The sequence below is a fragment of the Cupriavidus sp. FW305-3-2-15-C-LB2 genome (assembly GCF_058787575.1).
This window is the reverse complement of record NZ_JBYSZW010000054.1, coordinates 1-55,039: the sequence shown is the minus strand read 5'-3', so window position 1 is coordinate 55,039 and position 55,039 is coordinate 1. Positions and strand designations below refer to the sequence as shown.

61 protein-coding genes and 4 tRNA genes (1 of these 65 cut by a window edge) are annotated in these 55,039 nt (G+C 64.2%); 5 read left to right on the top strand and 60 right to left on the bottom strand.

Annotated elements, in window-relative coordinates; translation table 11 throughout:
• The 7 genes from msrP to AC3WRR_RS29415 form a co-directional block, all read right to left on the bottom strand.
• A protein-coding gene (gene msrP / locus AC3WRR_RS29445; RefSeq protein ID WP_010812361.1) for a protein-methionine-sulfoxide reductase catalytic subunit MsrP crosses the window boundary here: on the bottom strand, positions 1-487 show its beginning. The gene continues 515 nt to the left of window position 1, outside the view; 487 of the gene's 1,002 nt are visible here — the first part of the coding sequence; it begins with the start codon at positions 485-487; its stop codon lies off the left edge, out of view.
• 179 nt (positions 488-666) lie between these two features.
• On the bottom strand, positions 667-1,506 hold the full coding sequence (locus tag AC3WRR_RS29440) for an anti-sigma factor family protein (protein ID WP_011616153.1): 840 nt from the start codon (positions 1,504-1,506) through the stop codon (positions 667-669).
• Positions 1,503-2,045 (bottom strand): RNA polymerase sigma factor, encoded by a 543-nt coding sequence (locus AC3WRR_RS29435; RefSeq protein WP_010812363.1) that lies wholly within the window; start codon positions 2,043-2,045, stop codon positions 1,503-1,505. The genes AC3WRR_RS29440 and AC3WRR_RS29435 overlap by 4 nt, the downstream gene beginning before the upstream one ends.
• A 27-nt stretch (positions 2,046-2,072) precedes the next feature.
• Complete coding sequence (locus AC3WRR_RS29430) at positions 2,073-2,513, bottom strand: COG4315 family predicted lipoprotein (RefSeq protein WP_011616154.1); 441 nt, start codon at positions 2,511-2,513, stop codon at positions 2,073-2,075.
• A gap of 159 nt (positions 2,514-2,672) precedes the next feature.
• Complete coding sequence (ccsB, locus tag AC3WRR_RS29425; protein WP_136227831.1) at positions 2,673-3,839, bottom strand: c-type cytochrome biogenesis protein CcsB; 1,167 nt, start codon at positions 3,837-3,839, stop codon at positions 2,673-2,675.
• 49 nt (positions 3,840-3,888) lie between these two features.
• The gene (locus AC3WRR_RS29420) at positions 3,889-6,075 is read right to left on the bottom strand and encodes a cytochrome c biogenesis protein ResB (protein ID WP_439668332.1); all 2,187 of its coding nucleotides are present in this window, start codon (positions 6,073-6,075) and stop codon (positions 3,889-3,891) included.
• 186 nt (positions 6,076-6,261) lie between these two features.
• Complete coding sequence (locus AC3WRR_RS29415) at positions 6,262-6,921, bottom strand: c-type cytochrome (protein WP_439668333.1); 660 nt, start codon at positions 6,919-6,921, stop codon at positions 6,262-6,264.
• A gap of 475 nt (positions 6,922-7,396) precedes the next feature.
• Here AC3WRR_RS29415 and yihA point away from each other — a divergent pair, with 475 nt between their 5' ends.
• From yihA to AC3WRR_RS29400, 3 genes are all read left to right on the top strand, one after another.
• Positions 7,397-8,098, top strand: a complete 702-nt coding sequence (gene yihA, locus AC3WRR_RS29410) for a ribosome biogenesis GTP-binding protein YihA/YsxC (protein ID WP_010812368.1) — start codon at positions 7,397-7,399, stop codon at positions 8,096-8,098.
• 264 nt (positions 8,099-8,362) lie between these two features.
• Positions 8,363-9,355, top strand: coding sequence for a porphobilinogen synthase (gene hemB / locus AC3WRR_RS29405; RefSeq protein WP_010812369.1), 993 nt, complete (start codon positions 8,363-8,365; stop codon positions 9,353-9,355).
• A 22-nt stretch (positions 9,356-9,377) separates the two neighbouring features.
• Positions 9,378-10,592: a magnesium transporter CorA family protein gene (locus AC3WRR_RS29400; RefSeq protein WP_492298797.1), complete on the top strand. Its 1,215-nt coding sequence runs from the start codon at positions 9,378-9,380 to the stop codon at positions 10,590-10,592.
• 24 nt (positions 10,593-10,616) lie between these two features.
• Here the strand turns inward: AC3WRR_RS29400 and dsbD are convergent, their stop codons facing one another.
• From dsbD to AC3WRR_RS29230, 34 genes are all read right to left on the bottom strand, one after another.
• Positions 10,617-12,515 (bottom strand): protein-disulfide reductase DsbD, encoded by a 1,899-nt coding sequence (gene dsbD / locus AC3WRR_RS29395; RefSeq protein ID WP_492298795.1) that lies wholly within the window; start codon positions 12,513-12,515, stop codon positions 10,617-10,619.
• A 71-nt stretch (positions 12,516-12,586) separates the two neighbouring features.
• Complete coding sequence (cutA, locus tag AC3WRR_RS29390) at positions 12,587-12,970, bottom strand: divalent-cation tolerance protein CutA (protein ID WP_010812372.1); 384 nt, start codon at positions 12,968-12,970, stop codon at positions 12,587-12,589.
• A 120-nt stretch (positions 12,971-13,090) separates the two neighbouring features.
• Positions 13,091-13,486: a 50S ribosomal protein L17 gene (gene rplQ, locus AC3WRR_RS29385; protein ID WP_010812373.1), complete on the bottom strand. Its 396-nt coding sequence runs from the start codon at positions 13,484-13,486 to the stop codon at positions 13,091-13,093.
• Between the two features lie 136 nt (positions 13,487-13,622).
• A complete protein-coding gene (locus tag AC3WRR_RS29380; protein WP_010812374.1) occupies positions 13,623-14,603 on the bottom strand; it encodes a DNA-directed RNA polymerase subunit alpha in 981 nt (326 codons plus the stop codon).
• A 167-nt stretch (positions 14,604-14,770) separates the two neighbouring features.
• A complete protein-coding gene (gene rpsD / locus AC3WRR_RS29375; RefSeq protein WP_010812375.1) occupies positions 14,771-15,394 on the bottom strand; it encodes a 30S ribosomal protein S4 in 624 nt (207 codons plus the stop codon).
• Positions 15,395-15,697: 303 nt separating this feature from the next.
• Positions 15,698-16,096, bottom strand: a complete 399-nt coding sequence (gene rpsK, locus AC3WRR_RS29370; protein ID WP_010812376.1) for a 30S ribosomal protein S11 — start codon at positions 16,094-16,096, stop codon at positions 15,698-15,700.
• 24 nt (positions 16,097-16,120) lie between these two features.
• Complete coding sequence (gene rpsM, locus AC3WRR_RS29365) at positions 16,121-16,486, bottom strand: 30S ribosomal protein S13 (RefSeq protein WP_010812377.1); 366 nt, start codon at positions 16,484-16,486, stop codon at positions 16,121-16,123.
• A 19-nt stretch (positions 16,487-16,505) separates the two neighbouring features.
• The gene (gene rpmJ / locus AC3WRR_RS29360; protein WP_008642959.1) at positions 16,506-16,622 is read right to left on the bottom strand and encodes a 50S ribosomal protein L36; all 117 of its coding nucleotides are present in this window, start codon (positions 16,620-16,622) and stop codon (positions 16,506-16,508) included.
• A gap of 30 nt (positions 16,623-16,652) precedes the next feature.
• Positions 16,653-16,871 (bottom strand): translation initiation factor IF-1, encoded by a 219-nt coding sequence (gene infA, locus AC3WRR_RS29355; RefSeq protein WP_010812378.1) that lies wholly within the window; start codon positions 16,869-16,871, stop codon positions 16,653-16,655.
• Between the two features lie 23 nt (positions 16,872-16,894).
• Positions 16,895-18,238: a preprotein translocase subunit SecY gene (gene secY / locus AC3WRR_RS29350; RefSeq protein ID WP_010812379.1), complete on the bottom strand. Its 1,344-nt coding sequence runs from the start codon at positions 18,236-18,238 to the stop codon at positions 16,895-16,897.
• 43 nt (positions 18,239-18,281) lie between these two features.
• Positions 18,282-18,716 (bottom strand): 50S ribosomal protein L15, encoded by a 435-nt coding sequence (rplO, locus tag AC3WRR_RS29345; RefSeq protein WP_010812380.1) that lies wholly within the window; start codon positions 18,714-18,716, stop codon positions 18,282-18,284.
• A 22-nt stretch (positions 18,717-18,738) separates the two neighbouring features.
• Positions 18,739-18,921 (bottom strand): 50S ribosomal protein L30, encoded by a 183-nt coding sequence (rpmD, locus tag AC3WRR_RS29340; protein ID WP_010812381.1) that lies wholly within the window; start codon positions 18,919-18,921, stop codon positions 18,739-18,741.
• A gap of 10 nt (positions 18,922-18,931) precedes the next feature.
• Entirely contained in the window at positions 18,932-19,450 is a 519-nt protein-coding gene (gene rpsE, locus AC3WRR_RS29335; RefSeq protein WP_006160449.1) for a 30S ribosomal protein S5, read from the bottom strand.
• Between the two features lie 21 nt (positions 19,451-19,471).
• Positions 19,472-19,828, bottom strand: a complete 357-nt coding sequence (gene rplR / locus AC3WRR_RS29330) for a 50S ribosomal protein L18 (protein ID WP_010812382.1) — start codon at positions 19,826-19,828, stop codon at positions 19,472-19,474.
• An 11-nt stretch (positions 19,829-19,839) separates the two neighbouring features.
• Entirely contained in the window at positions 19,840-20,373 is a 534-nt protein-coding gene (gene rplF, locus AC3WRR_RS29325) for a 50S ribosomal protein L6 (protein ID WP_010812383.1), read from the bottom strand.
• Positions 20,374-20,383: 10 nt separating this feature from the next.
• Positions 20,384-20,779 carry a 30S ribosomal protein S8 gene (gene rpsH / locus AC3WRR_RS29320; protein ID WP_010812384.1) on the bottom strand — a complete coding sequence of 132 codons (396 nt, stop codon included), beginning with the start codon at positions 20,777-20,779 and terminating at the stop codon, positions 20,384-20,386.
• A 27-nt stretch (positions 20,780-20,806) separates the two neighbouring features.
• Positions 20,807-21,112 carry a 30S ribosomal protein S14 gene (gene rpsN / locus AC3WRR_RS29315; protein ID WP_010812385.1) on the bottom strand — a complete coding sequence of 102 codons (306 nt, stop codon included), beginning with the start codon at positions 21,110-21,112 and terminating at the stop codon, positions 20,807-20,809.
• A 9-nt stretch (positions 21,113-21,121) separates the two neighbouring features.
• Positions 21,122-21,664: a 50S ribosomal protein L5 gene (gene rplE / locus AC3WRR_RS29310; RefSeq protein WP_010812386.1), complete on the bottom strand. Its 543-nt coding sequence runs from the start codon at positions 21,662-21,664 to the stop codon at positions 21,122-21,124.
• 25 nt (positions 21,665-21,689) lie between these two features.
• On the bottom strand, positions 21,690-21,998 hold the full coding sequence (gene rplX, locus AC3WRR_RS29305) for a 50S ribosomal protein L24 (protein ID WP_010812387.1): 309 nt from the start codon (positions 21,996-21,998) through the stop codon (positions 21,690-21,692).
• A 9-nt stretch (positions 21,999-22,007) separates the two neighbouring features.
• Complete coding sequence (gene rplN / locus AC3WRR_RS29300) at positions 22,008-22,376, bottom strand: 50S ribosomal protein L14 (protein WP_010812388.1); 369 nt, start codon at positions 22,374-22,376, stop codon at positions 22,008-22,010.
• 279 nt (positions 22,377-22,655) lie between these two features.
• Positions 22,656-22,934 carry a 30S ribosomal protein S17 gene (gene rpsQ, locus AC3WRR_RS29295; RefSeq protein ID WP_010812389.1) on the bottom strand — a complete coding sequence of 93 codons (279 nt, stop codon included), beginning with the start codon at positions 22,932-22,934 and terminating at the stop codon, positions 22,656-22,658.
• Positions 22,931-23,125, bottom strand: a complete 195-nt coding sequence (gene rpmC, locus AC3WRR_RS29290) for a 50S ribosomal protein L29 (RefSeq protein WP_010812390.1) — start codon at positions 23,123-23,125, stop codon at positions 22,931-22,933. The genes rpsQ and rpmC overlap by 4 nt, the downstream gene beginning before the upstream one ends.
• A gap of 11 nt (positions 23,126-23,136) precedes the next feature.
• A complete protein-coding gene (gene rplP / locus AC3WRR_RS29285) occupies positions 23,137-23,553 on the bottom strand; it encodes a 50S ribosomal protein L16 (RefSeq protein ID WP_010812391.1) in 417 nt (138 codons plus the stop codon).
• Positions 23,554-23,555: 2 nt separating this feature from the next.
• Positions 23,556-24,353: a 30S ribosomal protein S3 gene (gene rpsC, locus AC3WRR_RS29280; protein ID WP_010812392.1), complete on the bottom strand. Its 798-nt coding sequence runs from the start codon at positions 24,351-24,353 to the stop codon at positions 23,556-23,558.
• Between the two features lie 9 nt (positions 24,354-24,362).
• Positions 24,363-24,692 (bottom strand): 50S ribosomal protein L22, encoded by a 330-nt coding sequence (gene rplV / locus AC3WRR_RS29275; protein ID WP_010812393.1) that lies wholly within the window; start codon positions 24,690-24,692, stop codon positions 24,363-24,365.
• Positions 24,693-24,701: 9 nt separating this feature from the next.
• Entirely contained in the window at positions 24,702-24,977 is a 276-nt protein-coding gene (rpsS, locus tag AC3WRR_RS29270) for a 30S ribosomal protein S19 (protein WP_010812394.1), read from the bottom strand.
• 22 nt (positions 24,978-24,999) lie between these two features.
• Complete coding sequence (gene rplB / locus AC3WRR_RS29265; protein WP_010812395.1) at positions 25,000-25,830, bottom strand: 50S ribosomal protein L2; 831 nt, start codon at positions 25,828-25,830, stop codon at positions 25,000-25,002.
• Between the two features lie 2 nt (positions 25,831-25,832).
• Entirely contained in the window at positions 25,833-26,147 is a 315-nt protein-coding gene (gene rplW, locus AC3WRR_RS29260) for a 50S ribosomal protein L23 (protein ID WP_006576245.1), read from the bottom strand.
• A complete protein-coding gene (gene rplD / locus AC3WRR_RS29255; protein WP_010812396.1) occupies positions 26,144-26,764 on the bottom strand; it encodes a 50S ribosomal protein L4 in 621 nt (206 codons plus the stop codon). Before rplD ends, rplW begins: the two co-directional genes overlap by 4 nt.
• Positions 26,765-26,776: 12 nt before the next feature.
• Positions 26,777-27,427, bottom strand: a complete 651-nt coding sequence (gene rplC, locus AC3WRR_RS29250; protein ID WP_010812397.1) for a 50S ribosomal protein L3 — start codon at positions 27,425-27,427, stop codon at positions 26,777-26,779.
• A gap of 299 nt (positions 27,428-27,726) precedes the next feature.
• Positions 27,727-28,227 carry a flavin reductase family protein gene (locus tag AC3WRR_RS29245; protein WP_011616161.1) on the bottom strand — a complete coding sequence of 167 codons (501 nt, stop codon included), beginning with the start codon at positions 28,225-28,227 and terminating at the stop codon, positions 27,727-27,729.
• Position 28,228: 1 nt separating this feature from the next.
• Entirely contained in the window at positions 28,229-29,470 is a 1,242-nt protein-coding gene (locus tag AC3WRR_RS29240; RefSeq protein ID WP_010812399.1) for a styrene monooxygenase/indole monooxygenase family protein, read from the bottom strand.
• A gap of 33 nt (positions 29,471-29,503) precedes the next feature.
• Positions 29,504-30,292, bottom strand: a complete 789-nt coding sequence (locus AC3WRR_RS29235) for an SDR family oxidoreductase (protein WP_439668336.1) — start codon at positions 30,290-30,292, stop codon at positions 29,504-29,506.
• 85 nt (positions 30,293-30,377) lie between these two features.
• Positions 30,378-31,607, bottom strand: coding sequence for a dienelactone hydrolase family protein (locus AC3WRR_RS29230; protein WP_439668337.1), 1,230 nt, complete (start codon positions 31,605-31,607; stop codon positions 30,378-30,380).
• A 289-nt stretch (positions 31,608-31,896) separates the two neighbouring features.
• Here AC3WRR_RS29230 and AC3WRR_RS29225 point away from each other — a divergent pair, with 289 nt between their 5' ends.
• Entirely contained in the window at positions 31,897-32,898 is a 1,002-nt protein-coding gene (locus AC3WRR_RS29225) for an AraC family transcriptional regulator (protein WP_010812402.1), read from the top strand.
• A gap of 193 nt (positions 32,899-33,091) precedes the next feature.
• Here the strand turns inward: AC3WRR_RS29225 and rpsJ are convergent, their stop codons facing one another.
• The 8 genes from rpsJ to rpoB all read right to left on the bottom strand — a co-directional run bounded on the left by rpsJ (position 33,092) and on the right by rpoB (position 48,907).
• Positions 33,092-33,400 carry a 30S ribosomal protein S10 gene (gene rpsJ / locus AC3WRR_RS29220; protein WP_006160488.1) on the bottom strand — a complete coding sequence of 103 codons (309 nt, stop codon included), beginning with the start codon at positions 33,398-33,400 and terminating at the stop codon, positions 33,092-33,094.
• Between the two features lie 78 nt (positions 33,401-33,478).
• Positions 33,479-34,669, bottom strand: a complete 1,191-nt coding sequence (gene tuf, locus AC3WRR_RS29215) for an elongation factor Tu (protein ID WP_010810470.1) — start codon at positions 34,667-34,669, stop codon at positions 33,479-33,481.
• 78 nt (positions 34,670-34,747) lie between these two features.
• Positions 34,748-36,856, bottom strand: coding sequence for an elongation factor G (gene fusA / locus AC3WRR_RS29210; protein ID WP_010810458.1), 2,109 nt, complete (start codon positions 36,854-36,856; stop codon positions 34,748-34,750).
• A gap of 117 nt (positions 36,857-36,973) precedes the next feature.
• The gene (gene rpsG / locus AC3WRR_RS29205; RefSeq protein ID WP_010810459.1) at positions 36,974-37,444 is read right to left on the bottom strand and encodes a 30S ribosomal protein S7; all 471 of its coding nucleotides are present in this window, start codon (positions 37,442-37,444) and stop codon (positions 36,974-36,976) included.
• A gap of 225 nt (positions 37,445-37,669) precedes the next feature.
• Entirely contained in the window at positions 37,670-38,047 is a 378-nt protein-coding gene (rpsL, locus tag AC3WRR_RS29200) for a 30S ribosomal protein S12 (RefSeq protein ID WP_010810460.1), read from the bottom strand.
• Between the two features lie 347 nt (positions 38,048-38,394).
• A complete protein-coding gene (recQ, locus tag AC3WRR_RS29195) occupies positions 38,395-40,242 on the bottom strand; it encodes a DNA helicase RecQ (RefSeq protein WP_010810461.1) in 1,848 nt (615 codons plus the stop codon).
• A gap of 185 nt (positions 40,243-40,427) precedes the next feature.
• Positions 40,428-44,675 (bottom strand): DNA-directed RNA polymerase subunit beta', encoded by a 4,248-nt coding sequence (gene rpoC / locus AC3WRR_RS29190; RefSeq protein WP_010810462.1) that lies wholly within the window; start codon positions 44,673-44,675, stop codon positions 40,428-40,430.
• Positions 44,676-44,800: 125 nt separating this feature from the next.
• The gene (gene rpoB, locus AC3WRR_RS29185) at positions 44,801-48,907 is read right to left on the bottom strand and encodes a DNA-directed RNA polymerase subunit beta (RefSeq protein ID WP_010810463.1); all 4,107 of its coding nucleotides are present in this window, start codon (positions 48,905-48,907) and stop codon (positions 44,801-44,803) included.
• Between rpoB and AC3WRR_RS29180 the strand changes: the two genes are divergently transcribed.
• Positions 48,788-49,168: a hypothetical protein gene (locus AC3WRR_RS29180; RefSeq protein WP_492298803.1), complete on the top strand. Its 381-nt coding sequence runs from the start codon at positions 48,788-48,790 to the stop codon at positions 49,166-49,168. The genes rpoB and AC3WRR_RS29180 overlap by 120 nt on opposite strands.
• 158 nt (positions 49,169-49,326) lie before the next feature.
• Here the strand turns inward: AC3WRR_RS29180 and rplL are convergent, their stop codons facing one another.
• The 11 genes from rplL to AC3WRR_RS29125 form a co-directional block, all read right to left on the bottom strand.
• Complete coding sequence (gene rplL / locus AC3WRR_RS29175; protein ID WP_010810464.1) at positions 49,327-49,701, bottom strand: 50S ribosomal protein L7/L12; 375 nt, start codon at positions 49,699-49,701, stop codon at positions 49,327-49,329.
• A 69-nt stretch (positions 49,702-49,770) separates the two neighbouring features.
• Positions 49,771-50,292 (bottom strand): 50S ribosomal protein L10, encoded by a 522-nt coding sequence (gene rplJ, locus AC3WRR_RS29170; RefSeq protein ID WP_010810465.1) that lies wholly within the window; start codon positions 50,290-50,292, stop codon positions 49,771-49,773.
• Between the two features lie 423 nt (positions 50,293-50,715).
• Positions 50,716-51,411, bottom strand: coding sequence for a 50S ribosomal protein L1 (gene rplA / locus AC3WRR_RS29165; protein WP_010810466.1), 696 nt, complete (start codon positions 51,409-51,411; stop codon positions 50,716-50,718).
• Positions 51,412-51,843 (bottom strand): 50S ribosomal protein L11, encoded by a 432-nt coding sequence (gene rplK, locus AC3WRR_RS29160; protein ID WP_010810467.1) that lies wholly within the window; start codon positions 51,841-51,843, stop codon positions 51,412-51,414.
• A gap of 159 nt (positions 51,844-52,002) precedes the next feature.
• Complete coding sequence (nusG, locus tag AC3WRR_RS29155; protein WP_010810468.1) at positions 52,003-52,584, bottom strand: transcription termination/antitermination protein NusG; 582 nt, start codon at positions 52,582-52,584, stop codon at positions 52,003-52,005.
• Between the two features lie 10 nt (positions 52,585-52,594).
• Positions 52,595-52,975 (bottom strand): preprotein translocase subunit SecE, encoded by a 381-nt coding sequence (gene secE / locus AC3WRR_RS29150; RefSeq protein WP_010810469.1) that lies wholly within the window; start codon positions 52,973-52,975, stop codon positions 52,595-52,597.
• A 59-nt stretch (positions 52,976-53,034) separates the two neighbouring features.
• Positions 53,035-53,110, bottom strand: a tRNA-Trp gene (locus AC3WRR_RS29145).
• Between the two features lie 84 nt (positions 53,111-53,194).
• Entirely contained in the window at positions 53,195-54,385 is a 1,191-nt protein-coding gene (gene tuf, locus AC3WRR_RS29140; protein WP_010810470.1) for an elongation factor Tu, read from the bottom strand.
• A 45-nt stretch (positions 54,386-54,430) separates the two neighbouring features.
• Positions 54,431-54,505 (bottom strand) — tRNA-Thr (locus AC3WRR_RS29135).
• A 37-nt stretch (positions 54,506-54,542) separates the two neighbouring features.
• Positions 54,543-54,616: transfer RNA gene (locus tag AC3WRR_RS29130), tRNA-Gly, on the bottom strand.
• A 51-nt stretch (positions 54,617-54,667) separates the two neighbouring features.
• A tRNA-Tyr gene (locus AC3WRR_RS29125) sits at positions 54,668-54,753 on the bottom strand.
• Between the last annotated feature and the right edge of the window lie 286 nt (positions 54,754-55,039).

The window sequence follows — 55,039 nt, the reverse complement described above, 5'->3', positions numbered from 1 at the left end:
TCAGCTCGGCCAGCGGGTAGCCGACCCACGGGATCACCATCGACCAACCCTCCACGCAGCGCAGGCGGTAGACGCGCTCTTCCATTGCCGCCAGCTTCATCAGCTCGTCCAGGTCATAGACCTTGGGCTTCTTCACCAGCCCCTCCACCGACACCTGCCATGGGCGCGGGCGCAGCGTGCCGGCGTTGCGCGCCGGGTCGGACTTGTCGGTGCCGAATTCGTAGAAGTTGTTGTAGGTGGTGACGTCCTCGAAGGGCGTGCGCTTGTCGGTGATGACATAGGCGTTGTTGGGCGTGGCGGCCAGCTTCTGGCCGTGCTGCCCCTGCGCCAGGGCCTGGCGCGCAAACCACGGCGCCAGCGTGCTGCCGGCTGCGCCGGCCGCGGCCAGCGCCAGCATGCGGCGGCGCGCTTCGAAGACGTGACGGGGCGTGACCTCGCCGGCGGCGATATCGCCGCCGCGCAGCCATTTGGGGGAAGGAATCAGCATGGTTTTCCTCGTTGCCTGGCCGTGCCGGCGCCGGTCGCGCCCACACGCTTGCAGGATTGGACTCTGGCCTTGGTCGGAGAGTGCTGGCCAGTCCTGACAGTTTTTTGTGCCTGCGTCGGAATGCCGCGGGTCATGAGGCGCCAGGCGCACGCAATGTGCCGCCTGCACCTCGCGCGCGGCTATCCGCCCTGGTATTGCTGGTACACCATCTGAGCCACCGTGAGCAGCCGCGCCCGCTCCAGCGGGCCCGCCAGCGCAAAGCCCAGGTCGCGGTCGATCCAGTAGAAGGCCATCATCGGGTCGCGGCCGGCGGCTGGCCGCCTGGAGCCTGCGCCTGGCATGCGCTCGACGCGGAAGCCCGTATCGGGCGTGCCCTGTGCCATGCGCCGCAACTGCAGCGACAGGCGCGTACCGTCGTCCGCTTCATACATCAGGATGGCCGACGGGCCGCCTTCGGCCACGCCCAGGCGGCCGCCAATCAGGTGGAAGCCCTGCGCGCGCAGGTCCGGCACCTGCAGCGCCGTGCCCAGGCGCTTGGACAGCCATGCGATCAGATGGGCCTCTTCCGTCGCCGCGACTTCAACCGGGTGGCGCATTTCCGGAGCGTAGACCGCGTGCGTCGCCAGCGCCTCGCGCGCAAAGCGCTCGCCGGGCGCCAGCACCAGCGTGCTGCCGCCAAGGCGGTCATGCGCCCGCCAGCCGAGAGCGCCGCCCACCGCCAGCAGCGCCACCGACGCGCAGGTGGCCGCCAGCGCCATCGCCCAGCGCGGCCTGGTTCGCGCGGCATTGCGCTTGCGATCTCCGTGCAGCCCCGGCGGCAAGGCCGCGAGCGGTACGGGTTCGTTCAGTACGGGATCCAGCGCCCCGTGCAGGGCATCGGCCTGCCTGCGCCAGACTGCGACCTGTGCCGCCGCCTCCGGGTGCTGCGCCAGGTACGCCTCCACGGCGGCGCGCCGCGCGCCGGAAAGCTGGCCATCGGCGTAGGCATGTAGATCGGCTTCGTGGATGGCGGACATCATTTCACCCGCTGCAGGGGCTTGCCGGAAGCTGCCGGCACGGCAGCGGGCGCCTTGCCGTCGAGCAGCCGCCGCATCTGCTCGCGCGACCGCGCCAGGCGCGACATCACCGTGCCCTGCGGAATATCGAGCACGCGCGCGGCCTCGGCGTACGTCAGTTGTTCCAGGCTGACCAGCAGCAGCACCGCGCGCTGCGCCTCCGGCAGTTGCGCCAGCGCCTGCACCAGGTCACGGCGCAGGCCGGGGTCGTCAGCGGGGGCGCTGACCTCGGGCAGCGTCTCGGTGGTGACCACCAGTTCCTTCCTGCGCACGGTATTCAGGCGCAGGCGGTGCATCAGGGTCAGCAGCCACGGCAGCAGGCCATCGGCGCCGTCGCCCCACCAGGCGCCGGGGCGCAGGCGGAAGCGCCAGCGGTAGCGCAGCGCGCGCTCGAGCGTGTCCTGCACCAGGTCGTCGGCCAGCGCCGCGTCGCCGGTGAGGCCGCGCGCATGGCGCCGCAGCCGCGGCGCCAGCGCGACGAGCTGGCCGTCAAACCCTTCCATGCTGTGGCTGCGGTGGCTGCCGAAGCGTCAGGGCTTGGCCACGTGCCAGACGTTGTTGAGGTTGTCGCCGGTGCGGTCGCCCGGCTTGGCGTCCTTGGCAAAGCGGTACAGCGGCATGCCGCGGTACGCCCACTGCTTGCCGCCGTCATCGCGCGTGATGATGGTGTACTGGCCCGACGCATTGCTGCCAGGCGCGGCCATCAGCGGCGGCCAGTTGGTGGCGCACGGGCCATTGCAGGCGCTCTTGCCGCTGCCGGCGGTGTCGCGGTCGAAGGTGTACAGCGTCAGGCCCTGCGGATCGGTCAGCACGCCACTGGTCACCTTCACCGTGGGCGGCAAGTTGCCGGCGCCGCCGCCACCGCCCAGGCCCATGCCGGAACAACCGGCGAGCAGGACAGCCGCACAGCCGAGCGCGAGCGCGGCGGGACGAACGAGGGATGCTGCAGTGGTAAGACGCACACGTGCCATGATCTTGTTCTCCATGCAAACCGGTGCCGCCAGCCGGCACCGCTCCTCAAGTAAACACCGGATGTGACGCCTTTATTCCATGGGCATCCAGAAAAATTGAAAAAAGACGAAAAAAAACCTGCCCGGAGGCAGGTTCTTGCATTGCAGCATGGCGCCGCGTCACAGTTCGCCGTAGCTGTGCAGGCCCGACAGGAACATGTTGACGCCCAGGAACGCAAAGGTCGTCACCAGCAGGCCGACCAGCGCCCACCAGGCCGCCACCGTGCCGCGCAGGCCCTTCATCAGCCGCATGTGCAGCCACGCCGCGTAGTTCAGCCAGACGATCAGCGCCCAGGTTTCCTTCGGGTCCCAGCTCCAGTAGCCGCCCCAGGCCTCGGCCGCCCACAGCGCGCCCAGGATGGTGGCGATGGTGAAGAAGGCAAAGCCGACTGCAATGGCCTTGTACATCACATCATCGAGCAGTTCCAGCGATGGCAGGCGTTCGGCCAGGATGCCGCGCTGCTTGAGCAGGTAGGCCACCGAGACCATCGCCGCCAGCGCAAAGGTGCCGTAGCCGATAAAGTTGGCCGGCACGTGGATCTTCATCCACCAGCTTTGCAGCGCCGGCACCAGCGGCTGGATCTCCTGCGCATTGCGGCTGACCGTGTACCACAGCAGGAAGCCCACCGCGGCCGACACCACCAGCATCACGAACGGACCCAGCGCGCGCGTGGCGTAGCGGCCTTCGTAGTAGAGGTAGAACAGCGAAGTGATCAGCGTGAACAGCACGAACACTTCATAGAGGTTGGAAATGGGGATGTGGCCGATGTCCGTGCCGATCAGGTAGGACTCGTACCAGCGCACCAGCAGGCCGGTGAAGCCCAGCACCACCGCGCCCCAGCACAGCTTGCTGCCGATGCTGTAGCCCGTGTTCGAGCGCGCCGCCAGCCCGAGCCAGTAGAACAGCGTGGACAGGAACACCAGCGCGCTCATCCACAGGATGGCCGACTGGCTCGACAGGAAGTACTTCAGGAAGAAGGCCTGGTCCGCGCGCGCCAGCTGCCCCTGGTAGAGCTGGATCGCGAACAGCGACAGCGCGGTGAGCGCCAGCATCAGCGGGCGCACCGCCTTCCAGTGCCAGCCGAGCAGCGCGAAGGTAGGCACGGCGCCGATCAGCACGGCCTTGTCGTAGCCATCCATCCACTGCCCGTATTGCGACAGCGCCACGCCGGCGCCAACCGCCAGCGCCAGCGCAAAGAGCCAGTCCACCCAGGTCAGGCGGCGCAGGAAGGAAGGTTCGAGATAGGCCTCGTCAGCGCCGGTGTCGGCGCGCGTGGTGCCGCGCATGGCGGGACCGGCCTGGTTCACATTTGAGGACATAGCGTACCTGCTCAATTCAGTGGGGGGTGCCGGCGGGCTCGGGCGCCTCGCTGCGGCCCCCTGCGGCGCGGCCGATATCGTCACGCAGCGCCGTGAATTCCTTTTCGAAATCCATCGTGCGGCGCTGGGTCGACATCGCCATCAGCACATGGCTGCCAGGCTCGGTGTCGCCCTCGGCGGGCTTGTCTTTCACCCAGATCCAGACCCGGCGCTCGCGGATATAGAACATCGCGAACACGCCCAGCACCAGCAGCAGACAGCCAAGATACACGATGTTCTTGCCCGGCGCACGGGTCAGCTGGAACACGCTGGCCTTGATCTCCTTGAAGTCGTCGAGCTGCAGGAACACCGGCGCGCCGTAGAAGAAACTGTCCGACAGCGCGTTGATGGCCTGCTGCAGGAAGGTGCCGCTCTGGGCGCTGTTGGCCACCACCGGCAGCTTGTCCTGGGCGCGCGCCAGCTGCCACAGCTCCCACATCGAACCGTTCAGGATCTTCAGGAGCACGTCGGCGGCCTTCTGCTGCTCGGCCGGGGGCACGGATTTCTCGAGAAAGGCGGCGATCGCGGTGAAACCGCCCGGGGGCGAATCCGGCGTGGGCCGCGTGGCGCCGGCGAACAGGTCGAGCGCACGCAGCGAGCTTTCGGCCAGCTGGCGGCGCAGGTCGGCCTTGTCATCGCCCGGCATCGACGCCAGCGCAAAGCGACGCGCGGCTTCGCCGCGCAGCGCGCGGTCCTGCAGCGCGGCGCGCAGGCGCATCCAGTCGGCCACGCTGCCCTGGTCGTCGGCGGGGATGCGCAGATAGCGGAATGGTTCGCTGGGCGATTCACGCATGCCGGCCAGGAACACCGACTGGCCGTCCATCTGCACCGGCACCATGTAGTTGTTGAACTCGCGCGCCTGGCCGGTGCGGTCGCGCAGCTTGTACTGCACCGACGGGCCGACATTGCGCAGCGTCTTGGCGCGGTCGGTGCTGGCGGCGGCGCCCAGGTGCTTTTCCAGGGTCTCGTTGAACGATTTGCGCGCCACGCCACGCGCGTCGGGCTTGCCCGAGGCATCGGTGACGTTCTCGATATTCATCAGCCGGAAGTCGCTGAACTCGACCGTCAGGCCATCGCTGTCGGCGTTGGTGCCGGTGCCCGCCAGCGGCTTGTTGCCGCCCACCGCGCCATCGATGGTGAAGGTGGCGTGGCCGCTGCCCTGCATCGGGTAGCCGACGAACTTCAGGCGCGAGCCGCCGTCCTCGAAGCTGGACTGGTAGATGGCGATGCCGTCGACGATCAGCGGCTCGTTCACCTTGATGGTGGCCTCGGTCTGCTTGCCGGTGGCGCGGTCGGTCACGATCACGTCCGAGGCAAACAGCTTGGGCATGCCGGTCTCGTAGAAATCGACCTTGAACTTCTTGAGCGTGATCGCGAAAGGCAGGTCCTGCACCAGCGCGCCGTCCGAGATGTTCAGGATAGCGGTGGAGACGGTCGAGCCCTCGGGCACGTAGGCGTTGCCGCGAAAGCCCGGGTTGCTCGCCGACAGCCGGTGCTGCGGCGGGATCTCGCTGATGACCGCGTTGCCGCTGATCGGGGTCTTGCCGCCCAGCCACATCTGCGCGCGGATCAGCAGGTCGCCGTCCAGCAGGCCGCCAATACAGATCACCACGATGGCGGTGTGCGCCAGGATATAGCCGGCCTTGTTGGCCGCGCCGGCCTTGGCCGCCAGCAGGGTGGCGCCGTCATGCTCGACCGCCTTGAGGCGGTAGCCGCGGTTGCGCAGCAGGGCCGACAGGCGGCTCACCGCCTCGGTGCGCGGGCGCGCGCCGTCGAATTCGCCGCGGTGATGGAAGGCGCGCAGGCTGCGCTCGCGCACATGGTCCTTCCACGAGCGCATGTCCGCCACCATCCTGGGCGCATTGCGGATCAGGCAAAGGCTGGTCGACACCACCAGGAAGGCCAGGATCAGCAGGAACCACCAGGAACCGTAGACCTTCTGCAGCGACAGCGTGTGGAACACATCGGCCCAGAACGGCCCGAACTGGTTGACGTAGTTGGGATACGGCTCGTTCTGCTTGAGCACGGTGCCGATCACGCTGGCGATGGAGATCACCGTCAGCAGCGCGATCGCGAAGCGCATCGAGGACAACAATTCGACCGCGTCGCGCAGCACGCGGTGAGAGGTCTTCAGGTGCAGCCCTGAAGTGGAAGCGGTCGACATGTGCAGGGAAACCTAAAACAACGTGCGGCTGGAAATGAAAAAAGGGCGGACATGCTTTGGCAAGCAGGCCACCCTTTTCGATTGTGACAGGCGCGTTCGGTTGCATGCCGCGGCCCCCCGCCGGAACGGGGGACCGCCAAACCAACGCGCCGGCGCCTGGCGGGCGCCAGCGGAGTCGCGGAATCGTTATCGAACGCCGGCGACGTAATCCGCCACCGCCTTGATCTCGGCATCCGACATCTTGGCGGCGATGGTCGTCATGACCGGGTTGTTCTTGCGGGTGCCCTGGCGGAATGCCACCAGTTGTGCCTCGGTATAGTCCGCCCACTGGCCGCCGATGCGCGGGTACTGGGCGGGGATGCCGGCCGCAGTAGGACCGTGGCAGGCGGCGCAGGCGGGCACGCCCTTGGCTGCGATGCCGCCGCGGTAGATCTTCTGGCCGGCTTCGATGGTGTCCTTGTTCTTGGCGGTGGCCGGCTTGAGCGACTGCTTGGCCAGGTAGGCGCCGACGTTGCGCATTTCCTCGTCGGTCAGCACCGACGCCATCGGCACCATGATCGCGTTGTTGCGTGCCTTGGACTTGAAGTCGGCCAGCTGCTTGTGGACGTACTCGGGATGCTGGGCGGCCAGCTTCGGGTTGGCGGCGGCGGCACTGTTGCCGGCGGCGCCGTGGCAGCTCAGGCAGGCGGGCACATTGCGGTCGGGGGCACCTTGCGTGTACAGCGTTTCACCCTTGGCCGGGTCAGCCTTTGCGGCGGCCTGCTCTGCGGCACATGCCATTCCGGAAAGGGCGGCGGCAGGAACGGCCAAAGCCAGGACACCCAGAATCTTCGCAATGCGGTTCATTCGCACACCTTCTCTGAATTGTTTTGGATACCGTGATGCGTGCCGCCCCGGCGCTTTGCCGGCGGTGAGGACGCGCCGGTGCAAAGGCTGGTATCGTGGCGACCCGCGCGCGGCTGGCGGCAGACCCCGCCAGCCCGCTCCCGCAGCCGCCGCACCCTCCGGTGCAACGCGCAATGCGGGGCAAAGGCCCTGCCCACGATGGAACGACACACTAGGCTTCCCGCCCGGACGACGGCAGCCGAGGCACGCGGCCATGGATGCCACGCGTCACCCGTTCAGGAGACCGTAAACCGGCGTATTGTACAATAAGTTATGTGCCGGATTGATGCCTTGCGCCTTGTCATGCCCCTTTCGGGCTGCGCCAGATCAACCCCGGCGGGCGGCCCAGGCCGCCAGCCATCCCACCCTGGCGAGACCCCGGCCCCGGCATGCGCAATGCGCACAGCCTCCGCGGCCCGCCCCACCGCTCTAGCGCATGTCCCTTCTTCACCAGGCCCGCTTCTTCATCACCGTGAACCACCTGCGCGACCTGCCCGCCACGGCCGTGCCGGAGGTGGCGTTCGCCGGCCGCTCCAACGCCGGCAAGTCCACGGCCATCAACATCCTGTGCAACCAGAAGCGGCTGGCGTTCTCGTCGCGCACCCCCGGGCGCACGCAGCACATCAACTATTTCTCGGTGGCGCCGGTCAAGGCGCCCGACCCGCTCGCCTTCCTGGTCGACCTGCCCGGCTACGGCTATGCCGAGGTCTCGGGCTCGGCCAAGTACCACTGGCAGGGGCTGCTGAGCGACTATGTGCAGACGCGCCAGCAACTGTCCGGCCTGATCCTGATGATGGACGCGCGCCGTCCGTTCACGGATCTCGATTGCCAGATGGTGGAGTGGTTCCTGCCGACGGGGCGCCCCATCCACGTGCTGCTGACCAAGGCCGACAAGCTGACCAACAGCGACAACGCCAAGGCGCTGCGCGAGACCCGCAAGATGCTGCAGGGCTACGCCGAGCAGATGGAAACACCGGTGCCGATGACGGCACAGCTCTTCTCCAGCCTGAAGCGCCGCGGCATCGAAGAGGCGCAGGGCGTGATCGCCGGCTGGCTCAACCTGCCGGAAGCGCAGAAGGCCGAAGCCCGGTCCGCAGCGGAGAAGAGCGAGCCGCCTGCTGCCGATCCCGCAGAGTAATCACCAGGTCAGCACGCAAAAAAAAGCCCCGCTGCAAGCAACGGGGACAAACTTTCCCGCCGCTGGGGCGGGTACCCGCTCAGGGAGGAGTAGCGGGGGACACCGCGCCACGCAGGGCGCAACGCAAAGTGTCCGCGAGTATGATAGCGGGCACGCTCAAAAGTTTAGTTTTTCTTCGGCCAGCGGCTTTGGACCGCGCTTTGCCGCGCGCGCCGTGCTTGCCGGCCCGCTTTCCTGTCCAGCCCTACAGTCAAGAAGCCCGCCATGTCCACCTTCCCCGAATACCGCCCGCGCCGCATGCGCCGCGATGATTTCTCCCGCCGCATGATGCGCGAGCATCGCCTGTCGCCGGACAACCTGATCTACCCCGTCTTCATCCTTGACGGCCAGAACCAGCGCCAGGCGGTGGCGTCGATGCCGGGCGTCGAGCGCGTGTCGGTCGACCTGCTGATGCCGGTGGCCGAAGACTGCGTCAAGCTGGGCATCCCGGTGATCGCGCTGTTCCCGGTGATCGACCCGTCGCTGAAGACGCCGGACGGCATCGAGGCCACCAACCCCGAGGGCCTGGTGCCACGTGCCGTGCGCGCGCTCAAGGACCGCTTCCCCGAGCTCGGCGTGCTCTGCGACGTGGCGCTCGACCCGTACACCAGCCACGGCCAGGACGGCGTGCTGGACGACAACGGCTACGTCATCAACGATGTGACCGTCGAGATCCTGGTGCGCCAGGCATTGGCACAGGCCGAAGCCGGTGTCGACATCGTGGCCCCGTCCGACATGATGGATGGCCGCATCGGCGCGGTGCGCACCGCGCTGGAAGACAACGGCCATATCCATACGCGCATCATGGCGTACTCGGCCAAGTATGCGTCGGCGTTCTACGGCCCCTTCCGCGACGCGGTGGGCTCGGCCGCCAACCTGGGCAAGGGCAACAAGATGACCTACCAGATGGATCCGGCCAATACCGACGAGGCCCTGCGCGAGGTGGCACAGGACATCCTGGAAGGCGCCGACATGGTGATGGTCAAGCCCGGCATGCCGTACCTGGACATCGTGCGCCGCGTGAAGGACGAGTTCCGCTTCCCCACCTACGTCTACCAGGTCAGCGGCGAATACGCGATGCTCAAGGCCGCCGCGCAGAACGGCTGGCTGGACCACGACAAGGTGATGATGGAATCGCTGCTGGCCTTCCGCCGCGCCGGCGCCGACGGCATCCTGACCTATTTCGCGCGCGACGCCGCGCGGCTGCTGACGGCCTGAGCGGCTAACCGACAGAGCGCCTATGGAACTGCTAGGCTTCTCGGCCAGCCAGGTACACCCGCTCGCCTCGCTCACCGAGGCGGGCAACTTCCTCGGCAGCAATGCCGCGTCGCTGTTCGTCTGGGCGGATTTCTCCACCGAAGAAGTCACCGCCGCGCCGGATGCCTGGCGCGAGAGCATGCGCCAGCTTGCCGGCGCGCCGATCCTGGACCTGCACCTGGCCGACGCCACCAATGCCGCGCATCCGTCGTATTTCGACACGACCAATGCGTACGACATGGTGATCTTCCGCAAGCTCACCTTCGAGACCAGCCGCGCCATCGCCGAGGCCGAGCCGCAGGACCCTGTGGCCGGCACGGCGAAGCCGTCCGCTGCCGAGTCCGCCGCCCGCCAGAAGCGCTATCCGCCCGGCTTCCTCCCGGCACTGGCCAAGATCGACACCCAGCCGGTCACGTTTTTCGTGTTCGACACGATGCTGGTCACGGTGCGCTCGGGGCAATCGCGCACCGTTGACCAGGTGCGCCAGCGTCTGATCGAGCTATGCCAGGCACCACGCCCGCAGGCCACGCCCGTGCGTGGCAATGGCCAGCCGCTGCTGCACGGCGTGCGCCCGCCCAGCCGGCCCGAGGACCTGATGCTGCGCCTGCTCAATGCGATGGTCGACCGTTACCTGGAACTGCGCGCGCCGCTGACGCGCCAGCTCGACCGCTGGCAGCGCGCGCTGCTCAATTCGCGCCGCAGCTTCTCAAGCTGGGAGGGACTGCTGGATGCCCGCATCCAGCTGCGCAAGCTGGAGCACCTGAGCGAAGAGCAACGCGACGCGCTGCAGGAATTCCGCGACAGCCTGCTCGACAACCGCTTCAGCAGCGACCAGCCCGGCGGCCCGGCCAATGCGCCGGGGCGTGACGAGGTGCTGCTGGTGCGCATCAACGACGTGATGGAGCATATCCAGCGCGTGCTGGCGCACGCGCGCCGGCTGGAGGATTCGATCGAGTCGGCGGTGCAGATCCACTTCTCCGCGGTGGCGCACCGGACCAACCGCACCATGCGCGCGCTGACGCTGATCACGGCGCTGTTCATGCCGCTGACGCTGATCACCGGTGTCTTCGGCATGAACTTCGACCGCATGCCCTGGCTGCGCGAGCCGCACGGGTTCTGGTGGTCGATCGGCCTGATGGGCGCCGTGGCGCTGGGGCTGGCCGCGCTGTGGGCGCTGGGGCGGCGGCTGGAACGGTAGCCACCGCGCAGCACTAGGTACGCGTCAGGTGCTGGTACGCGTGCCGAAGGCCCGCTCCAGGCTTTCCAGGAAGCGGTTGGCCGACTGGTAGCCGATCACGCGCACCGGGCGCTCGCGCCCGTCAGGCCCGAACAGGATGATGCCGGGCGGCCCGAACAGGCCGAAGCGCTTGAGCAGCGCCTTGTCGTCGGCATTGTTGGCGGTCACGTCCGCCTGCAGCAGCACGATCTCGGACAGCCGCGCGCGCACGCGCGGATCGACGAAGGTCATGCGCTCCATTTCCTTGCAGCTGACGCACCAGTCGGCGTAGAAATCCAGCAGCACCGGCTTGCCTGCGGCGGCGGCCTGCGCCACGCGGGCATCGAGCTCGGCCACGCTGCGCACGCGCTCGAAGCGCACCGTCTGTGCGCCGGCAGCGGCTTCCGCGCCACCGCGTGCCACGCTCAGGTGCGACAGCGGCTGCAGCGGATCGCGCCCGCCCGAGGCCACGCCAATCAGCACGATCGCCGCTGCGATCGCAAACAGCACGCCCACGCCCTTGCCCACCCGCGCCAGGTTGCGCGGATCCGGGCCCAGGCCGTCAAAGGCGCCCAGGAACACCGCCGCCACCAGCAGCAGCGCCGCCAGCGCCAGCATCGAGGCCCAGGCCGGCAGCACCGGCCCCAGCATCCACAGCGCCACACCCAGCAGCAGGAAGCCGAAGAAGCGCTTGGTGACCTCCATCCAGCGCCCGGCCCGCGGCAGCAGGTTGCCCGCGCCCACGCCCACCAGCACCAGCGGCACGCCCATGCCGAGCGCCATGGCGAACAGCGCCGCACCGCCGATCACGGCGTCGCGGGATTGCGCGATATAGGCCAGCGCCCCGGCCAGCGGCGCGGTGACGCAGGGCCCGACGATCAGCGCCGAGATCGCGCCCATTGCCGCCGCACCCGCCACCTGGCCGCCCTGGCGGCGGTTCGACGATTCGGTCAGGCGGGTCTGCCAGCGCTGCGGCAGTTGCAGCTCGTACAGCCCGAACATCGACAGCGCCAGGGCCACCATCAGCGCTGCGAACAGGCCCAGCACCCACGGTGTCTGCAGCGCGGCCGACAGGCCCTCGCCCAGCAGCCCGGCAGCCACGCCGACCGCGGTGTACACCACCGCCATGCCCAGCACGTAGGCCAGCGACACCACCAGCGCACGGCCGCGCGTGACGTGCTCGCCCACCACGATCGAGGACAGGATCGGCACCATCGGCAGCACGCATGGAGTGAACGTCAGCAGCAGGCCCAGGCCGAAGAACAGCGCGGCGATCAGGGCCAGGTTGCGGCTCGCCAGCGCGCCGGCGATGCGGTCGCTGTCGTCGGCGCGCAGCACCGCGGGGGCGGCTGGCGCAGGGGCAGGCACGGCCGCCGGCGCATCCGAGCGCCCGCGCTTGCCGAACAGGTCGGCCAGCCCGCTGCCGCCGACCTTGTACACGCTCTCCATCGGCGGATAGCACAGGCCCTTGTCGGCGCAGCCCTGCGAGGTGACCGTCAGCGACCACTTGCCGTCGGCCGGCGCCGCCTCCACCGGCACGCGGATGACCACGCTGTCGCGGTAGGTCTCCATCTCCTTGCCGAAGGTCTCGTCGAACTTGACCTTGCCCGGCGGATACGCCGGCATTCCCAGCTTCACGTCGGCGGGTTGCGCGGCAAAGGCGAAGCGCTCGCGGTACATGTAGTAGCCGGGGGCAACCTCGAAGCGCACCTCGACAGTCTTGTCGTCAAGCTGGCTCGCGGCGAAGCGGAAGGCCTGCTCCGGCGGCAGGAAGTCGTCTTCGGTGGCGGCATGCGCGCCGCCCGCCAGGCACACCCAGGCCAATGCCGCCAGCAGCGCTGCGGCAATATGCCGCGCCCAGACCTGCCCGCGCGCGCGCTCCGGAAGTGCCAAACCGATTGTCATCTCGCTGTTTCCTGTCTGTCTTGAACTGGGGGGGCGGCGTACCTGCTGCTGCGCTGCGGGCGCGGTTGCCCCTACTTTGCCGGCCCTGAGGCGGTCTCGGTCTCGCTGCTGACCCAGGCCAGGTACGGCGCGTAACCGGCCGTCACCGGCCACGCTATGAGTTCCGGCACGTCGTAGGGGTGATGTTGCCGGATCACGGCCTCCAGCGCAGCGTAACGTGCACGCGTGGTCTTGATCAGCAGCGGCCACTCCTGCGCGCGCTCCAGCTTGCCCTGCCACCAGTACTCGGACTCGACCGGCGCCAGGCGGTTCACGCAGGCGGCGGCGCGCGCCTCCAGCACTACCTGCGACAGGTGCGCCGCGGTCTCGGCATCTGGAGTATTGGTGATCACGACGATCACCTCGGCCGGATCGCCCGGGGCGCCGGCATCCGGCTGGCTGGCATGGCTTTGCATCGACATCTCCTTGCGGCAGGCACGGCGGCGGCCCAAAAACAAAAGAGCCAGGCAGATGCCTGGCTCGATTGTAAGCGGTGTGCCCGTACCCGTCGCCGCAGCGGCGGGCGGGAAACTACCTTATTCCGCGGCTTCTTCAGCCGGGGCTTCGGTGATTTCCGGACGATCCACCAGTTCGACCAGCGCCATCGGCGCATTGTCGCCCTGACGGAAACCGAACTTCAGGATGCGGGTGTAGCCGCCCGGACGGGTGGCGTAGCGCGGGCCCAGTTCGGTGAACAGCTTGGTGACCATGTCGCGGTCGCGCAGACGGGCGAAAGCCAGGCGGCGGTTGGCAACGGTGTCCTTCTTGGCCAGCGTGATCAGCGGCTCGACAACCTTGCGCAGTTCCTTGGCCTTGGGCACGGTGGTCTTGATCAGCTCGTGCTGGAACAGCGAGTTGGACATGTTGCGCAGCATCGCGAGACGGTGCGACGAGGTGCGGTTCAGTTTCCGCAGACCATGACGGTGACGCATGATGATTCCTTTCAGTTAAGTGTTTGACCAGCTCTTCTATCGTCCGATGCGGCTGGACGCGGGCCGGTAGTCATACGAGCCCTGGCACGAAGCCAGGGCGGTTACCGCGGTGCGGGACCAATGCCCCGCGCCACAATTACTTCTCCAGACCTGCGGGCGGCCAGTTCTCGAGCTTCATGCCGAGGGTCAGGCCACGCGATGCGAGGACTTCCTTGATCTCGTTGAGCGACTTGCGACCCAGGTTCGGGGTCTTGAGCAGTTCGTTCTCGGTACGCTGGATCAGGTCGCCGATGTAGTAGATGTTCTCGGCCTTCAGGCAGTTGGCCGAACGCACCGTCAGCTCCAGGTCGTCGACCGGGCGCAGCAGGATCGGATCGATCTGCGGCGTGCGGCTCGATGCAGCCTCGGCTGCCGACTCGGTGCCTTCCAGCGCGGCGAACACGGACAGCTGGTCGACCAGGATGCGGGCCGACTGGCGGATCGCTTCCTCGGGCGAGATCACGCCGTCGGTTTCGATGTTCATCACCAGCTTGTCCAGGTCGGTACGCTGTTCCACGCGAGCGGATTCAACCGCGTACGAGACGCGGCGCACCGGCGAGAACGAAGCGTCCAGCACGATGCGGCCGATGACCTTGCCCGACTCGTCGCCGAACTTGCGCACGTTGCCCGGCACATAGCCGCGGCCTTGCTCGACCTTGATCTGCATGTCCAGCTTGCCGCCGGCGGACAGATGGGCGATCACGTGGTTCGGGTTGATGATCTCGACGTCGTGCGGCAGCTCGATATCGGCAGCCGTGACCACGCCTTCGCCATCCTTGCGCAGCGACACCGTGACTTCGTCGCGGTTGTGCAGCTTGAACACCACGCCCTTCAGATTGAGCAGCAGGTTGACGACGTCTTCCTGCACGCCGTCGATGGTGGAATACTCGTGGACCACCCCAGCGATCGTGACTTCGGTCGGTGCATAACCGACCATCGACGACAGCAGCACGCGACGCAGGGCGTTACCGAGCGTATGGCCGTAGCCGCGCTCGAACGGCTCCATCACGACTTTGGCGTGATGGTCGCCCAGAGGCTCGACGGCGATGATTTTTGGCTTGAGGAGTGCTGTTTGCATTAGGTTGTCCTTTTCAATACCCTCGGCTCGTTACACCGATAAGGCTGACGTTTGGAACCTGAAAATCCCATCGCGAGATGGGCGAAGCCCGACCGCGCGTACAGCGCGTCGGGCTGGAAGGGAAGCTTTGCGGCGAACGCAAGCTCTGGGCCGTTCCGCTCGCGTGATTAACGCGAGTACAGTTCGACGATCAGGCTTTCGTTGATGTCGCCCGAGATATCGGCGCGATCCGGCACTTGCTTGAAGGTACCTTCGAACTTCTTCGAATCCACCGCCACCCAGGTCGGGAAGCCCGACTGCTCGGCCAGCGACAGCGCTTCAGCGATACGGACTTGCTTCTTCGACTGTTCGCGGATGGTGACGACGTCGCCAGACTTGATCTGGGCCGACGGCACGTTCAGGGTCTGACCGTTCACCAGGATCGCCTTGTGCGACACCAGCTGGCGCGCTTCAGCGCGGGTCGAACCAAAGCCCATGCGGTACACAACGTTGTCCAGGCGCGATTCCAGCAGTTGCAGCAGGTTTTCGCCGGTGTTGCCCTTGCGGCGGTCGGCTTCGGCGAAGTAGCGGCGGAACTGGCGCTCGAGCACACCATAGATGCGCTTGACCTTCTGCTTTTCACGCAGCTGGTTGCCGTAGTCGGAGGTGCGTGCACCCGAGGTGCGGCCGTGCTGGCCCGGCTTGCTGTCCAGCTTGCACTTGTCGGCGAGCGAGCGACGGGCGCTCTTCAGGAACAGGTCGGTGCCTTCACGGCGGGAAAGTTTGGCCTTCGGGCCGGTATAACGTGCCACGTTGTCTTCCTTTGATCGATCGCGACGCCTTCAAGACGCGCCGCGAGTCCGTCAACGCAGTACTTCCGCAGTGCAATTCTGCACCCGGGGAGACCGTGACGGACGGTGGGCTTATTAAGCGCGCCCCGTTGCCGGGTACGACGCTACAAGCATTTACAGTGCGCCGGCATGGGAATGTGCCGCAAGAGACATTCCCTCGACGCAAAACGAAAACCTGCCGCATTAAAATGCAGCAGGTCAACGCGCGATACTACCATATCCGAAACCGGCAGGTAAACCCACCGGGCCCGGACACACCAACGCTCAGATGCGGCGGCGCTTCGGCGGACGGCAGCCGTTGTGCGGAATCGGCGTGACGTCTTCGATGATCGCGATCTTGATGCCCAGCGCGTTCAGCGCGCGGACAGCCGATTCACGACCCGGGCCGGGGCCCTTGATGCGCACTTCCAGGTTCTTGATGCCCTGGTCTTGCGCCACGCGACCGGCGTTCTCGGCAGCAACCTGGGCAGCGAACGGGGTCGACTTGCGCGAACCCTTGAAGCCCTGGCCACCGGCGGTCGCCCACGACAGGGCGTTGCCCTGGCGGTCGGTGATCGTGATGATGGTGTTGTTGAACGAGGCGTGGACGTGCGCAATGCCGTCGGCAACGTTCTTCTTGACCTTTTTACGCGCGCGAGCGGCGTTATTCGGACCTTTTGCCATTAGTTTCTTCCTCTGCCTTCGGCTTTACTTCTTCAGAGCCACGCCGGCCTTGCGCGGACCCTTGCGGGTGCGGGCATTGGTCCGGGTACGCTGACCGCGCATGGGCAGGCCCTTGCGGTGACGCATGCCACGATAGCAACCAAGGTCCATCAGACGCTTGATGTTCATCGTGGTTTCACGACGCAGGTCACCCTCGACCGTGACCTTGCCCACTTCGTCACGAAGCTTTTCCAGGTCGGCGTCGGTCAGATCCTTGACCTTCTTGTCAAACGGTACACCGGTGGCCTCGCAAATCTTGCGAGCGCGCGAGCGGCCGACACCATAAATGGCCGTCAGGCCGATTTCGGTGTGCTTGTGGTTCGGGATGTTAACCCCTGCGATACGTGCCATTCGTCAATCCTCTTTCCGATTAGCCTTGGCGTTGCTTGTGGCGGGGATCCGACGAGCAGATCACGCGCACGACACCGTTGCGCTTGATGATTTTGCAGTTGCGGCAAATGCGCTTAACAGAAGCCAGCACTTTCATAATTTTCCTCTTCCTTCAATTCCTGTTCGCTCACTTCGTCCGGAAGACGATTCGTGCGCGCGACAGATCATATGGGGTCAGCTCGACCGTCACCTTGTCACCCGGAAGAATCCGGATGTAGTTCATTCGCATCTTGCCGGAGATATGGCCCAGTACTACATGGCCATTTTCCAACTTGACCCGGAACGTCGCATTGGGAAGGTTTTCCAGGACCTCCCCCTGCATCTGGATGACGTCGTCTTTTGCCATACCTAGCCTGTACCGATCCGAAGTCAGCGCAAGGTCAGATTGCCCTTGAAATTCGCCTTCTTCAGCAGCGACTCATATTGCTGCGACATCACGTAAGACTGAACCTGAGCCATGAAGTCCATCGTGACGACCACGATGATCAGCAGCGAGGTTCCGCCAAAGTAGAACGGAACGTTCCACCGCAGCACCAGGAATTCCGGCAACAGGCAGACCAGTGTGATATAGACCGCACCAGCCAGCGTCAGGCGCACCAGAATCTTGTCGATATAGCGCGTCGTCTGCTCGCCCGGACGAATGCCCGGAATGAAGGCACCGCTTTTCTTCAGGTTGTCTGCCACTTCACGGCTGTTGTACACCAGGGCCGTGTAGAAGAAGCAGAAAAATACAATCGCAGCAGCGTACAGCAGGATGTAGACCGGCTGGCCCGGCGACAGCGTGGCAGCCAGGTCCTTGATGAACCCGCCAACCGAGCCCGTCGCATCGGACGTGAACCAGCCCGCGATCGTCGCCGGGAACAGGATGATCGACGATGCGAAGATCGGCGGAATCACCCCTGCCATGTTCAGCTTCAGCGGCAGGTGCGACGACTGGCCGCCGTACACCTTGTTGCCGACCTGACGCTTGGCATAGTTCACCAGGATCTTGCGCTGGCCTCGCTCGACGAACACCACGGCGAAGGTCACACCGATCACGATCGCCACGATGAAAATCGCTGCGATGATGCTCATGGAACCCGTGCGGACCAGTTCGAACAGTCCGCCGATCGCGTTGGGCAGGCCCGCCGCGATACCGCCGAAGATGATGATCGAGATGCCGTTGCCCAGACCACGCTCGGTGATCTGCTCACCCAGCCACATCAGGAACATCGTGCCGGTCACCAGCGTAATCACTGCCGTGGCCCGGAACATCAGGCCCGGATCCAGCACCAGCCCAGGCTGCGACTCCAGCGCCACCGCAATCGACAGCGCCTGGAACGTGGCCAGGACCACGGTGCCGTAGCGCGTGTACTGCGTGATCTTGCGTTGCCCTGCCTGCCCTTCCTTCTTCAGCGCCTCCAGCTGCGGCAGCACGATCGTCAGCAACTGCATGATGATCGACGCCGAGATGTACGGCATGATGCCGAGCGCGAAGACGGTAAAGCGCGACAGCGCCCCGCCCGAGAACAGGTTGAACATCCCGAGGATGCCACCCGACTGACTCTGGAAAAGCTTCGCAAGCTGCTCCGGATCGATACCGGGCACCGGAATATGAGCGCCGATGCGGTACACGATCAGGGCCAGCACCAGGAACATCAGCCGGCGCTTGAGGTCGCCGTACTTCGCCGTGTTCCTGGCTTGCGCGCTTGCATTGGGTTTCGCCGTGGCCAAACGATGCTCCGACTATAACTGCCTATGCTGCGATAAATGCCTGTCAGGCTGCGATCTGGCCGCCGGCAGCTTCGATCGCGGCCTTGGCGCCAGCGGTGGCGCCCAGACCCTTGATCGTCACCTTGCGGGTCAGTTCGCCAGCCTTGATGACCTTGGCGCTCTTGACCAGCTCGCCCACCAGGCCAGCTTGCTTCAGGACCAGCAGGTCGACTTCGGCCGCTTCCAGGCGCTCGATGTCACGCAGCGTGACTTCGGCGTTGAACGCCTTGGTCAGCGAGGTGAAGCCGCGCTTGGGCAGGCGACGATACAGCGGCATTTGACCGCCTTCGAAGCCCACCTTGTGGAAGCCGCCCGAACGCGACTTCTGACCCTTGTGACCGCGACCGGCAGTCTTGCCCAGGCCGGAGCCGATACCGCGACCGACGCGACGCTTGGCGTGCTTCGAACCGGCGGCCGGTTTCAGGTTGTTCAGTTGCATCTTGCTCTCCGAGTTCCCGGTATCAGGCCAGAACCTTGACCAGGTACGAGACCTTGTTGATCATGCCGCGCACAGCGGGCGTGTCCTGCAGCTCCGACACCGAGTTGATGCGGCGCAGGCCCAGGCCACGAACAGTGGCGCGATGATCCTCGCGCGTGCCGATCAGGCTGCGCACGAGTTGCACTTTTACGGTTTTCTGCGACATTGCGTTCACCTTAACCCAGGATGTCTTCGACCGACTTGCCACGCTTTGCGGCGATTTCGCCCGGCGTGCTCATCTTCTGAAGGCCGTCCAGCGTGGCGCGAACCATGTTGTACGGGTTGGTGGAGCCGTGCGACTTGGTCACCACGTTGGTGACGCCCATCACTTCGAAGATCGCGCGCATCGGGCCGCCGGCGATCACGCCGGTACCTTCCTTGGCGGGCATCATCAGCACCTTGGCGGCGCCGTGCTTGCCAACGACTTCGTGTTGCAGCGTGCCGTTCTTCAGCGAGACCTTGACCATCTTGCGACGGGCTTCGTCCATTGCCTTCTGAACAGCAACCGGCACTTCCTTAGCCTTGCCCTTGCCCATGCCGATGCGGCCATCGCCGTCACCAACCACGGTCAGCGCAGCGAAACCGAGAATCCGGCCACCCTTCACCACCTTGGTGACGCGGTTGACCGAGATCATCTTCTCGCGGAGGCCGTCGTCGCGTTCGTCCTGTTGGACTTTTGCTTGCATCTTTGCCATGACGTATCTCTCTCTATGCGCTTAGAACTTCAGGCCGGCTTCGCGGGCGGCGTCTGCCAGGGCCTTGACGCGGCCATGGAAACGGAAGCCGGCGCGATCGAACGCGACAGTTTCCACGCCGGCAGCCTTCGCCTTCTCGGCGATGCGCTTGCCAACCACGGTGGCGGCAGCGGCGGTAGCGCCCTTGCCATCCAGTTCCTTGCGCACTTCCACCTCGGCGGTCGACGCGGAAGCCAGCACCTTGGTGCCGCACTCCGAGAAAACCTGGGCGTAAATATGCGAATTCGTACGGAACACGGTCAGACGATTGACTTTCATCTCCGCGATCTTGGCGCGGGTCTGACGTGCACGGCGCAAACGAGCGTCTTTCTTGTTCATCATTGCACCCCTTACTTCTTCTTGGTTTCCTTCAGGATGACGCGCTCGTCCGAGTAACGCACACCCTTGCCCTTGTAGGGCTCAGGCGGGCGGTACGCGCGGACTTCCGCGGCAACCTGACCGACTTTCTGCTTGTCCGCACCCTTGATGATGATCTCGGTCTGCGTCGGCGTTTCCGCCTTCACGCCTTCCGGCATCTCATGGATCACGTCGTGCGAGAAACCAAGCTGGAGCTTCAGCGCAGCGCCTTGCAGCTGGGCACGATAGCCCACGCCGACGAGGTTCAGCTTGCGCTCGAAACCGGTGGTTACGCCCTTGACCATGTTGGCCACCAGAGCACGCATGGTGCCCTGCAGAGCGTTTGCTTCACGCGATTCGTCAGCCGGGCTGAAGGTCAGCGTGTCGTTCTCGACATTGACCTTGACCAGGCTGTGAATCGGCTGCGACAGCGTACCGAGCGGGCCCTTTACGGAGAGCACGCCAGCCGCCACGTTCACTTCCGCGCCCTTGGGGAGCGCGATGGGAGCCTTACCTACACGGGACATGGTTCTCTCCTTAAGCGACGTAGCAGAGAACTTCGCCGCCCACGCCAGTGGCGCGAGCCTTGCGGTCGGTCATCAGACCCTGCGGGGTCGAAATGATCGCCACACCCAGGCCGTTCATCACTTGCGGGATGTCGCTGCGGCCCTTGTACACGCGCAGGCCGGGCTTCGAGACGCGCTCAATGCGCTCGATGACCGGACGGCCGGCGTAGTACTTGAGACCGATGCTCAGTTGTGCCTTGCCGCCATCTTCCTGGACGGCGTAGTCGTCGATGTAGCCTTCGTCCTTCAGGACCTTGGCGATTGCCACTTTCAGCTTCGACGACGGCATGACAACCGACGCTTTCTGCACGCCCTGGGCGTTGCGGATGCGCGTCAGCATATCGGCGATAGGATCGCTCATGCTCATACTGTTTCTCCTGTAGCCTGTGCGTAATTACCAGCTGGCTTTCGTCAGACCCGGGATTTCGCCCTTGAAGGCGATTTCGCGGATCTTGTTACGCGCCAGGCCAAACTTGCGGAAGGTACCGCGGGGACGACCGGTGATCGCGCAGCGGTTACGCTGGCGAGTCGGGTTCGCGTTGCGCGGGAGCTGTTGCAGCTCGAGACGCGCGCTGTAACGCTCTTCTTCCGACTTCTCTTGGTCATCGATAATGGCCTTGAGGTTGGCGCGCTTGGCGGCATACTTCGCCACCAGCTTGGCGCGCTTCTTCTCACGTTCAATCAGAGCCAGTTTAGCCACGGTTACCCCTTAATTGCGGAACGGGAACTTGAACGCACCGAGGAGTGCCTTGGCTTCCTCGTCGTTCTTTGCCGTCGTCGTGATGCTGATGTTCAGACCACGCAGTGCGTCGATCTTGTCGTACTCGATTTCGGGGAAAATGATCTGCTCTTTCACACCGATGTTGTAGTTGCCACGACCGTCGAACGACCGGCCCGACACACCACGGAAGTCACGCACGCGCGGCAGGGCCACGGTAACGAAACGATCGAGGAATTCGAACATGCGCTCGCCGCGCAGGGTCACCATCGCACCGATGGGGTAGCCCTGACGGATCTTGAAGCCGGCGATAGCCTTCTTGGCCTTCGTCACGACCGGCTTCTGACCGGCGATCTTGGTCAGGTCGCCGACGGCGTTCTCAATGATCTTCTTGTCATTGATGGCTTCGCCAAGACCCATGTTCAGGGTGATCTTGGTGATGCGCGGCACTTCCATGACCGACTTGTAGCCGAACTGTTCGATCAGCTTCGGCACAACCTGTTCTTTGTAAAACTCTTGCAGACGTGCTGCCATGCTCAACTCCTATACGTGCCCAGAATCAAGCTGCCACGACGGCGCCGGTGGTCTTCAGCACGCGCACGCGCTTGCCGTCTTCCACCTTGATGCCGACGCGCGACGGCTTGCCATTGGCATCCACGAGCGCAACGTTGGAAATATGCAGCGGCATGACCTTGTCGACCACACCACCGGTAGTGCCCAGCATCGGGTTCGGGCGGGCATGCTTCTTGGCGATGTTCACGCCTTGCACCGCAACCTTGTCGCCCAGGACGGCTTGCACGGTACCGCGCTTGCCCTTGTCCTTGCCGGTCAGCACAATGACTTCGTCGCCTTTGCGAATCTTGTTCATGGCGGCTCCTTACAGCACTTCCGGAGCGAGCGACACGATCTTCATGAAGCGCTCGGTACGGAGTTCACGAGTCACCGGCCCGAAGATACGGGTGCCGATCGGCTCGAGCTTGTTGTTCAGCAGGACGGCGGCGTTGCCGTCGAACTTGATCAGCGAACCGTCAGCGCGGCGCACGCCCTTGGCGGTACGCACGACGACGGCGTTGTAGATGTCGCCCTTCTTCACGCGACCGCGCGGCGCTGCGTCCTTGACGGTCACCTTGATGATGTCGCCAACGCTTGCGTAGCGGCGCTTGGAGCCACCCAGCACCTTGATGCACAGCACTTCGCGCGCACCAGTGTTATCGGCTACTTCGAGCCGGCTTTCTGTCTGAATCATGGTGTTTGTCTTCCCAACTTAATCCGTCAGGTGCAAAAAGCGCCCATCGGTCAGTCTTGGTCCCGTCGGCTCCGGCATTGCGCCAGCTCCGTATGGGTTGATCAACTTTGAAGTCGGTAGGAACCACGCGATCTCAACTATTTGTTGAGGGCGCTCGGTCCTGGCTCGCTTCACAGGCCCGCCCGGGTGGTAATGCAAAGGCGAACGCAACAAAGCGGAAGTCCAGGATTATAGCTACATAATCCTGGACTTGCAAGTCAAGCTAAGAACGTGTTGTTCTTAGATGACGCGTGCAGCCTCTACCAGCCGGGAAACCACCCAGGACTTGGTCCGCGACAGCGGACGGCCTTCCTGGATCTCGACCTTGTCGCCTTCCTTGTACTGGTTGGCTTCGTCGTGTGCGTGGTACTTCTTCGAACGCAGCACGTACTTGCCGTACAGAGGATGCTTGACGCGGTTTTCCACCAAGACCGTAACGGTCTTGTCCATCTTGTCGCTCACGACACGGCCGACCAGGGTACGGCGAAGCGACTTTTCCGTTTGTGCAGCTTCAGTCATTTCGCGTTTGCCTTTTGAGTCAGCACGGTTTGCACACGCGCGATGTCCTTGCGAACCTTCTTCAGCTGGCTGGTGTTCTGCAGCTGTTGGGTCGCCTTTTGCATGCGCAGGCTAAATTGGGCCTTCAGCAGCTCGGAGAGCTCCTGGTTCAGCCCGGCGGCGTCCTTGCCGCGAAGTTCGGATGCTTTCATCCCTGCTCTCCTTACGTCCCGACCTGGCGCACCACGAAATTGGTGGCGATCGGCAGCTTGGCGGCCGCGAGGCGGAACGCCTCACGTGCCAGGTCTTCGCTCACGCCATCCATTTCGTACAGCATCTTACCCGGCTGGATTTCAGCCACGTAGTACTCCGGATTGCCCTTACCGTTACCCATACGGACTTCGGCAGGCTTCTTCGAGATCGGCTTGTCCGGGAAAATCCGGATCCAGATGCGGCCGCCACGCTTGATGTGGCGGGTCATCGCACGACGTGCCGACTCGATCTGACGAGCGGTCAGGCGGCCACGGCCCATGGCCTTCAGGCCGAATTCGCCGAAAGACACGGCGTTACCACGGGTAGCCTTACCCGTGTTGCGGCCTTTCTGCTCCTTGCGGTATTTTCTGCGCTTAGGTTGCAGCATCGTTATTCTCCACTCTTCGCATCTGCGCCAGGCGCAGCGCGGCGACCGGCACCGGCACCGCCGCGGCGGTTGCCACCCGGACGGCCTTCGCCTTCACGGCGGCGGCCTTCCGGACGACCCGGGCGACGACGACGGTCGTCCTGCGGCTCTTCCACCACCGGCGCGTCGTTGCGGCCGAGGTGATCACCCTTGTAGACCCACACCTTGACACCGATGATGCCGTAGGTGGTTTCTGCTTCGGAGAAGCCGTAGTCGATGTCGGCGCGCAGGGTGTGCAGGGGCACACGGCCTTCGCGGTACCACTCGGTACGTGCGATTTCGATACCGTTCAGACGGCCGGCGCTCATGATCTTGATACCCTGGGCGCCCAGGCGCATCGCGTTCTGCATGGCGCGCTTCATGGCGCGGCGGAACATGATGCGGCGCTCGAGCTGCTGGGTGATCGAATCGGCGATCAGCTGAGCATCGGTTTCCGGCTTGCGGATTTCCTCGATGTTCACGTGCACGGGCACGCCCATGCGACGCTGCAGTTCAGCCTTGAGCAGTTCGATGTCCTCACCCTTCTTGCCGATCACCACGCCCGGACGCGAGCTGTAAATGGTGATGCGTGCATTGCGGGCGGGGCGCTCGATCACGACGCGGCCAACCGATGCGTTCTTCAGCTTCTTCTTCAGGAAGTCTCGAACTTCAATGTCTTCCTTCAGCATGCCGGCGAACTTCGTGTTGCTGGCGTACCAGCGCGAAGCCCAGTTACGGCTGACAGCCAGGCGGAAGCCAGTCGGATGAATCTTCTGTCCCATCGTGACTCCTTAGTTGCCGAGCGTCACAGTGATGTGACAGGTTTGTTTCTCGATGCGGTTGCCGCGGCCCTTCGCCCGTGCGGTGAAGCGCTTGAGCGAGGTTGCCTTGTCGACGAAGATCGATTTGACCTTCAGTTCGTCGATGTCGGCGCCTTCGTTGTGCTCAGCGTTGGCGATGGCCGATTCGACCACCTTCTTCACGATCCCGGCAGCCTTTTTCGGGCTGAACGTCAGGACATTGAGCGCGCGCTCGATCGGCAGACCACGGATCTGGTCAGCGACCAGGCGCGTCTTCTGGGCGGAGATGCGGGCACCGCGATGAATCGCTTTCACTTCCATGATGGCACCTTACCTCTTCGCTTTCTTGTCAGCCGCGTGGCCCTTGAACGTGCGGGTAATCGCAAATTCACCGAGCTTGTGGCCAACCATGTTTTCCGTAACGTACACCGGCACGTGTTGACGGCCGTTGTGAACGGCGATCGTCAGGCCAATGAACTCCGGCAGAATGGTCGAGCGACGCGACCAAGTCTTGATGGGCTTCTTGTCCTTGCCGCTCGATGCGACTTCCACCTTCTTCAGCAGGTGGGCGTCGCAGAACGGACCCTTTTTAGCGGAACGAGTCATATCTTTAGCTCCTACCTACCGATTAACGCTTGTGGCGCTTCTGGACGATCATGCTGTCCGTGCGCTTGTTGCTGCGGGTACGGTAACCCTTGGCCGGGGTACCCCACGGCGAAACCGGATCGCGACCAGCAGCGGTCTTGCCTTCACCACCACCGTGCGGGTGGTCGACCGGGTTCATCACGACACCACGGACCGTCGGGCGGATACCGCGCCAGCGGGTCGCACCGGCCTTGCCGATGACGCGCAGGCTGTGCTCTTCGTTGCCCACTTCACCGATGGTGGCGCGGCACTCGATGTGCACGCGGCGCACTTCACCGGAGCGCAGGCGAACCTGGGCGTACAGGCCTTCACGAGCCAGCAGCACGGCGGAACCGCCGGCGGCACGTGCGATCTGCGAACCCTTGCCAGGCAGCATTTCCACGTTGTTGATCGTGGTACCGACCGGAATGTTGCGGATCGGCAAGTTGTTACCGGCCTTGATCGGCGCTTCCGAGCCGTTCATCAGCGGTTGGCCGGCAACCATGCCCTTGGTGGCGATGATGTAGCGGCGCTCGCCGTCGGCGAACAGCACCAGCGCGATATTGGCGCTGCGGTTCGGATCGTATTCCAGGCGCTCGACGCGGGCGGGGATGCCGTCCTTGTCGTTGCGCTTGAAGTCGACCACGCGGTAGTGGTGCTTATGACCACCGCCCTTGTGGCGGGTGGTGATATGACCGTTGTTGTTACGGCCCGACTTCTGGAATTGCTTTTCCAGCAGCGGAGCGTGCGGGGCGCCCTTGTGAAGGTCCTTGTTGACCACCTTCACCATCGAGCGACGACCCGGGGAAGTCGGCTTGGTCTTGACGAGTGCCATGATTACTTGGCCTCCGCTTCAAAATTGATTTCCTGACCCGGCTTCAGCGAAACGTAGGCCTTCTTCACGTGGTTGCGACGCCCCATGAAACGGCCAAAACGCTTCTGCTTGCCCTTCTGGTTCAGGATCTGAACGGACTGCACCTCGACCTTGAACAGCAGTTCGACGGCGGCCTTCACTTCTGCCTTGTTGGCATCGCGGGCCACTTCGAACACGACCTGTTCATTCTTGTCGGCGACCAGGGTTGCCTTTTCGGAAACCACCGGCGCGAGCAGCACCTGCATCAAACGATGATCGTTCTTGGCTACTTGCGTCATTTCAGCAACTCCTCGATCTGCGCGACGGCTGCCTTGGTCACCAGCACCTTCTTGTAGTGCACGAGCGACAGCGGATCAGCCTGGCGCGGCTCGACAACTGCCACGTGCGGCAGGTTGCGCGAAGCCAGGTAGAGGTTTTCGTCGAGGCTGTCGGTGATGATCAGCACCGAGTCCAGGCCCATGGCCTTGAACTTGTCGGCCAAGAGCTTGGTCTTGGGCGCGTCGACAGTGAAACCGTCCACCACGTTGATACGACCTTCACGTGCGAGCTGCGAGTAAATCGAGCGCATGCCGGCACGGAACATCTTCTTGTTGACCTTCTGGGTGAAGTTCTCTTCCGGCGAATTCGGGAAGATACGGCCGCCCCCGCGCCACAGCGGCGAGGAAGACATACCGGCACGAGCACGGCCCGTACCCTTCTGGCGCCACGGCTTCTTGGTCGTGTGCTTGACCTCTTCACGATCCTTCTGCTTACGGTTACCGCTGCGAGCGTTGGCCTGGTAAGCGACGACGATCTGGTGAACGAGGGCTTCGTTGTAGTCACGGCCGAACACTTCGGGCGAAGCGTCAACGCCCGCGCCGATCTGGCCATTGTCCTGGAGGAGCTTGAGTTCCATTACATGCGCTCCTTAAGCTTTGGCTTTGGCCTTGACGGCCGGGGTAACGATGACCTTGCCGTTCTTGGAGCCGGGGATGGCGCCCTTGACCAGCAGCAGCTTGCGCTCTGCGTCGATCTTGGCGATTTCCAGGTTCTGCACGGTGCGGGTGACATCGCCCAGGTGACCGGTCATGCGCTTGCCCGGGAACACGCGGCCCGGATCCTGCGCCATACCGATCGAGCCCGGCACGTTGTGCGAGCGCGAGTTACCGTGGGTGGCACGGCCGGAGGCGAAGTGATAGCGCTTGATGGTACCGGCGTAGCCCTTACCGATGGTCACGCCCTGCACGTCGATCTTCTGACCGACTTCGAACAGGTCGACCGACAGCGAACCGCCAGCTTGCAGTTCGGCAGCCTTGGCTGCATCGATACGGAATTCGCGGATGATTTCGCCGGCTTCCACGCCGGCTTTGGCGAGATGACCCGCCAGCGGCTTGGTAACGCGGCTTGCGCGTCGTGCGCCGAAGGTGACTTGAACCGCGGTATAACCGTCGGTCTCGTCCGTCTTGATTTGCGTCACGCGGTTGTCGCCGACCTCGACCACGGTAACGGGAATTGCTTCACCGTCGTCCGTGAAAATACGGGTCATGCCAACCTTGCGACCTACAAGGCCAAGGCTCATGGTTTGCTCCATTCCCAGCTGCGATTGGCCGGGGCTGATTGATACACGAAAACTGTGTTTGCTGTGGGCTTGCGCTAAAGAAGACTGCGCGCGGCCAAAGTGGCCAGCCCACTACCCGAGGAAACGGGTAGCCTTACACTATATCGCAGCGGTTTGGAAAGGGCAATATGAATTGCGGATTCGCCTGCAGGGTTGTAGGCAGGCGTGCCGCAGTAGTGGCGCTTGCGTGACTTGGGGTGTGGTGTGGAGGCGACGGGCGGTAGTTGAAGTGCCGTGAAGCGCATCCGGGGGATGGTTGCTCAGGCGGCGAGGCGCACGAAATCGCCGCCATAGAATACCAGCGGTTCGCCCTCCCCTGCCTCGTATGCCTCGACGGCGCCGACGATCAGCAGATGATCGCCTACCGGGTCGGCCCGCTCCACGCGGCAGGCCAGGGTCGCTAGTGCTTCGTCCAGGTAGGGCACGCCGCGCTCGCAGCGCCCGTGGGCGACGCCCGCGAACTTGTCCGCCACCGGCGTGGCGAAGCGGCGCGCCAGTTCGCCATGGCCGGCGCGCAGGATGCTGACGCCGAAAGGCGCGCCGGGCACGAACAGGCCCGCATTCGGCGAGTGCAGCGCCAGGCTCCACAGGATCAGCGGCGGCGCCAGCGACAGCGAGGCAAACGAGTTCACCGTCAAGCCGACGGGCCGGCCCTGCGCCCCGCAGGCGCCGATGACGGCCACGCCGGTGGCATAGCGGCCGCAAACCCGGCGCAGTTCGCGGGGATCATGGACGGAAGTGGCGGGCGTGGCGGCGTGCATGTCAGGCGGCCTCGGCGACGTACTGGTTGATCAGCTGGTGGCAAGCCTGTGGATCCAGCCACCACGGGAAATAGTCCGGCGGATTGTCGAAACCGTTGGCGATGCGCGCGGCCAGTGCCGGCGCCTGCCCCGCGGCGCCCAGCAGCGCCAGGATATGCGGCGGCGGCGGGGTCAGCAGCGAGTTGGTCCACGCCACCACGTCGCCCGCGTACTGCCAGTACTGGTCGAAGGTGCGCTCCATCCAGTCCTGGTCGAAGGGCTGGTCGCCGCGTGCCAGGATCGCATCGAGATAGACCTTGCAGCATTTGGCGGCGTTGTTCGAACCCTGCCCCGTGATCGGGTCGTTGACCACCACGGCATCGGCCATGCCGAACACCAGCCGCCCGGACGGCAGCGTCAGCACCGGCTTGCGCACCGTTGGCGCGAAGCGTCCGGCAAGGATGCCGTTGTCGTCGGTCAGCGCGACCCGCTCACAGCGCTCGGCCTCCCATGGCAGGTAGGTCTGCAGGATGCGCTGGCTTTCCGCCAGGTGCTGCGCCGGCGTGCGCGCCTCGGCCCAACGGTCCATCGGGCCGCCCGGGATGCCCTCGAACACCATGATCTCGCACGGCCCCGACAGCGTCAGCGCGGGGAAGACGAAGTATTCACCCACGCCCGGGATCAGGTTGAAGCAAACCCGCGAGAACGGCGTGCGCGGCTGCATGCCGGTCACATAAGTCAGCGCCAGCGCGCGCTGCGGTTTGTCGAACGGACTACGGGAGGCATCGCGCTCGAAGCGGCTGACGATCTCGCCCTTGCCGGCGGCCAGCAGCACCAGGTCATGCTCGCGGGTCAGGTCCTCCAGTTCATCCAGGCCGACATCGGCGATGCGCAGGTCGCCGCCGCGTGCAACGAAGGCCTCCATCCACGCGGGCATCTTCAGGCGCTGGTCCACCGCCTGTGCCGGGCGGTCCAGCGGCGCGGCCCAGTCGATCGCGCGGGCACCGGCCTGCTCGGGATGCGGCACGGCCAGGCCGATGCCCTCCACCGGCGGGCAGGCATCGTCCCACCAGTTCAGCCCGAGCTCGCGCTCGGCCTGCAGCGCGCGGTCGAACATGCACTGGCTGGACATGACTTTCCCGCCGCGGATCTGCTCGGGGGTCCGGTTGGACAGCAGCGTGACCCGGTAGCCGTTGGCTTGCAGCCCGAGGGCCATTTGCAGGCCCGACTGGCCGGCTCCGACGATGGCGATGCGTTGGCTCATGACGTTTTCTCCTGAAGGATCGTTCGGCGGCGTTCAGCCGGCCAGCTTGCCGATGGCGGGCACGTTCTGCTCCGGCCCCATGGCGGAATAGCCGCCGTCGACGGCATAGTCGGCACCGGTGACGAAGCTGGCATGGTCGGAACAGAGGAAGAGCACCACCTGGGCCACCTCGTCGGGCTCGCCGACGCGGCCCAGCAGGTGGAACGGCGCGGCCACCGCATCGGTGCGGGCACGGTTGCCGCCGCTGACCTCGTCCATCAGCCGGCACCAGGTCCAGCCCGGCGACACCGCGTTGACGCGGATGCGGTCCGGCGCCAGGTCCATCGCCATGCTGCGCGTCAGCTGCGCGATGGCGGCTTTCGACACCGGGTAGAGCCAGCGCCCGGTCTGCGCCACGTTGGCAGAGATGCTGGTGAAATTGACGATCGCACCGCCGCCGCGCGTCCGCATATGCGGGTGCACCGCCTGCGCCAGCATCACGCCCGACACCACGTTGACGTCGAGCGCCGCCAGCCAGTCGGCACGATTCGAGCGGAAGCCGTCATCGAGATAGGTGCAGGCCAGGTTGACCAGGCAGTCCACGCCGCCAAAGCGCTGCACCACCTGCGCCACGGCATCGCGAACCTGCTCGTCACGCGTGATGTCGGTGGCGATGAAGAGCGCGTTCGCCCCCAGCTGCGCGGCCACGCGCTCGCCGTTGGCGGCATCGATGTCGAAGATCGCCACGCGCGCGCCGGCCTCGACAAAGGCCCGCGCCACGCCGGCGCCGATCAGCGTGGCGCCGCCGGTGACAATGGCCACCTTGCCCTGCAGTCCTTTCATGCTTGTCTCCTGTGCCGGCAACAGCCGGCGATGGTTGCGGGCGGGCCTCTGCGGGCCCGTTCCGGATCGATGCGGCGGGCGCAGCCTACTTGCCTTCGCTCTGCTGCCAGCGCGCCATCAGTGTGTTCGACGGCAGGGTCTCGTCCAGCAACTTGCGCGCGGTCTCCACGCCCGCGACCGGCAGACCCGCCGGGTCCAGCTTGCCGATCTGCACCAGCACGCTGGCCTGGTCCCAGTAGATATGCTCGTGGTACAGCTTGTCGCCGCGGAACTTGACGATGGCGATCAGCGGGATCTCCACGCGCTTGCCGGTGGGCGGCACGCCGGGCAGCATCCAGTCGATCTCGCAGCTATGCGTGAAGCAGAACAGCATCTCGTCGACGATCTGCGTGGCCCCGACCGTGCGCGACAGCGGGATCAGCGTGGTGTCGGGCGGATTGCTGTGCACGAAATGATGCTGGTAGAAACGCCGCAGCTGCGCGTAGCCGACCCCGCCGGTCATGGTCGGGATATGGTTCACATAGGGCTGCGGCACCATCGTCGCCATGGTGGCGTCGACATCGCGGGTGGCAAATTCGTATTCGCAGTGCTTGTCCCACAGCGCGGAGAAATCGTAGTGCGGACCCATTTCACCGCGCTGCGCCGCGATCGAGCGCTGGTGCGCCATCAGCGCCGAGGGCTTGTCGAAGTGCTCGCCACCGGTGCGGGCAAAGGCATGGTCGACGCCGGCGTAGACGTAGACCTCGATGTTCTCGCGCCCAGCCAGGGCCGCGCGGATCGCAGCCTGCGCCTGCGGCGGGCAGAATCCGTCTTTCTCGGCGATATGCAGCACCAGGCGGCCGCGCACGTTGGCGGCTTCGCCCAGCGCGTGCTCGATGCCCACGCCGTAGTACGCCACCGCACAGGCCACGTCGGGCAGCCGGCAGGCCGCCAGGTAGGCCAGCTTGCCGCCCAGGCAGAAGCCCAGCACGCCGGTCTGGCCGACGCATTCCGGCCGCGCACGCAGCGCTTCAAGCGCGGCGCCCACATCCTGCACGCCCGCGGCTTCGTCGAACTGCTGGTACAGGCCCAGCGCCCGCTGGAAGTCCTCGCCGCGGTCGGTCAGCTCGATCCCGGGCGCGATGCGCCAGAACAGGTCGGGCACCAGCACCGTATAGCCCTCCTCGGCGTAGTAGTCCGCCACCTGCCGCATGGTCGCGTTGACGCCGAAGATCTCCTGGCACAACACGATGCCCGGGCCCTTGCCTGCCGCCGGGGTGGCGAGATAACCGCTGAAACTGCCTTCGGGGGTCTGGATCTGGATGGTCTGGCCCATGGCCTGCGCTCCTTGTCGTTCTTTCTCTTTCCGGTGTCTGGTGGGACTGCCGTGCTGGCTTCCATAATGGTGGCTCCGCACCGCAGCAAACTAGCCGCTGGGCGCAGCGGCTATCCGATTAGTGCAGGAAACTTCGGGCTCGGTCAACGCCGCAGCGCAGACGGCGAGGCCATCCGCTATAGTGGATCGCGTGGGAAACCGTGCCCCGGCCGTCATGCCGGGCCGGCCCCGGAATCAGCGGCGCGCACGGTCACCGGCAGCGCCGCGGCCCCGCCAGAGGAGCGAGACAATGCAGCTGCCCCCCGCCGCCGGACCGCTGGCGAGCGCCCTGCTCGGCGATCCCGCCCGGTGCGTGTTCGCCTCGACCGACCTGGCCGAGACGCGCGCCGCCGTCGGGCGCGTGTTCAAGCCGCACCGGCTCGAGATACGCGGCACCCGCTTGCAAGCACGCATGCATCATGCGCCGCTTGGCGCGGTCTCGTTCAATCGCCTCGCCTACGGCGCCGACGTCACCATCGACCCCGGCCCGCTCGGCGACTTCCTGCTGGTGCAGATGCCGCTGCAAGGACAGGCCGAGATCCGCTGCGGCGACCAGCACATCGTTTCCACGCCCGACTGCGCTTCGGTGCTGACGCCCAGCGATGCGCTGGCCATGCGCTGGAGCGCCGACAACGACCAGTTGATCGTGCGCATCGAACGCAGTGCGCTGGAACGCATCTGCGCGGCCCATCTGGGCCGGCGGTCCGAGCGGCCGCTGCGCTTTGCGCTCGGCATGGCCTGGCGCAGCGGCGCGTGGTATGAGCTGATGCGCTATCTCGCCGCGATGCTGGCGACCGCGCCCGAGACCGCACGCCATCCGCTGACCGCCTGCCAGCTGGAACAGCTGGTGATCGGCACGCTGCTGACGTCGCAGCCGCACAGCCTGTCGGATGCATTGCGCGAGCACGGCAAGCCGCTGGCACCGCGCCATGTGAAAGTGGTGGAGGAATATATTCACGCAAACGCCGCGGCGGAGCTGACCCCCGCCGTGCTGGCCGAGGTTGCCGGCGTCAGCGTACGCAGCCTGTTCGCCGGCTTCCGCGAGCATCGCGGCACCGGGCCGATGGCCTACCTGCGCACGGTGCGGCTGGAGCGCGTGCGGCACGACCTGCTGAACGTCGCGTCGGTGTCGTCAGTGAGCGCGGCCGCGCTGCGCTGGGGCTTTGCCCATCTGGGGCGGTTCAGCGCGGAATACCGGCGCGCGTTCGGGGAGTGCCCCGCGCAGACCTTGCGGCGGCGCGGAGCGGGCTAGGCTTGTGTGAATTCAGTGCTGCCGCTTCGGGCAGCCGCCGCGATCGCTCAGCTCATCGCGCAACTGTAGCTGGCGCGGCAGGGGAGCAATCCGGGGAGCAAGGCTGCTGCATGCAAGCCTTGAAAACAAAAACGGCGAACCATACGGTTCGCCGTTTTGCTGCAGCAGGCCGCAGGCGCGGCCCGAAGCATGATTACACCTTGATCTCGACGTCCACGCCTGCCGGCAGGTCGAGCTTCATCAGCGCGTCAACCGTCTTGTCGGTCGGGTCGACGATGTCCATCAGGCGCTGGTGCGTGCGGATCTCAAACTGATCGCGGCTGGTCTTGTTGACGTGCGGCGAACGCAGGATGTCGAAGCGCTGGATGCGGGTCGGCAGGGGCACCGGGCCCTTGACGATTGCGCCGGTACGCTTGGCGGTATCCACGATTTCGGCGGCCGACTGGTCGATCAGGCGGTAGTCGAAAGCCTTCAGGCGGATACGGATCTTCTGGTTCTGCATGATATTTCCTTAAAAGAGCGATTGGGCAACGTGCCCGTTGAATGGGGACATGCCCGACAGGCATGTCCCAGGAAGTGCTTAGTCGAGGATCTTTGCCACGACGCCGGCGCCGACGGTACGGCCACCTTCGCGGATAGCGAAGCGCAGGCCTTCTTCCATGGCGATCGGGGCGATCAGCTTGACGGTGATCGACACGTTGTCACCCGGCATGACCATTTCCTTGTCCTTCGGCAGCTCGATCGAGCCGGTCACGTCGGTGGTACGGAAGTAGAACTGCGGGCGGTAGTTGTTGAAGAACGGGGTGTGACGGCCGCCTTCGTCCTTCGACAGGATGTACACCTCGCCGGTGAAGTGGGTGTGCGGCTTGATCGAACCCGGCTTGCACAGCACCTGGCCGCGCTCGACGTCTTCACGCTTGGTGCCGCGCAGCAGCAGGCCAACGTTGTCGCCGGCTTGACCCTGGTCCAGCAGCTTGCGGAACATTTCCACGCCGGTGCAGGTGGTCTTCACCGTCGGCTTGATACCGACGATTTCGATTTCCTCGCCGACCTTCACCACGCCGCGCTCGATACGGCCGGTCACCACGGTGCCGCGACCCGAGATCGAGAACACGTCTTCCACAGGCATCAGGAAGGTACCGTCAACGGCACGCTCCGGCGTCGGGATGTAGGTGTCCAGCGCGTCGGCCAGGTTCATGATGGCCACTTCGCCCAGCTCGCCCTTGTCGCCTTCCAGCGCCAGCTTGGCCGAACCCTTGATGATCGGGGTGTCGTCGCCGGGGAACTCGTACTTCGACAGCAGCTCGCGAACTTCCATCTCGACCAGCTCGAGCAGTTCAGCGTCGTCCACCATGTCGCACTTGTTCAGGAACACGATGATGTACGGCACGCCAACCTGGCGGGCCAGCAGGATGTGCTCACGCGTTTGCGGCATCGGGCCGTCAGCAGCCGAGCAAACCAGGATCGCGCCGTCCATCTGGGCGGCACCCGTGATCATGTTCTTCACATAGTCAGCGTGGCCCGGGCAGTCAACGTGCGCGTAGTGGCGGTTGGCCGTTTCGTACTCGACGTGCGCGGTATTGATGGTAATACCGCGTGCCTTTTCTTCCGGCGCTGCGTCGATTTCGTCGTACTTCTTGGCGGCACCGCCAAACTTGGCTGCCAGCACCGTGGCAATCGCTGCGGTCAGCGTGGTCTTGCCATGGTCAACGTGACCAATCGTACCAACGTTCACGTGCGGCTTGGTCCGCTCGAACTTTTCCTTTGCCATTTCTTAACTCCTGATAGGAATGCAGTCTTGTTGTTTCATCGCGCCGCCGCACCGGCAGGCGCGGCGGCAAACTTCCAATTACTTGCCCTTGGCCGACATCACGGCTTCGGCGATGTTCTTCGGTGCTTCAGCGTAGTGCTTGAATTCCATGGTGTACGTGGCGCGGCCTTGCGTGGCCGAGCGCAGCGACGTGGAATAACCGAACATTTCCGACAGCGGGACTTCGGCCTTGATGATCTTGCCGCCGCCCACCATGTCGTCCATGCCCTGCACGATGCCGCGGCGGGACGACAGGTCGCCCATCACGGTACCCGTGTAGTCTTCCGGCGTTTCCACTTCCACGGCCATCATCGGCTCGAGCAGAACCGGGCTGGCCTTGCGCATGGCTTCCTTGAAAGCCATCGAGCCGGCCATGCGGAACGCGTTTTCGTTCGAGTCCACGTCGTGGTACGAACCGAACGTCAGCGTGACCTTCACGTCCACCACCGGGAAGCCAGCCAGGATGCCGTTCGGCAGCGTGTCGACGATACCCTTTTCGACCGCCGGGATGTATTCGCGAGGAATCACACCGCCCTTGATGGCGTCGATGAACTCGAAGCCCTTGCCCGGCTCTTGCGGCTCCAGCGTGATCACAGCGTGACCGTACTGGCCGCGGCCGCCCGACTGCTTGACGAACTTGCCCTCGACGCCTTCAGCCGTCTTGCGAATGGTTTCGCGGTAAGCCACCTGCGGCGCGCCGATGTTGGCTTCCACGCCAAATTCGCGCTTCATGCGGTCGACCAGAATTTCGAGGTGGAGCTCGCCCATGCCCGAAATGATGGTCTGACCCGATTCTTCATCGGTACGCACGCGGAACGACGGATCTTCAGCGGCCAGGCGGTTCAGGGCGATGCCCATCTTTTCCTGGTCAGCCTTGGTCTTCGGCTCGACAGCCTGCGAGATCACCGGCTCCGGGAACACCATGCGCTCGAGCACGATCGGTGCAGCCGGATCGCACAGCGTGTCGCCCGTGGTGGCGTCCTTCAGACCCACCGCAGCGGCGATGTCGCCGGCCAGCACTTCCTTGATTTCTTCGCGCTGGTTGGCATGCATCTGCAGAATACGGCCGAGGCGTTCCTTCTTGCTCTTGACCGGGTTGTACACGGTGTCGCCCGAATTGATCTTGCCCGAGTACACGCGGAAGAAGATCAGCTGACCAACGAACGGGTCGGTCATGATCTTGAACGCCAGTGCCGAGAACTTTTCGTTGTCGTCAGCCTTGCGCTCGAGCTTCTTCTCGCTGTCGTCCTCGTCCGTGCCCGTAACCGGCGGAATGTCGACCGGCGACGGCAGGAAGTCGATCACGGCGTCGAGCATGCGCTGCACGCCCTTGTTCTTGAACGCGGTGCCGCACAGCATCGGCTGGATTTCGCAGGCGATGGTACGGTCACGCAGCGCCTTGACGATCTCGGCGCGGGTCAGCTCTTCGCCGCCCAGGTACTTTTCCATCAGCTCTTCGCTGGCTTCGGCGGCAGACTCGACCATCTTCTCGCGCCATTCGTCAGCGGTGGCTTGCAGTTCGGCCGGGATGTCCTGGTATTCGAACTTCACGCCCTGGCTGGCTTCGTCCCAAATGATCGCCTTCATTTCCAGCAGATCGACGACGCCCTGGAAGCCGTCTTCAGCGCCGATCGGCACCACGACGGGCACCGGGTTGGCCTTCAGGCGGGTCTTCAGCTGGTCGTAGACCTTGAAGAAGTTCGCGCCGGTACGGTCCATCTTGTTGACGAACGCCAGACGCGGCACCTTGTACTTGTTGGCCTGACGCCAGACGGTTTCCGACTGCGGCTGCACGCCACCCACTGCGCAGTACACCATGCACGCGCCGTCCAGCACGCGCATGGAACGCTCCACCTCGATGGTGAAGTCCACGTGTCCCGGGGTGTCGATGATGTTGAAGCGATGCTCGGGGTAGTTGCCGGCCATGCCCTTCCAGAAGGCGGTGGTCGCAGCAGACGTGATGGTGATGCCGCGCTCCTGCTCCTGCTCCATCCAGTCCATGGTGGCCGCGCCATCATGGACTTCACCGATCTTGTGGTTCACACCGGTGTAGAACAGGATGCGCTCGGTCGTGGTGGTTTTACCCGCGTCAATGTGAGCCGAGATACCGATATTGCGGTAGCGCTCAATGGGAGTCTTACGAGCCACTTTAATCCTCTATTCGTCCGTGAGGCGCCGGCATCTCATGGCCCGCGCCCCTAACACAAACGGGCGAGATGTGTAAAAACACAGCCCGCCCGGCAACCAACAAACGCTATCGCGCGCTTAGAAGCGGAAATGCGAGAACGCCTTGTTGGCTTCGGCCATGCGGTGCACTTCGTCACGCTTCTTCATTGCGCCGCCACGGCCTTCCGATGCTTCCAGCAGCTCACCTGCCAGGCGCAGCGCCATCGACTTCTCGCTGCGTTTCTTCGCGGCCTCGCGCAGCCAACGCATCGCCAATGCCAGACGACGCGACGGACGGACTTCGACCGGAACCTGATAGTTGGCGCCGCCCACGCGACGGCTCTTCACTTCCACCACCGGCTTCACGTTGTTGATGGCAACGGAGAACACTTCGATGGGGGCCTTGCCTGCCTTCTTTTCGATCTGGTCGAACGCGCCATAGACGATACGTTCGGCAACCGACTTCTTGCCGTCCAGCATCAGCACGTTCATGAACTTGGCAACTTCAACGTTGCCGAACTTCGGATCAGGCAGAACATCCCGCTTGGGGACTTCACGACGACGTGGCATCTTCTTTCCTTTAGATTCAGTTGAGAGCGTGGTCAGTTTTTCCCGCTCTCTGGCCACCAACTAGCTTGCATGCGATAGACAGCAAATTCGCCGGGTGACCACTTACTCGACGGCACGGTTGCCAAAAAGGCGCTCCGTTGTACCGCCGCCTGGTGACAGCACCGTGACTCGCGCCACAGGCTATCGTTTGTTGCTTCGGGTCTTTCCGACCCAGGCTGCTATAGCTTAGGCTGCCTTCGGACGCTTCGCGCCGTACTTCGAACGAGCCTGCTTGCGGTCCTTCACGCCTTGCAGGTCGAGCGAGCCACGGACGATGTGGTAACGCACACCCGGCAGATCCTTCACACGGCCGCCGCGGATCAGCACGACCGAGTGTTCCTGCAGGTTGTGGCCTTCACCGCCGATGTACGAAATCACTTCGAAACCGTTGGTCAGGCGCACCTTGGCAACCTTACGCAGTGCCGAGTTCGGCTTCTTCGGCGTCGTGGTGTACACGCGGGTGCACACGCCACGGCGCTGGGGGCAGTTCTCAAGCGCCGGGCTCTTGCTCTTGACGACTTCAGAGACGCGCGGCTTGCGAACCAGTTGGTTGATAGTTGGCATTGTTCAATCCAGCTTGGTTTGACGAAAAACGCCCCTCGCACCGGCATGCACCGAAATGGAGAGGCAACTACGGGTTTTGGGCGGGAGAGATGAGCGGACGCGCTCTGGAGACGGGACTGTGCGGTAACAGCATGCCAAAGAGCGCGAGCCGGCACCCGGATCCCGCGTCTGCCGCCACCGGTCCATGGGAACCCAGTCCGGAAGGCTTGCCGGCCGCGGCCTAAAGGCCACTTCTCCGACGGGCGAGCGAAATCCAAAGCCAAAAACTCGAATCTGGCATCCTAGCAGGGGAATCGTATACCGTCAAGCCGTATACCCGACCCGGGACGCGCTGACGCTGCCCTCGGTCAGACCCCGCGGAGCGCTTCCAGGATGGACTGTCCATAGCGCTCCAGTTTGGAGGCACCGATCCCGGGAATGCCCTGCATCGCCGACAGGGAGCCCGGCGCGGTCCGGGCCAGCTCCGCCAGCGTTGCATCGTGGAAGATGACATAGGCCGGCACGCCGTGCTCGCGCGCGGCCTCGGTGCGCCAGCGGCGCAGCGCCTCCCAGTTGGCCAGCATGTCTGCGTCCATGTCCGCGGTGTGGTCGGTGCGGGTGCCGCGTGCGGCACGCTCGCCGGACTTGCCCGGCTTGGTGGCCTGGCGGCGCAGGATGATCTGGCGCTCGCCCTTGAGCACCGCGCGCGCGTCCTCGCCCAGCAGCAGCGCGCCATGCCCGCCATGGTCGATGGTCAGCAGACCCTGGGCGATCAGCTGGCGGAACACCGTATGCCATTCATGCACCGAGCGGTCCTTGCCGATGCCGAAGGTGGACACCTTGTCGTGCCCCCACTGGCGGATCTTCTCCGAGCTGTTGCCGCGCAGCACGTCGATCAGGTGGGTGGCGCCGAAGTGAACCCGGCTCGCCTGCGCGGTGCGGTACACGCAGGACAGCGCCATCTGCGCCTCGCGCGTGCCATCCCAGGTGGCCGGCGGCTCCAGACAGGTGTCGCAGTTGCCGCAGGGTTCGCTGGCCTCATTGAAATACGCCAGGATGCGCACGCGCCGGCAGCCTGCGGTCTCGCACAGGCCCAGCAGCGCATCGAGCTTGGACGACGACACGCGCTTGAAGGCGTCGTCCGCCTCGGACTCGTCGATCATGCGCTTCTGCTGCACCACGTCGCCCAGGCCGTAGGCCATCCAGGCATTGGCCGGCAGGCCGTCGCGGCCGGCGCGCCCGGTTTCCTGGTAGTAGCCTTCCATGCTCTTGGGCAGGTCCAGGTGGGCGACAAAGCGCACGTCGGGCTTGTCGATACCCATGCCGAAGGCGATCGTCGCCACCATCACCAGCCCTTCTTCCTCGCGGAAGCGGGCCTGGTGGTGCTGGCGCACCTGGGCATCCATGCCGGCGTGGTAGCCCAGCGCATTGATGCCCTGTCCGCTCAGCCACTGCGCCGTGTCCTCCACCTTCTTGCGTGACAGGCAATAGACGATGCCGCTGTCATGGGTGCCGTCGGCCGCGGTGTGCTCGGCCTTGATGAAGGCCAGCAGCTGCTGGCGCGCATTGTCCTTCTCGACGATGCGGTAGCGGATATTGGGCCGGTCGAAGCTAGAGATGAAGACGCGGGCGTTGTCCAGCGCCAGCCGCTCGATGATCTCGTTGCGCGTGAGTGCGTCGGCCGTTGCCGTCAGCGCGATGCGCGGCACATACGGGAAGCGCTCGTGCAGCACCGACAACTGGATGTACTCGGGGCGGAAGTCGTGGCCCCACTGCGACACGCAGTGCGCTTCGTCGATGGCAAAGAGCCCGACCCGAATGCGCTCGAGCAAGTCCTGGAAGCGTGGCGTCATCAGCCGCTCCGGCGCCACGTAGAGGATCTCGATGCGCCCGGCCAGCAGGTCGCGCTCGACCGCCGAGGCCTCGGCTCCGGTCAGCGTCGAATTGAGCACTGCGGCGCGCACGCCGGCTTCAGTCAGTGCCGCGACCTGGTCCTGCATCAGCGCGATCAGCGGCGACACCACGATGCCGACGCCGTCGCCGGCACGCTGGCGCAGCAGCGCCGGGATCTGGTAGCACAGCGACTTGCCGCCGCCGGTCGGCATCAGCACCAGGCAGTCGCCGCCCGTCGCAACGTGGTCGATGATCTCGGCCTGGCGCCCACGGAAGGCGTGGTAGCCGAACACATCTTTGAGGATCGCCAGCGCGTGCGACATAGACAACGGAATTGCTGAAGCCGGAAAAGCCGTAACCATACCACTAAGGGGGCCGCTTCCGTGCCCGCCGGGCTAACAGTCCGAACATTCTCACGACAGGGCCGGCTGCGGGCGGAAAGAAAAAAAGCCCGGCTGGATCAGCCGGGCTTTCGGGCCACCTTGCGGCGGCAAACAGCTTACTGCGATCAGGCGTTGTCGCCTTCGCCTTCGGTCGTCGCCTGCACCACCGGCGCCGGCTCGATGAAGAGCGACTGCTCTTCTTCGGCGATCGCCTGGGCGCGTTCGCGCTCGGAGGCCTCGCGCGCCTTGCGGGCGCGGTGGTAGGCCAGGCCGGTACCGGCCGGGATCAGACGGCCGACGATCACGTTTTCCTTCAGACCACGCAGGTCGTCGGTCTTGCCCATGATCGCGGCTTCGGTCAGCACGCGCGTGGTTTCCTGGAACGATGCCGCCGAGATGAAGCTGTCGGTCGACAGCGACGCCTTGGTGATACCGAGCAGCAGGTTCTCGTACGTGGCCGGACGCTTGCCTTCGGCGATCACGCGGTCGTTCTCGTCGAGCAGTTCCGAACGCTCCACCTGTTCACCCGGGATGAACTTGGTGTCGCCCACGTCGGCGATCTGCACGCGGCGCAGCATCTGACGAACAATCACTTCGATGTGCTTGTCGTTGATCTTCACGCCCTGCAGACGGTACACGTCCTGGACTTCGTCCACGATGTAGTGCGCCAGCTCTTCGATGCCCTTCAGGCGCAGGATGTCGTGCGGGTCCGCCGGACCTTCCACGATCATTTCACCCTTGTTCACCACCTGGCCGTCGTGCACCAGCACCTGCTTTTCCTTCGCGATCAGGAACTCGTGGGCATTGCCGTCCAGGTCGGTGATGACCAGGCGCTGCTTGCCCTTGGTGTCCTTGCCGAACGAGGTCGTGCCGGTGACTTCCGCCAGCACGGCGGCGTCCTTCGGCGAACGCGCTTCGAACAGCTCGGCCACTCGCGGCAGACCACCGGTAATGTCGCGGGTCTTCTGCGACTCGGTCGGGATACGCGCGAGCACTTCACCCACGTGCACCTGCTGGCCATCCTTCACGGTAATCAGCGCGCCGACCTGGAAGCCGATGGTCACGGAGTGGTCCGTGCCCGGGATCTTCACTTCCTGGCCGTTGGCGTCGAGCAGCTTGACCTGCGGGCGGATGCCCTTGGTTGCAGCCGTGCGGCGCTTGGCGTCGATCACCACCAGGGTCGACAGGCCCGTCACTTCGTCCATCTGCTTGGCGACGGTCACGCCTTCTTCGACGTTCTCGAACTTGGTCGTACCGGTGTATTCCGAAACGATCGGGCGAGTCAGCGCATCCCACGTGGCCAGCTGCGTGCCAGCCTTGATGGCCTGGCCGTCCTGCACCAGCAGCGTGGCGCCGTACGGGATCTTGTGGCGTTCGCGCTCGCGGCCGTGGTCGTCGGTGATCAGCGCCTCGCCCGAACGCGAGATGACGATCAGTTCGCCCTTCGCATTGGTGACGTAACGCATGGTCGCCGTGAAACGCACGGTACCGGTTGCCTTGGCTTCCACGCTCGATGCCACTGCCGCACGCGATGCCGCACCACCGATGTGGAACGTACGCATGGTCAGCTGCGTGCCCGGCTCACCGATCGACTGAGCGGCAATCACGCCCACCGCTTCGCCGGAGTTCACCAGCACGCCGCGGCCCAGGTCGCGGCCATAGCACTTGCCGCACAGGCCGTAGCGCGTGTCGCACGACAGCGGGGTGCGGACCTTGACTTCGTCCACGCCGATGTTGTCGATCAGCTCGACCAGGTCTTCGTCCAGCAGCGTGCCGGCTTCGATCGCGGTCTCCTGGGTTTCAGGGTTGACCACGTCGGCCACGGTCACACGGCCGAGGATACGGTCGCGCAGGGCTTCGATCACTTCACCGCCTTCGACCAGGGCCTTCATGGCCACGCCGTTGGAGGTGCCGCAATCGTCCTCCACCACGACCAGATCCTGCGTCACGTCGACCAGACGACGGGTCAGGTAACCCGAGTTCGCGGTCTTCAGTGCCGTATCGGCCAGGCCCTTACGGGCGCCGTGGGTCGAGATGAAGTACTGCAGAACGTTCAGGCCTTCACGGAAGTTCGCCGTAATCGGCGTTTCAATGATCGAGCCGTCCGGCTTGGCCATCAGGCCACGCATACCGGCCAGCTGGCGGATCTGCGCTGCCGAGCCCCGTGCACCCGAGTCGGCCATCATATAGATGGAGTTGAACGACTCTTGCTTCACGGTCTTGCCTTCGCGGTCGACCACGTCCTCGTGCTGGAGCTGCTCCATCATCGCCTTGCCCACCTGGTCGCCGGCGGCGCCCCAGATGTCAACGACGTTGTTGTAGCGTTCCTGGTCGGTCACCAGACCCGACATGTACTGCTTGTCGTATTCCTTCACCTTGGCCGAGGCCTCGGCGATGATCTTTTCCTTCTGCGGCGGCACCAGCATATCGTCGATGGCGATCGAGATACCGGCACGGGTAGCCAGGCGGAAGCCCGACTGCAGCAGCTTGTCGGCGAAGATCACAGTCTCGCGCAGGCCGCACTTGCGGAACGCGGTGTTGATCAGGCGCGAGATTTCCTTCTTCTTGAGCGGCTTGTTCAGCACCGAGAACGGCAGCCCCTTGGGCAGGATCTCGGACAGGATCGCGCGGCCGACCGTGGTGGCCTGCAGCGTGATCTTGGGTGCGAAACGGGCGTCGCCCTCGGCGTCCTTGTCGACCAGCTCATACTCGGTGATACGCACGTTCACGCGCGAAGCCAGTTCGACTTCCTTGTTCTCGTAGGCGCGGATCACTTCGCTGATGTCGGCAAAGGTCATGCCCTCGCCGCGGCCGTTGATCTTGTCGCGGGTCGTGTAGTAAAGACCCAGCACCACGTCTTGCGACGGCACGATCGACGGATCGCCGTTGGCCGGGAACAGCACGTTGTTGGAGGCCAGCATCAGGGTGCGGGCTTCCATCTGCGCTTCCAGCGACAGCGGCACGTGGACAGCCATCTGGTCACCGTCGAAGTCGGCGTTGAACGCCGCGCAGACCAGCGGATGCAGCTGGATGGCCTTGCCTTCGATCAGCACCGGCTCGAACGCCTGGATACCCAGGCGGTGCAGCGTCGGCGCACGGTTCAGCATCACCGGGTGCTCGCGGATCACCTCTTCGAGGATGTCCCACACCACCGGGGTCTGGCTTTCGACTTCCTTCTTCGCCGCCTTGATGGTGGTGGCGATGCCCATCGTTTCCAGCTTGTGGAAGATGAACGGCTTGAACAGCTCGAGCGCCATCAGCTTGGGCAGGCCGCACTGGTGCAGCTTGAGCGTCGGGCCCACCACGATGACCGAACGGCCCGAGTAGTCGACGCGCTTGCCCAGCAGGTTCTGACGGAAACGGCCGCCCTTGCCCTTGATCATTTCGGCCAGGGACTTCAGCGGACGCTTGTTGGCACCGGTCATCGCCTTGCCGCGACGGCCGTTGTCCAGCAGCGAGTCAACCGCTTCCTGCAGCATGCGCTTTTCGTTGCGCACGATGATTTCAGGCGCCTTCAGCTCCAGCAGGCGCTTCAGGCGGTTGTTACGGTTGATGACGCGGCGATACAGGTCGTTCAGGTCCGAGGTCGCGAAGCGGCCGCCGTCCAGCGGCACCAGCGGACGCAACTCGGGCGGCAGCACCGGCAGCACTTCGAGGATCATCCACTCGGGCTTGATGCCCGAACGCTGGAAGGCTTCGAGCACCTTCAGGCGCTTGGCGAACTTCTTGATCTTGGCTTCGGAGCCGGTGGCCTGCAGCTCGGCGCGGATCTGTTCGATCTGCTTCTCGATGTCGATGCCGCGCAGCAGTTCACGGATGCCCTCGGCACCCATCATGGCGACGAACTCGCCCTCGCCGTACTCGTCGCACTTCGCCAGGTAGTCGTCTTCGGACATGATCTGGCTCTTCTTGAGCGGGGTCATGCCGGGTTCGATCACCACGAATGCTTCAAAGTACAGCACGCGCTCGATATCGCGCAGCGTCATGTCCAGGACCATGCCCAGGCGCGACGGCAGCGACTTCAGGAACCAGATGTGCGCGGTCGGCGCGGCCAGTTCGATGTGGCCCATGCGCTCGCGGCGCACCTTGGCCAGCGTCACTTCAACGCCGCACTTCTCGCAGATCACGCCACGGTGCTTCAGGCGCTTGTACTTGCCGCACAGGCACTCGTAGTCCTTGATCGGGCCAAAGATCTTGGCGCAGAACAGGCCGTCGCGTTCCGGCTTGAAGGTACGGTAGTTGATCGTTTCCGGCTTCTTCACTTCGCCGTACGACCACGAACGGATCTTCTCGGGCGAGGCCAGGCCGATCTTGATCGCGTCGAACTGCTCTTCCTGCTGTACCTGCTTAAAGAGATCGAGCAATGCTTTCATTGCAACTCCTTGTTTCGCCACCGCCCCGGAGTTGGTCCGGGTCGATGGCATTCATCCTGTGGGAAATCCTTCGCCTGTAGTGTCGACAGGGAGCCGGCCGCAACCGGCTCCCCTCACCTGCCCGATCAGTAGCGATCGAGGTCGATGTCGATACCCAGCGAGCGGATTTCCTTCACCAGCACGTTGAACGATTCCGGCATGCCGGCATCGATCGAGTGCTCGCCCTTGACGATGTTCTCGTACACCTTGGTACGGCCGTTCACGTCATCGGACTTGACCGTCAGCATTTCCTGCAGCACGTACGACGCGCCGTAGGCTTCCAGTGCCCAAACTTCCATCTCACCGAAACGCTGGCCACCGAACTGGGCTTTACCACCCAGCGGCTGCTGCGTCACCAGCGAGTACGGGCCGGTGGAACGCGCGTGCATCTTGTCGTCGACCAGGTGGTGCAGCTTCAGCATGTGCATCACACCCAGCGTGACCGGACGCTCGAACGCTTCGCCGGTGCGGCCGTCGAACAGCGTGACCTGCTGTTTGGAAGCGGTCAGGCCCTTCTCCTTCGCGATCTCTTCCGGATAGGCGAGGTCCAGCATGCGGCGGATTTCGTCCTCATGCGCACCATCGAACACCGGCGTCGCGAACGGCACGCCCTTCTTCAGGTTCTCGGCCAGCTCCAGGACTTCCGAATCCGACAGGCTGTCGAGGTCTTCGACCTTGCCGCTCTCGTTGTAGATCTGCGTGAGCAGCTTGCGCACTTCGGCTGCCTTGGCTTGCGCCTTCAGCATGTTGCCGATGCGCTCGCCCAGGCCGCGCGCGGCCCAGCCCAGGTGGGTCTCGAGAATCTGACCCACGTTCATCCGCGACGGCACCCCCAGCGGATTCAGCACGATGTCGGCAGGCGTACCGTCGGCCATGTAGGGCATGTCTTCGATCGGGGTGATCTTGGACACGACACCCTTGTTGCCGTGACGGCCGGCCATCTTGTCGCCAGGCTGCAGGCGGCGCTTGACGGCCAGGTACACCTTGACCATCTTGATCACGCCCGGCGGCAGTTCGTCGCCCTGCGTGAGCTTCTTGCGCTTCTCTTCGAAGGCCAGGTCGAACTCGTGGCGCTTCTGCTCGATGGCTTCCTTGACGGCTTCCAGCTGGGCAGCCAGTTCTTCGTCGGCCGGACGGATGTCGAACCAGTGGTACCTGTCGATATCCGCCAGGTATTCCTTGGTGATCTTGGCACCCTTGGCCAGCTTCTTCGGACCGCCATTGACGGTCTTGTCGATGAGCAGGCGCTCCAGACGCTGGAACGCGTCGCCTTCCACGATACGCAGCTGGTCGTTCAGGTCCAGGCGGTAGCGCTTCAGTTCGTCGTCGATGATCGACTGGGCACGCTTGTCGCGCGTCACGCCTTCGCGGGTGAAGACCTGGACGTCGATCACGATGCCGCTCATGCCCGAGGGCACGCGCAGCGAGGTGTCCTTCACGTCCGAAGCCTTCTCGCCGAAGATCGCGCGCAGCAGCTTCTCTTCCGGGGTCAGCTGGGTCTCGCCCTTCGGCGTGACCTTGCCAACCAGCACGTCGCCGGCTTCGACTTCAGCGCCGATGTAGGTGATGCCCGACTCGTCCAGGCGAGCCAGCTGGGCTTCGGCCAGGTTCGAGATATCGCGCGTGATTTCTTCCGGTCCCAGCTTGGTGTCGCGGGCAACGACCGACAGCTCCTCGATGTGGATCGAGGTATAGCGGTCTTCGGCCACCACACGCTCCGAGATCAGGATCGAATCCTCGAAGTTGTAGCCGTTCCACGGCATGAACGCCACCAGCATGTTCTGGCCCAGTGCCAGCTCGCCCAGGTCGGTCGAGGCGCCGTCGGCAATCACGTCGCCGCGGGCAACGTGGTCGCCGACCTTCACCATCGGACGCTGGTTGATGTTGGTGTTCTGGTTCGAGCGCGTGTACTTGATCAGGTTGTAGATGTCCACGCCGACTTCACCGGCAACGGCTTCGTCGTCGTTCACGCGGATCACGATACGCATCGCGTCGACGTAGTCGACCACGCCGCCACGCATCGCCTGCACGGCCGTGCCCGAGTCGACCGCAACGGTGCGCTCGATGCCGGTGCCGACCAGCGGCTTGTCCGGACGCAGGCAAGGCACGGCCTGGCGCTGCATGTTCGCGCCCATCAGTGCACGGTTCGCGTCATCGTGTTCCAGGAACGGAACCAGCGAGGCAGCGGCCGACACGATCTGCGACGGCGCCACGTCGATGTACTGCACGCGGTCCGGCGTGACCATGCGGGTTTCACGCTCGGAGCCTTCACGCGCCGACACCAGTTCGTCGGTCAGGTTGCCGTCGGCGTCAACGGTCGCGTTGGCCTGCGCCACCACGTACTTGCCTTCCTCGATCGCGGACAGGTAGTCGACCTGGTCGGTCAGCTTGCTGTCGACCACCTTGCGGTACGGCGTTTCCAGGAAGCCGTATTCGTTCAGGCGGGCATACAGTGCCAGCGAGTTGATCAGACCAATGTTCGGACCTTCCGGCGTTTCGATCGGGCACACGCGGCCATAGTGGGTCGGGTGCACGTCACGGACTTCAAAGCCGGCGCGCTCGCGCGTCAGGCCGCCCGGGCCCAGTGCGGAGACACGGCGCTTGTGCGTGATCTCGGACAGCGGGTTGGTCTGGTCCATGAACTGCGACAGCTGCGACGAACCGAAGAACTCGCGGATCGCCGACGAGATCGGCTTCGAGTTGATCAGGTCGTGCGGCATCAGGTTCTCGGTCTCGGCCTGGCCCAGACGTTCCTTGACGGCACGCTCCACGCGCGACAGGCCGGCGCGGAACTGGTTTTCGGCCAGTTCGCCGACGCAACGCACGCGACGGTTGCCCAGGTGATCGATGTCATCGACCTCGCCCTTGCCGTTGCGCAGGTTGACCAGGATCTTGATGGTCTCGAGGATGTCCTCGTCCTGCAGCACCATGGCGCCTTCGCCGCTGGGGCGGCCCAGGCGGCTGTTGACCTTCATGCGGCCAACGCGCGACAGGTCGTACGACTCTTCGCTGTAGAACAGGCGCTGGAACAGCGCTTCCACGGCTTCCTCGGTCGGCGGCTCGCCCGGGCGCATCATGCGGTAGATCGCGATACGCGCAGCGGTCTGGTCGGCGGTCTCGTCCACGCGCAGGGTCTGCGACATGTACGGGCCCTGGTCCAGGTCGTTGGTGTACAGGGTCTGAATCTGCTTGACGCCGGCTTCGCGCAGGTTCTCGAGCAGGGTTTCGGTCAGCTCGTCGTTGGCGTTGGCAATCACCTCGCCGGTATCCGGGTCGATGATGTTCTTGGCCAGCACGCGGCCCAGCAGGTAGTCTTCCGGCACGCTGATCAGCTTGGTGCCGGCCGAATCCAGGTCGCGGATGTGCTTGGCGTTGATCCGCTTGTCCTTCTCGACCACCACGCGGCCGTTCTTGTCGGCGATGTCGAAGCGCGCGACTTCACCGCGCAGGCGCTCGGGCACGAACTCCAGCTGCGCGCCTTCGGCCTGCAGCGTGAAGTTGTCGAACACGAAGAAGTGCGCGAGGATCTGTTCCGGGGTCAGGCCGATCGACTTCAGCAGGATCGTCACCGGCATCTTGCGGCGGCGGTCGACGCGGAAGTACAGGATGTCCTTCGGGTCGAACTCGAAGTCCAGCCACGAACCGCGGTAGGGGATGATACGTGCCGAGAACAGCAGCTTGCCCGAGCTGTGGGTCTTGCCCTTGTCGTGCTCGAAGAACACGCCCGGCGAGCGGTGCAACTGCGAGACGATGACACGCTCGGTGCCGTTGATGACGAACGAACCCGTGGAAGTCATCAGCGGGATTTCGCCCATGTAGACTTCCTGCTCCTTCACTTCCTTGACCTTGCCCGGGTTCTCGCGATCGTTGATGATCAGGCGAACCTTGGCACGCAGGGCCGAGTGGAACGTCAGGCCACGCTGCTGGCATTCCTTGACGTCGAACGGCGGATTGGACAGGTGATACGAGACGAACTCCATACGGGCAAGCCCGTTATGCGAGGAGATCGGGAAGATTGCGTTGAAAGCGGCCTGGAGGCCTTCGGTCTTGCGACGCGCGGTCGGCGTTTCCGCTTGCAAGAACTGAGTGTAGGATTCAATCTGGGTGGCAAGCAGGAATGGAACCTGATGTACCGTCGCGCGCTTCGCAAAGCTTTTGCGAATGCGCTTCTTTTCGGTGAAGCTGTACGCCATGGGATCTCCGAATCATCGCAGGGCTGGCTGGACCTGGCCGGACCTGAGGTGTTCAGCGACTGGGAGGGGATTTGGCGGTTGGCCGCTACCAACCTCTGGCTGACGGTGTCCGCACGCTGCGGGCGGTGTGGTCGTCGCATCAAGCGCAACGCCTGTAGTCGCCCGGGGGACACCCGACCAAACTTGTCTTCTGCAGTCGGTTCAGAAGACAAACATCAGCAGCAACCACTTAGTGTGCCACTGATGTTTGGCCTCTGCTGAGACTCCGGCATGCCCGAGGGCATCGAGACTCGCAAACATCACTTTTTGTTGCGAAGAGTGCTTCTCAAAACACTTTCGCACAAGCGCAAAAAGGCTGGCGCCGGGAATTTCCCTTTGCCAGCCCCATCCGCGTGCCGAAAGGGCACGCGAGCAATGCCTTACTTGACGTCGACCTTCGCGCCAGCGTCTTCCAGCTTCTTCTTGGCTTCGGCAGCAGCAGCCTTGTCCACGCCTTCCTTGACGGGCTTCGGTGCGCCATCGACCAGGTCCTTGGCTTCCTTCAGGCCCAGGCCGGTGATTTCGCGAACAGCCTTAATCACGCCAACCTTGTTGGCGCCGACTTCGGCCAGGATCACGTTGAACTCGGTCTGCTCTTCAGCAGCGGCGGCACCGCCGGCGCCCGGGGCAGCAGCCACAGCCATGGCAGCAGCCGACACGCCAAACTTCTCTTCGAACGCCTTGACCAGGTCGTTCAGTTCCATCACGGACATCGCGCCAACGGCTTCCAGGATGTCGTCTTTGGTGATTGCCATTTGAAATACTCCTACTAGATTTGATTCGGTATCGGTAATGCGATCTTTCGATGCGAGGCCTGGATTGCCTTAGGCGCCAGCGGCTTCCGCTTCCGCGGGAGCGCCTTCGGCGTTCTTGGCAGCCAGTGCAGCCAGCAGACGGGCGAAGCCCGACACCGGTGCCTGCATCACGCCCAGCAGCTGAGCAATCAGTTCGTCGCGGCTCGGGATCGAGGCCAGCGCCTTCACGGCGGCAGCGTCGAGAACCTTGCCGTCATACGACCCGGCGCGCAGGACCAGCTTGTCGTTGGTCTTGGCGAAGTCGTTCAGAACCTTGGCCGACGACACTGCATCTTCGGAAATACCGTAGATCAGCGGACCGGTCATCTGCTCTGCGAGGCTTGCAAACGGCGTACCTTCGACGGCGCGGCGGGCCAGCGTGTTCTTCAGAACACGCAGGTACACGCCTTGCTGACGTGCGGTGGAACGCAGCTTGGTCAGATCGCCAACCGTAATGCCGCGATATTCGGCCACGACGATGGTCTGGGCCTTGGCGACTTGCGCCGAAACCTCAGCAACGACGGCCTTCTTATCTTCAATATTGAGTGGCACGGTTAAGCTCCAAAATGACGCTAGCCCTCCGGCAATACCGGAGTCTTCACGTCAGCACAAACGAACGGCGTCCGATTGGCCCGAATCACCCGGGACAGGCCCGGATTCATCAATCCCTTCGGGTGCGCCATCTGCGCTGGCTGCCCGGGGTTGGTCATGCACGGCACCTGGCCCTGCTTGTACCTCCCGGCCGATTAAGCCCGCATGCCTGACTGCGGTCATGTGGACACCAGCGGTCTTTGATAACCAGCGGCGACTGCGTGAACACAGCGTGTCCGACTGCCGCCACTGCCCAAAGCCTTGCTCCCTGTCCTTGTGCTGCCGCTTGGCAGAACCAGGTTCGGAGCCGATCCCCGCTTACGCCAGGATCTTCAATTCGCGGCCGACCGGTGTTATCGGGTCCGGTCAGCCCATGCCGTCAGCTCAGGCCGACAGCGAAGCTTGTTCCACGCGCACGCCAACGCCCATGGTGGACGAGACGGCGATCTTGCGCAGGTACACGCCCTTGCTCGTAGCCGGCTTGGACTTCACCAGGGCTTCCAGCAGTGCGGACAGGTTGCTCTTCAGCGCTGCGTCGTCGAACGAGCGGCGGCCGATGGTGGCGTGGATGATACCGGCCTTGTCGACACGGAACTGCACCTGGCCAGCCTTGGCGTTCTTCACAGCCTGGGCCACGTCGGGCGTCACGGTACCGACCTTCGGGTTCGGCATCAGGCCGCGCGGGCCCAGGATCTGGCCCAGCGTACCGACGATACGCATCGTGTCCGGCGAAGCGATCACGACGTCGAAGTTCAGGTTGCCGGCCTTGACTTGCTCGGCCAGGTCTTCCATGCCGACGATGTCAGCACCGGCGGCCTTGGCGGCTTCGGCCTTTTCGCCCTGGGCGAACACAGCCACGCGAACCGACTTGCCGGTACCTGCGGGCAGCACCACCGAACCACGAACCACCTGGTCCGACTTCTTGGCGTCAATGCCCAGCTGCACGGCCACGTCGATCGACTCGTCGAACTTCGCCGAAGCGCAGCCCTTCACCAGGCCCAGGGCCTCGTCGATCGGGTAAAACTTGGTACGCTCGATCTTCGCCTTGTTGGCGGCGACGCGCTTGGAAACCTTAGCCATTTACAGACCCTCCACGGTGATGCCCATCGAACGAGCCGAACCGGCGATGGTACGCACAGCGGCGTCCAGGTCGGCGGCGGTCAGGTCAGCGTTCTTGGCCTTGGCGATTTCTTCAGCCTGGGCGCGGGTGATCTTGCCAACCTTGTCGGTGTGGGGCTTCGGCGAACCCTTGGTGATGCCTGCTGCCTTCTTGATCAGCACGGTCGCCGGGGGCGACTTCATCACGAAGGTGAAGCTCTTGTCGGCGAAGGCGGTAATCACCACCGGCACCGGCAGACCGGGTTCCATACCCTGGGTCTGGGCGTTGAACGCCTTGCAGAACTCCATGATGTTCAGACCACGCTGACCCAGTGCGGGACCAACGGGCGGGGAGGGATTTGCCTTACCAGCCGGAATCTGCAGCTTGATAAAGCCAATGATCTTCTTGGCCATCTCTACTCCAATCCGGATCGCTCTTTCGGGATGCGATCCTGTTGAGTCGTAACGCGCTGTCGCCGCACCTTCGGCACGGCCTCACGCTCCTCTTGGCGCCGCCACCGGGGCGGCGCCGTTGCCCGTTGCCGCCCTTTCAGGCCGCAACCGGCAAATTCCTTAAACCTTCTCGACCTGGCCGAACTCGAGTTCGACCGGCGTGGCACGCCCGAAGATCGTGACCGAGACGCGCAGGCGCGATTTCTCGTAATTCACTTCTTCCACGTTGCCGTTGAAATCGGTGAACGGGCCGTCCTTGACGCGCACCATTTCGCCCACTTCGAACAGCGTCTTGGGACGCGGCTTCTCGACCCCTTCCTGCATCTGGGTCATGATCTTGTCGACTTCGCGCTGCGAAATCGGGCTCGGGCGGTTGCGGGCGCCGCCCACGAAACCGGTGACCTTGCTGGTGTTCTTCACCAGGTGCCAGGTCTCGTCGGTCATTTCCATTTCCACCAGCACGTAGCCGGGGAAGAAACGACGCTCGGTGACCGACTTGTGGCCGCCCTTGATTTCCACGACTTCTTCGGACGGCACCAGGATGCGGCCAAACTTGTCCTGCATCTCGGCGCGTTCGATGCGCTCCTGCAGCGCGCGCTGCACGCTCTTCTCCATGCCGGAATAGGCATGCACGACATACCAGCGCTTCTTCGACGAAGGCGATTCCGGCGCGGTGGTTTCCTGCTGAGCGTTATCCGTCATGTGCTACCTCTTATTTCCAGCCCAGCACGAGCGAGAAGACGACCCACTCGATGAGCTTGTCAGCCGACCACAGGAACAGCGCCATGATGACGACAAAGACGAAGACCAGCCCCGTCATTTGCCCGGCTTCCTTGCGCGTCGGCCAGACGACCTTGCGAACTTCCCGATACGATTCCTTGGCGAACCCGATAAAGTCCTTGCCTGGTGCCGACACCAGCGCAACTACGATACCCAGTGCAATACCACCGAACAGTGCGGCGCCACGTACATAAGACGGTTGCTGTGCCAGTGCATAGAAACCGATGACGCCCGCAACCACCAGCAGCACCGCCACGCCAAGCATCCACTTGCCGCTGCTGGCGTTCACGGTTTCAACATTGGGATTGGCCATGTTTCGCAAACGAGACTAAGCCGCGTCACGATTGCTCTTCGCGACGCGGCTGATTGATTTGGCAGGGGCAGAGGGAATCGAACCCCCAACCTTCGGTTTTGGAGACCGACGCTCTGCCAGTTGAGCTATACCCCTAAAACAACTGTGGGGCCGGCGCTGGCGCCAACCCATTCTGGCAACGAACGCGGCCGGTTGGTGCCGCGTTCGCTATCAAACAACTTAGTCGAGGATCTTTGCCACGACGCCGGCGCCGACGGTACGGCCACCTTCGCGGATAGCGAAGCGCAGGCCTTCTTCCATGGCGATCGGGGCGATCAGCTTGACGGTGATCGACACGTTGTCACCCGGCATGACCATTTCCTTGTCCTTCGGCAGCTCGATCGAGCCGGTCACGTCGGTGGTACGGAAGTAGAACTGCGGGCGGTAGTTGTTGAAGAACGGGGTGTGACGGCCGCCTTCGTCCTTCGACAGGATGTACACCTCGCCGGTGAAGTGGGTGTGCGGCTTGATCGAACCCGGCTTGCACAGCACCTGGCCGCGCTCGACGTCTTCACGCTTGGTGCCGCGCAGCAGCAGGCCAACGTTGTCGCCGGCTTGACCCTGGTCCAGCAGCTTGCGGAACATTTCCACGCCGGTGCAGGTGGTCTTCACCGTCGGCTTGATACCGACGATTTCGATTTCCTCGCCGACCTTCACCACGCCGCGCTCGATACGGCCGGTCACCACGGTGCCGCGACCCGAGATCGAGAACACGTCTTCCACAGGCATCAGGAAGGTACCGTCAACGGCACGCTCCGGCGTCGGGATGTAGGTGTCCAGCGCGTCGGCCAGGTTCATGATGGCCACTTCGCCCAGCTCGCCCTTGTCGCCTTCCAGCGCCAGCTTGGCCGAACCCTTGATGATCGGGGTGTCGTCGCCGGGGAACTCGTACTTCGACAGCAGCTCGCGAACTTCCATCTCGACCAGCTCGAGCAGTTCAGCGTCGTCCACCATGTCGCACTTGTTCAGGAACACGATGATGTACGGCACGCCAACCTGGCGGGCCAGCAGGATGTGCTCACGCGTTTGCGGCATCGGGCCGTCAGCAGCCGAGCAAACCAGGATCGCGCCGTCCATCTGGGCGGCACCCGTGATCATGTTCTTCACATAGTCAGCGTGGCCCGGGCAGTCAACGTGCGCGTAGTGGCGGTTGGCCGTTTCGTACTCGACGTGCGCGGTATTGATGGTAATACCGCGTGCCTTTTCTTCCGGCGCTGCGTCGATTTCGTCGTACTTCTTGGCGGCACCGCCAAACTTGGCTGCCAGCACCGTGGCAATCGCTGCGGTCAGCGTGGTCTTGCCATGGTCAACGTGACCAATCGTACCAACGTTCACGTGCGGCTTGGTCCGCTCGAACTTTTCCTTTGCCATTTCGCGACTCCTGTCTCGGTAGCGATATTGCCAGTGCGTGGTATTTGGTGCCCATGGGCAGGATCGAACTGCCGACCTCTCCCTTACCAAGGGAGTGCTCTACCACTGAGCCACATGGGCGAAACTTGACGTACTACTCTGACAGCAACCGCGCGACTGGAGCGGGTGAAGGGAATCGAACCCTCGTCGTAAGCTTGGAAGGCTTCTGCTCTACCATTGAGCTACACCCGCCCGGTTCTTTCCTGCTTCTTCACCGGCACTGCCGGCTGCTGTCTTGCATTCTGGTGGAGAGGGCTGGATTCGAACCAGCGTAGGCGTAAGCCAACAGATTTACAGTCTGCCCCCTTTAGCCACTCGGGCACCTCTCCGCAGAGAACTATCGATTATGGGGCTTCTCACCTTGCCTGTCAAGCACTTTCCGTTGCGGATGCTGTACTTGACCAGACCAGGGAAGGCGTTCCAGCGTGGCGCTTGAACCGCCTGATCGCTCCCACAAGCGCAGTTTAGATTTCTGCGTTCTCACCCTATAGGGGCTTTCCAGCGTCGCTCCTGGAGGCTCTGAGGCCGCTCGCCACCACGAGCCGGAAAAGACAAAACCCCTCGCAGCACACGCTGTCGAGGGGTTTTGGGAATAAGAGCCTGGCGATGACCTAC

Coding starts and splice junctions, on each gene's coding strand:
- AC3WRR_RS29440 (WP_011616153.1), bottom strand. CDS start 1,506: ATGATGTCCGCCATCCACGAAGCCGATCTACATGCCTACGCCGATGGC.
- AC3WRR_RS29435 (WP_010812363.1), bottom strand. CDS start 2,045: ATGGAAGGGTTTGACGGCCAGCTCGTCGCGCTGGCGCCGCGGCTGCGG.
- AC3WRR_RS29430 (WP_011616154.1), bottom strand. CDS start 2,513: ATGGCACGTGTGCGTCTTACCACTGCAGCATCCCTCGTTCGTCCCGCC.
- ccsB (WP_136227831.1), bottom strand. CDS start 3,839: ATGCGCGGCACCACGCGCGCCGACACCGGCGCTGACGAGGCCTATCTC.
- AC3WRR_RS29420 (WP_439668332.1), bottom strand. CDS start 6,075: ATGTCGACCGCTTCCACTTCAGGGCTGCACCTGAAGACCTCTCACCGC.
- AC3WRR_RS29415 (WP_439668333.1), bottom strand. CDS start 6,921: ATGAACCGCATTGCGAAGATTCTGGGTGTCCTGGCTTTGGCCGTTCCT.
- yihA (WP_010812368.1), top strand. CDS start 7,397: ATGTCCCTTCTTCACCAGGCCCGCTTCTTCATCACCGTGAACCACCTG.
- hemB (WP_010812369.1), top strand. CDS start 8,363: ATGTCCACCTTCCCCGAATACCGCCCGCGCCGCATGCGCCGCGATGAT.
- AC3WRR_RS29400 (WP_492298797.1), top strand. CDS start 9,378: ATGGAACTGCTAGGCTTCTCGGCCAGCCAGGTACACCCGCTCGCCTCG.
- dsbD (WP_492298795.1), bottom strand. CDS start 12,515: ATGACAATCGGTTTGGCACTTCCGGAGCGCGCGCGCGGGCAGGTCTGG.
- cutA (WP_010812372.1), bottom strand. CDS start 12,970: ATGCAAAGCCATGCCAGCCAGCCGGATGCCGGCGCCCCGGGCGATCCG.
- rplQ (WP_010812373.1), bottom strand. CDS start 13,486: ATGCGTCACCGTCATGGTCTGCGGAAACTGAACCGCACCTCGTCGCAC.
- AC3WRR_RS29380 (WP_010812374.1), bottom strand. CDS start 14,603: ATGCAAACAGCACTCCTCAAGCCAAAAATCATCGCCGTCGAGCCTCTG.
- rpsK (WP_010812376.1), bottom strand. CDS start 16,096: ATGGCAAAAGGTCCGAATAACGCCGCTCGCGCGCGTAAAAAGGTCAAG.
- rpsM (WP_010812377.1), bottom strand. CDS start 16,486: ATGGCACGTATCGCAGGGGTTAACATCCCGAACCACAAGCACACCGAA.
- rpmJ (WP_008642959.1), bottom strand. CDS start 16,622: ATGAAAGTGCTGGCTTCTGTTAAGCGCATTTGCCGCAACTGCAAAATC.
- infA (WP_010812378.1), bottom strand. CDS start 16,871: ATGGCAAAAGACGACGTCATCCAGATGCAGGGGGAGGTCCTGGAAAAC.
- rplO (WP_010812380.1), bottom strand. CDS start 18,716: ATGCAACTGAACAACCTGAAACCGGCCGCCGGTTCGAAGCACGCCAAG.
- rpmD (WP_010812381.1), bottom strand. CDS start 18,921: ATGTCGCAGAAAACCGTAAAAGTGCAACTCGTGCGCAGCCTGATCGGC.
- rpsE (WP_006160449.1), bottom strand. CDS start 19,450: ATGGCAAAGATGCAAGCAAAAGTCCAACAGGACGAACGCGACGACGGC.
- rplR (WP_010812382.1), bottom strand. CDS start 19,828: ATGAACAAGAAAGACGCTCGTTTGCGCCGTGCACGTCAGACCCGCGCC.
- rplF (WP_010812383.1), bottom strand. CDS start 20,373: ATGTCCCGTGTAGGTAAGGCTCCCATCGCGCTCCCCAAGGGCGCGGAA.
- rpsH (WP_010812384.1), bottom strand. CDS start 20,779: ATGAGCATGAGCGATCCTATCGCCGATATGCTGACGCGCATCCGCAAC.
- rplE (WP_010812386.1), bottom strand. CDS start 21,664: ATGGCAGCACGTCTGCAAGAGTTTTACAAAGAACAGGTTGTGCCGAAG.
- rplX (WP_010812387.1), bottom strand. CDS start 21,998: ATGAACAAGATTCGCAAAGGCGACGAAGTCATTGTGCTGACCGGCAAG.
- rplN (WP_010812388.1), bottom strand. CDS start 22,376: ATGATTCAGACAGAAAGCCGGCTCGAAGTAGCCGATAACACTGGTGCG.
- rpsQ (WP_010812389.1), bottom strand. CDS start 22,934: ATGACTGAAGCTGCACAAACGGAAAAGTCGCTTCGCCGTACCCTGGTC.
- rpmC (WP_010812390.1), bottom strand. CDS start 23,125: ATGAAAGCATCCGAACTTCGCGGCAAGGACGCCGCCGGGCTGAACCAG.
- rplP (WP_010812391.1), bottom strand. CDS start 23,553: ATGCTGCAACCTAAGCGCAGAAAATACCGCAAGGAGCAGAAAGGCCGC.
- rpsC (WP_010812392.1), bottom strand. CDS start 24,353: ATGGGACAGAAGATTCATCCGACTGGCTTCCGCCTGGCTGTCAGCCGT.
- rplV (WP_010812393.1), bottom strand. CDS start 24,692: ATGGAAGTGAAAGCGATTCATCGCGGTGCCCGCATCTCCGCCCAGAAG.
- rpsS (WP_010812394.1), bottom strand. CDS start 24,977: ATGACTCGTTCCGCTAAAAAGGGTCCGTTCTGCGACGCCCACCTGCTG.
- rplB (WP_010812395.1), bottom strand. CDS start 25,830: ATGGCACTCGTCAAGACCAAGCCGACTTCCCCGGGTCGTCGCTCGATG.
- rplW (WP_006576245.1), bottom strand. CDS start 26,147: ATGACGCAAGTAGCCAAGAACGATCATCGTTTGATGCAGGTGCTGCTC.
- rplD (WP_010812396.1), bottom strand. CDS start 26,764: ATGGAACTCAAGCTCCTCCAGGACAATGGCCAGATCGGCGCGGGCGTT.
- rplC (WP_010812397.1), bottom strand. CDS start 27,427: ATGAGCCTTGGCCTTGTAGGTCGCAAGGTTGGCATGACCCGTATTTTC.
- AC3WRR_RS29245 (WP_011616161.1), bottom strand. CDS start 28,227: ATGCACGCCGCCACGCCCGCCACTTCCGTCCATGATCCCCGCGAACTG.
- AC3WRR_RS29240 (WP_010812399.1), bottom strand. CDS start 29,470: ATGAGCCAACGCATCGCCATCGTCGGAGCCGGCCAGTCGGGCCTGCAA.
- AC3WRR_RS29235 (WP_439668336.1), bottom strand. CDS start 30,292: ATGAAAGGACTGCAGGGCAAGGTGGCCATTGTCACCGGCGGCGCCACG.
- AC3WRR_RS29230 (WP_439668337.1), bottom strand. CDS start 31,607: ATGGGCCAGACCATCCAGATCCAGACCCCCGAAGGCAGTTTCAGCGGT.
- AC3WRR_RS29225 (WP_010812402.1), top strand. CDS start 31,897: ATGCAGCTGCCCCCCGCCGCCGGACCGCTGGCGAGCGCCCTGCTCGGC.
- rpsJ (WP_006160488.1), bottom strand. CDS start 33,400: ATGCAGAACCAGAAGATCCGTATCCGCCTGAAGGCTTTCGACTACCGC.
- tuf (WP_010810470.1), bottom strand. CDS start 34,669: ATGGCAAAGGAAAAGTTCGAGCGGACCAAGCCGCACGTGAACGTTGGT.
- rpsG (WP_010810459.1), bottom strand. CDS start 37,444: ATGCCACGTCGTCGTGAAGTCCCCAAGCGGGATGTTCTGCCTGATCCG.
- rpsL (WP_010810460.1), bottom strand. CDS start 38,047: ATGCCAACTATCAACCAACTGGTTCGCAAGCCGCGCGTCTCTGAAGTC.
- recQ (WP_010810461.1), bottom strand. CDS start 40,242: ATGTCGCACGCGCTGGCGATCCTCAAAGATGTGTTCGGCTACCACGCC.
- rpoC (WP_010810462.1), bottom strand. CDS start 44,675: ATGAAAGCATTGCTCGATCTCTTTAAGCAGGTACAGCAGGAAGAGCAG.
- rpoB (WP_010810463.1), bottom strand. CDS start 48,907: ATGGCGTACAGCTTCACCGAAAAGAAGCGCATTCGCAAAAGCTTTGCG.
- rplL (WP_010810464.1), bottom strand. CDS start 49,701: ATGGCAATCACCAAAGACGACATCCTGGAAGCCGTTGGCGCGATGTCC.
- rplA (WP_010810466.1), bottom strand. CDS start 51,411: ATGGCTAAGGTTTCCAAGCGCGTCGCCGCCAACAAGGCGAAGATCGAG.
- rplK (WP_010810467.1), bottom strand. CDS start 51,843: ATGGCCAAGAAGATCATTGGCTTTATCAAGCTGCAGATTCCGGCTGGT.
- nusG (WP_010810468.1), bottom strand. CDS start 52,584: ATGACGGATAACGCTCAGCAGGAAACCACCGCGCCGGAATCGCCTTCG.
- secE (WP_010810469.1), bottom strand. CDS start 52,975: ATGGCCAATCCCAATGTTGAAACCGTGAACGCCAGCAGCGGCAAGTGG.
- tuf (WP_010810470.1), bottom strand. CDS start 54,385: ATGGCAAAGGAAAAGTTCGAGCGGACCAAGCCGCACGTGAACGTTGGT.